Consider the following 57671-nt stretch of genomic DNA (forward strand, 5'->3'; position numbering starts at 1 on the left):
CGGTCAGCGCAGCAAGTGCGCAGACCTACTGAATAGTTACCTATATTCTTTTAATGCCCCTACCTTGTGAAAAGGAAACGGCTCACCCATTTTTCGGGTGGGCCGTTTTCTTTTGTTCCATTCTTCAGATTCTGTACCATTCCGGTCTCCGTGTGGAAAGATACGGAACTTTCTTTTTCAGCTTTTTCGCCTCAGAAAGATCGACTTCACACACCAGAAGCTGCTCCGTATCGTCCGCTTTCGCTAGAACACTTCCATTCGGATGGATCACGATGGACTCACCGGAAAAGTCCATCTCTCCCTCCTCTCCGACGCGGTTGCACATTGCGATAAACACCTGATTCTGCATTGCCTGCACGCGCATCTCCCACTCAAACATCTCCATCGGCTCCGCCTTTGTATTTGCAGTAGGAACGATGATCAGATCTGCTCCCATGAGTGTACAGGTCCGAATGCTTTCCGGAAGATGGCGGTCATAGCAGATCACGATCCCGATCTTCCCGAACGGCGTGTCAAAAACCTTAAATCCATCATCGGATGGTGCATAATAATCCTGTTCATAAAACTGTTCTGCCTGAGCGATATGGACCATTTTTGCGACATCCAGGATCCGGCCGTCCGGTCCGATCCACAGGGAGGCATCATATTTCTGGTTTTCAAGTTTTAAATAGACATTCGGCGAAAGATAATACTGATGTTCTTTTGCTTTACCGGCAAGTTCCGCGATCTCCTGCCCGTTTTTTTCCATGACATACATTTCAGCATCCTGCTTTTCATATTGCGGAAAAAACGGGGACAACTGGATCTCCGGGAAAAAAAGAAGATCACAGTCCTCTGCCAGATCACAAAATTTCAGGCTTTTCTCCAGGTTTTCCTGTACATTTCCGGTCATACGCATCTGCGCAAGTGCGATTTTCATGCTTTTCCTCCTCATGTATCATTTTTTTCATTCTATCACCTTGAATATGCCGTGGCAAGAACCCGGGCAACGGCAAAGCTGGCAAAGCTGCGATTTTTTTCCGGAGTATTTTTCAGGAACAAATGTTCGATTTTTACTGGACAATCGAACAGATGTGTGCTATACTCGTTTTACGAAATCGAACAAATGTTTCTATTGATTTTTCATAGACTTACAGAAAGCGGGGAATCCGGATGCTGATTGGATTACATGTAAAGAATCTTGCCCTGATCGAACAGGCAGATGTAGAATTTGGAAACGGTTTAAATATTCTGACCGGTGAGACCGGAGCCGGAAAATCAATTATTATCGGCTCTGTCGCTCTCGCGCTGGGTGCAAAAGCATCAAAGGACATGATCCGCCGCGGTGAGGACTATGCCTATATCGAGCTTACCTTCTCCGTCGACGATGAGAAAAAACGTGAAGAATTAAAGTCGATGGATGTATATCCGGATGATGACGGACTTCTCATTATCTCAAAAAAGATCACTCCGACGAGAAGTATCAGCCGGATCAATGATGAAACCGTAACGACAGCCCGCTTAAAGGCTGTAACCGGAAAACTTTTAGATATCCACGGCCAGCATGAGCACCAGTCTCTCCTTCACAGGCAGAAACATCTGGAGATCCTCGACAAATATTCCCGGAAAGAAACAGGGATGCTGAGAAGAGAAGTCGCGGAAAGCTACCGGAAATATCTGGAATTAAAAGGAAAACTTGACGGATTTTTTCTGGATGACGAGAGCCGGAAGCGGGAACTCGACTTTATCCGTTTCGAGATTACTGAGATCGAGAACGCCGCTTTAAGACCGGGGGAAGAAGAAGAACTGGCCGCAAAGTTCCGCAAATATGCCCACAGCCAGAAGATCATGGAAAGTCTTCAGGCCGCATACCAGGTTCTTGACAGCGATATGATCGGCCGGGCCTGCCACGAGGTAGAAAATGTCTCCTCCTACGATGAACGGCTGAGCGGGATCGCATCCGGTCTCTCCGATGCAGAAAGTATCCTGTCCGATCTCTGCCGTTCGATCTCCGGCTATCTGGATGAGATGGAATTTTCCGGGGAAGACTTTCAGCAGACGGAAGAGCGTCTCGATCTGATCCGCCAGATGACTGCGAAATATGGCTCAACCGAGGAGGCAGTCCTGCGAAGTCTTGATGCAAAGAAAAAGCGCCTGGAAGAACTTGAAAATTATGAAGAACTGGCCCGCGCCGCAAAGGCAGTCTTCGAAGAACAGAAACATGTCCTCGCTCTTCTCTGCGGGCGCCTGTCCGAAGAGCGGAAAAAAGCCGCAAAAGTTCTCGAAAACCGGATTTCCGAGGAACTCAGGGATCTGAATTTCCTCCATGTGGAATTTCAGGTCGATGTCCACCGCACAGACCACTACACGGCCTCCGGCTCCGACGAAGTGGAGTTTCTGATCTCCACAAACCCTGGAAGTATCCCGCCAAGACCGCTCGGCGAAGTCGCATCCGGCGGTGAGCTCTCAAGGATCATGCTGGCGATCAAGACCGTCCTCGCCGATACGGACGATATCCCTACCCTGATCTTCGATGAGATTGACACCGGAATCAGCGGAAGAACTGCCCAGAAAGTATCGGAACGCCTGTCTTACATCGGAAGAAAGCATCAGGTTCTCTGCATCACCCACCTTCCTCAGATCGCCGCGATGGCTGATACGCACTTTGAAATCAGGAAATCGGTGCAGAACGGAATGACTTCCACTAAGATCCAAAAGCTGAATGAGCAGGAACAGACCGGCGAGCTTGCGAGACTTCTCGGCGGCGCGGAGATCACGGAAAAAGTCCTTGAAAATGCGGAGGAAATGAAGCGGCTGGCAAAAGAGACAAAAACCCATCTCGATTCCCGGGATTGTTCTGTTGTCTCCAATGACGTTTCTATGCTTCCGGCAGCCGGATGAATCTGCAGACGCATCGTTACAGAACACGGGCACTCCATGCCCGCGTTCTGTAACAGGATTTTGCCGATGCTTCGCATTCCAAATCGGCAAAATCCGCGACCGCAACGGTATCATACGGAATTTTCAGTTCAGAAAATTCCTACCCGTGAAAAGTAACGACGCATCTTATATTTTTATAACCGGGATGAATCGACAGAATGAGAAAAAACTGACAGGGTGAATTTCAGAATGTATCACATACTAGGAGAGACAAAAAAGCTGTCTCTCCTTTTTCTCACCTTTTCCGATCTGGACCTTCCTGAATAATCCTTTTGAAAAACGGTGATACTAAAAAGGTACTGGCAGCCTCAATATATGCAGTGCATCAAATAGGCGGTTTCTCCGGTCTGATCTGTGTTTCGGATCGCAACCGGATGATCTCCGCGCCTGTACTGCTGACAGAAACAGACAAGGAGGAAGCTGCCATGATGAAAAAAGAATCGTTTCGCAGGATCCTGATCCGGGTATTCTGGTGTTCTCTGATCTTCACTCTGGGATTTTCCTGGATCTATATCCGGTATGCGGTGCCGGATAAGCTGAATCTGGTCGTCAACGAGGAGGAAGTCTTCCATTTTTCTCTTCCGCCCGGAATCACCTTTGAGAGTGACAGTGAGGAAGTCATCCTGAAAAACTCCTCCGATATTCCAGATGGGATGATCCGGATCGACCGCCCGGATTCCGTCTCCATGTGCGGAAAAAATGAGGGCAGTTACCTTGTCGGAATGAAATTTCTCGGTCTGATCCTCATGAAGGAGATCCAGGTTGACGTCGTCGACAGTTCCTGTGCGATCCCCTGCGGAACTCCTGTCGGGATCTACCTGAGTTCCAAAGGCGTCATGGTGATCGGTACCGGACAGGTGACAAATAAGACGGGAAATGTGGTGGAACCGGCATACGGGCTTTTGAAGTCCGGGGACTACATTCAGACCATCAACGGTGAGACTTTAGAAGATAAGGACGCTCTGGTCGATGCCGTGAACGCGTCCGGAGGAAAAGCCATGATTCTCGGGATCAGGCGGGATGGGCGGGAAATCGACGTGAACATGACGCCTGTCCTGGCAGATGACGGTCACTACAAGCTCGGCGCCTGGGTCCGGGATGATACCCAGGGGATCGGAACGATGACGTATGTTGACATGAATGGCTGCTTCGGCGCTCTGGGTCACGGGATCAGTGACAGCGATACCGGAGCACTCGTGGATATCGACGGCGGCGAGCTCTACGAGACCCAGATCCTGGGAATTGAAAAAGGCCAGACAGGAAAGCCCGGTGTGATGTCTGGCGTGATCTACTACGGAAAAGGGACAAAGTTGGGAGATGTGACCGAAAACACAACGGAAGGAATCTATGGAACTGTAAACCGACATTTTCTTGACTCGCTACAGGCCGACGCGATCCCCATCGGATTCCGCCAGGACATCCAACGCGGGCGCGCGTACATCCGGAGCAAGGTATCCGGGGAGGTGAGAGACTATGAGATCGAAATTCAAAAAGTGGATTATGGAAGTGTGCAAAAAAATAAAGGGCTGGTTCTCAAAGTCGTAGACGAGGACCTCTTAAATCTCACCGGCGGGATCGTCCAGGGCATGTCCGGCAGCCCGATCATCCAGGACGGAAAGCTCATCGGAGCTGTCACCCACGTTTTCATCAACGATCCGACAAGAGGATATGGAATTTTTATGGAGAATATGCTGGGGCATTAACAACAAGCAAAAACACGCTTCGCGAGTTTCCCCTTGTTATCGCGACAGTCGCCAAGGTCTCGCAAGCGCGGACTTTTGCACGTTATTCGCGTAAATTAGATAATACAGTGGTGGTCGCAAAATTTGTGACAACCACTGTATGCAGAAGTAAATTTTCAGTCCTTGTTCCTCCCAGATAACTCCCTTGACACTCTTGTTACTTCCGTCCGGAATATCTTATGTGGGCAGCCGAAATACATACCGAAGAATACTATCTGAATATGATGCGGGCATGGTATTTTGCAACAGCTCTCGCCAAACAGCCGGATGCCGCCCTGCCCTGGCTCACAGAGCGCCGCCTGGATGTCTGGACCCACAATAAGACCATCCAGAAAGCAGTCGAAAGCTTCCGAATCCCACCTGAAATGAAGCAGCAGCTCCGGGAACTTCGCATCCGCTCCTGATGCTTTCCAAATATTTCAGTTGGGCATTGCACTCTGTTTCCCGTTTCATTCGACAAAGCACCCATCATAAACAACAGACCGCCTGCCAAAAAGCAGACGGTCTGTCTCTATCATTCACTCCGTTTTCTTCAACAAACGGCTCTCTTCTATTTTCCTTCCACGATCTTCTTCAGCTTATCCATCAGGATGATCGTGTCATCCACCGTCCGCACGGCACACATGATCGTGTTGTCACCGGCCACGCAGCCGACGATCTCATGGAATCCGATCACATCGAGCGCCTCAGCGACCGCCATCGCCATACCGGAAACGGTCTTGATTACGAGAATATTCTGTGCCATATCCATGGAGACATAGCAGTCACGGAAGATGCGGATGTATTTTTCTCCGAAATCCTTCTGATGCTGCATGACTGCGTAGCACTGGCGTCCGTTTTTCCCCGGTGCTTTTGTGAGCTTTAATTCGCGGATATCTCTCGATACTGTCGCCTGCGTCACATGGTATCCGGCCTTTTTCAGGTATTCCGCCAGCTCCTCCTGCGTCTCGATCTGATATTTCCCAATGAGCTCAACGATCTTACTATGTCTGTCAACCTTCATGTCTTCCGCTGCCCCTTTCTGCGTACACTATCCCGCGCACTACGCATCATACATTTTCATTTTCAAAATATCCAGGAAGGACCGGTGATCCAGCTTCACTACCCTGGTCACGGTCTCTGCCTTTGTGATCTCAATATAATCCCCGTTTTCAAGGCGAACCAGCGTGTCACCGTCAAACGCCGCCACCTGGCTGCCGCGGTTCGTCGCCGGGATCTCGATCCGGATCCGGCTTCCGGCACCGAAAACGATCGTTCTCGATGTCAGCGTGTGCGGGCAGATCGGCGTCAGGATCATGAGCTGTCCGTCCGGCTGTGCGATCGGCCCACCCGCCGACAGATTGTAGGCTGTCGATCCCGTAGGTGTCGCAACGATCATGCCATCGGCGCTGAATTCGTTTAAAAACTGTCCGTCCACGTACAGCTTTAATTTCAGAACGCGCGGATCCCCGTCCCTTGTCAGGACGATATCATTTAACGCGATACTCTCCTTCACAGGTCTTCCGTCCCGGTAAACGCAGCCCTTTAACATCATGCGCTCCTGGATCTGGTAAGAATCCTCCAAAAGCGCATCCAGAAGCTCCTTCACATCGCCTTCCCGCCCGATCTGGGTGAGATACCCGAGACCGCCGAGGTTGATCCCGATCATCGGAAGATCACGCCCTGCGAGATCCCGCGCCGCCTGGATCAGGGTTCCGTCGCCGCCGAGTGTGATGACACATTCCGTATCTCCCGGAACATCCTCAAGATCCGTATAGGGATTTCCATGTCCGGAAGCACTTTTTCCGGCGGAGACTTTTGCGCCGCGGGTCGTCAGATACTCCTCGACCGCTGTCTGCATGTTCTTCGTATTTTCTTTGTCAGGATTCGCAACGATGTAAAATTTCTTCATATATTCTGTCCTATTTATCCAGTGTCTCGTGTGCCTTGTCGACGATCCCGGAAGCTCCGATCGCGTCGTTTGTGAAGGTGCTGCCATCAGTACAGTTTCTTAAATGAAGCAGGTACTCGATGTTTCCTTCCGGTCCTTTGATCGGTGAAAATTCCAGATGCAGCGCCTCAAAACCGATGCTTCCGGCAAATGATGCTACCATCTCGATGACCTCGAGATGGACTGATTTTTCACGGACAACCCCCTTCTTTCCAACCTTCTCACGTCCGGCCTCAAACTGCGGCTTGATCAGGCAGACAACCTCACCATCCGGCTCCATGAGCGCCTTCACAGGTCCCAGAACTTTCGTCAGGGAGATAAAGGATACATCAATGGATACAAACTGGATCCGGTCCGGGATCTCCTCCGGAGTCACATAGCGGATATTCGTCTTTTCCATGCAGACCACGCGCTCATCGTTCCGGAGTTTCCATGCGAGCTGTCCATGTCCAACATCGACGGAGTAAACCTTCACCGCTCCGTTCTGGAGCATACAGTCCGTAAATCCGCCGGTGGACGCACCGACATCCATACAGATCTTTCCGGCCAGTGTCACACCAAAGTGCGTCATCGCCTTCTCTAATTTCAGACCTCCGCGGCTCACATATTTTAAAGTCGTTCCGCGCACCTCCACGTTCGCAGTCTCATCGAACATGGAACCCGCCTTGTCTTCTTTCTGTCCATCTACATAGACGATGCCGGACATGATGACCGCCTTCGCCTTCTCCCTGGACTCTGCCAGGTTTCTCTTTACCAGAAGAACATCCAAACGTTCCTTCATGGGCTTTTTCTCCTTCCCGGGATCTTCGCCTCCCAGACTGTCTTTATTTCCAGGAATCCAGTTCCTTCTCGATCCGCTTCAGGACCGAATCGCTGTCGATCCCCAGCATTTCCCGAAGGACGGACACATTTCCGTGTTCCACATATGCATCCGGAAGTGCGATCTGGATCACCCGGATCTCCGGATAAAATTCATGAATATACTTTGTGACATACATGCCCATGCCGCCGCGGAGCACATTTTCCTCCATCGTGACGATGAGCTTATGATCTTTGCACAGATGATCGATCATATCGGTGTCGAGCGGCTTCACAAACCGCGCATTTACCAGGGTACATGCATGTCCTTTTGCCTTCAGTTTTTCCCGGACATGCTCTCCGGTGCTCACCATGCTTCCGAGAGCAAAAAGAGCAATGTCAGACTCCTCATAGAGCATCTCCGCCTTTCCGTACTCGATCGGCGCCCGGAACTCCTCCAGTCCGCGGTACGCCTGACCTCTCGGATAGCGGATCGCGAGCGGTGCGTTGAACTTCACGCCGAACTCCAGCATGTCCTGAAGCTCCCAGAGATTCTTCGGCGCCATGATGTTCATCCCCGGAACAAGACTCAGAAACGAGATATCAAAGATTCCCTGGTGGGTCTCCCCGTCGCTTCCCACAAGACCGGCCCGGTCGATCGCGAATAAGACCGGAAGGTTCTGGATACAGACGTCATGGAGCACCTGATCATAACCGCGCTGTAAAAACGAGGAATACACAGCGACAACCGGTTTCAGCCCGGCCGACGCCATACCAGCCGCGGACGTCACCTCATGTGCCTCCGCGATCCCCACGTCAAAGAACCGCTTCGGGAATTCCTTCGAAAACTTCGTGAGTCCCGTTCCGTCCGGCATTGCCGCCGTCAGCGCAACGAGCTTCTCGTTCTTCTTCGCAAGTTCACAGATCTTCTCAGAAAAGATATCGGTATAACTCGGGAATTCTTTTTTCTTAAGCGGCTTTCCGGTCTTGATATCGAACGGCTCCACACCGTGGAATCTCGCCGGATTTTCCTCCGCCGGCTTGTAACCTTTTCCCTTTTTCGTGATCACATGGACCAGGACTGCATGCTGGACCCGCTTTGCTTCCTTAAACACGCGGATCATCGCTTTCACATCATGTCCGTCAACAGGTCCAAGGTAGGTGATCCCCATATCCTCAAACAGCATTCCCGGGACGAGAAACTGCTTGATCCCGTTCTTTAACTGGTAAAGCCCATATGCCATCGGCTTTCCGATCACCGGGATCGAGGAAAGTCCCCGTTCCACCTTGAGTTTCAGCTCCGCATAACCTTCCTTCGTGCGGACACTGCTCAGATACCGTGACATACCGCCGACGTTCTTAGAGATCGACATCTCGTTGTCGTTCAGCACGATGATAAAGTTCTTTTTGATCTGGGCAGCATTATTTAATGCCTCGTAGGCCATTCCGCCGGTCAGCGCGCCGTCTCCGATCACAGAGATCACCGAATATTCTTCGCCCGTGATCTCCCGTGCCTGGGCGATCCCAAGCCCTGCGGAAATCGAAGTGGAACTGTGTCCTGTGTCGAACGCATCGTACGGGCTCTCTTTTCGCTTCGGGAACCCGCTCATCCCGCCGAACTGGCGCAGATCGTCGAATCCGGCCTTTCTTCCGCTTAAAAGCTTGTGCGTGTAAGCCTGATGTCCCACATCCCAGACGATCTTGTCCTTCGGCAGATCGAACGCCAGATGCAGCGCCATCGTAAGCTCCACAACGCCAAGGTTTGAGGCGAGATGACCTCCGGTCTTACTTATCTTTTCGATCAGGAACTGGCGGATCTCTCTCGCGAGCTCCGGATACTGGTCTTCTTTCAGTTTTTTGATGTCCGAAGACTGTTTTATATGATCAAGCAGCATGTTTCCAGACTACTCCCTTACATATTTTTCTTCCTTAGTTTTTCCTGTTTACGAGCATTTCAATAATGTCATACAGAAATTCATTCTTTCCCGGCAGACCGGCAAGTCTTCCCGCTGCCCGGTCGGAAATCTCTTTGACATCCTGTTTTGCCTTCTCAAGACCTTCCAGCGTCACATATGTGGTCTTCTGATTCTTCTCATCGCTTAAAACAGGCTTTCCAAGCTCTTCCTGGGTGCTCGTCACATCGAGGATGTCATCCTGGATCTGGAATGCAAGTCCAACCTCGGACGCCATTGTCTCGACTTCCCGGATCTCCTCATCGGATGCACCGGCAAGGACTGCGCCGATCATCATGGAGGCCTCTAAAAGAGCTCCTGTCTTTAAGCGGTAGATAAAATCAAGTTTCTCCCTCGGGACCGCCTTTCCGGTCAGCTCCACATCTACGGTCTGTCCACCGATCATACCGTAGATCCCGGTCTTCTCCGCAAGGATCCCGATCGCACGTCCGACCTTCGCAGGGTCCGCTCCCATCGTGAATGCCTTTGAAGCCACCTCAAACGCGTAGATCATCAGTGCATCGCCCGCGAGGACCGCCATATCATATCCGTACGCTTTCCAGGTCGTCAGCTTTCCGCGGCGGTACTCGTCATTGTCCATACACGGAAGATCATCGTGGATCAGTGAGGACGTGTGGATCATCTCCATCGCCGCCATGAACGGCCCGATCTCCGGTCCGTTCCCGCCGAATAAACGGTATACTTCCCGCATCAGCAGCGGTCTCAAACGCTTTCCGCCCGCCTTCACGCTGTAATTCATCGCCTCAAAGATCGTCTTCTGGTGCCCGGTCTCCTCCGGAAGATAAGAATATACGACTGCCTCGGTCTCTGCGACCGCCTGTCTGAACTTTTCCTTAAAACTGTCCGTCATCTTTCGTTCCCTCCGCCTGATCTCCGCTCAAAACAAGGATCCTCTTCTCGATCATTTCGATCTTTTCATTGCAGCTCTTTACGAGCTTCATACCTTCTTCATAGTCCGCAAAAGCTTCTTCCAGGGATCCGTCTCCCTTTTCCAGCCTTCCGATGATCTTATCGATCGCCGCAAACGTCTCCTCTACATTCATCTTTTTTCTTGTCTCGTCATCCATAGTCTTTCCTCACTGCGACAGTTTTTCCTGTCCTGATGTCCTGATGTCATAGTTTTCCACGTTGTTCACGGTCGCTCCGATCCGTCCGTCTTTCACACGGACTGTGATCCGGCTTCCAGGTACTGCCTGTTCCACGGTCTCCAGACGCTTTCCGTCTCCGTCCGTGATAAATCCAAAACCATCGCTGATCTTCTTTAACGGGGAAAGTCCCCAGAGTCTGGCACTCTTCACCGCAAGATTTCTCTTGTCCGCGGCAAGTCGGTCCTTCATCTCTCTCTGAAGCAGCGTCTCAGCATTCTGAAGATCTCTTCTTGCCTCCTGCTGCCTCTGCGCGATCAGCCGGAGCAATGTATCCTCCGCATCTGCCAACCGCTTTTTCTTCTCATTTAACTGGCTCTTCGGATCATAAAACCGAAGCGTCAGCATATCCTGCCTCAGCCTGCTCTTCGTCCGGTCCAGACATGTCGCCATCTCCTTCATCAGACGCTGCTTTCTCGCGTTCAGATCCATCTGGAACTGGAAATAGTCAAACACCGCAAGCTCAGCCGCCGCCGATGGTGTTGGCGCCCGAAGATCCGCCGCATAGTCCGCGATCGTCACATCCGTCTCGTGACCGACCGCCGAGATCACAGGCGTATTGCACGCAAAGATCGCTCTCGCGACCTCCTCCTCGTTAAACGCCCACAGATCCTCGATCGAACCGCCGCCGCGTCCGACGATCAGGACGTCCAGTCCCATCGCATCGAGCGTCCGGATCCCCTTCACGATACTGTCCTTCGCCCCGTCTCCCTGAACCAGAGCCGGGTATAAGATCAGCTGGACATACGGATTTCTCCGGTGCGCGATGTTCATGATATCACGGATCGCCGCCCCCGTCGGAGCCGTCACGATCCCGACCGTCTTCGCAAACCGTGGGATCGGCCGCTTATACTGCGGGTCGAACATTCCCATCTCTTCCAGCTCTTTTAAGAGTTTTTCAAATCTCAGATACAGGTCCCCGCGCCCGGAAAGTTCGATTTCTGACGCGTAGAGCTGGTATTTTCCGTCCCGCTCGTAGACATCCACGGTTCCTTTTACGACAACCTGCTGTCCCTCGGCTAACTTGAAGTTGAGACCGCGTCGCTGGCTTGCGAACATGACAGCCTGAAGTGTTCCGCCTCCGTCTTTCAGCGTGAAATAGATATGTCCGGAACTGTGATACTTACAGTTGGAAACTTCCCCCTTCACCGACAGGCGGCGAAGAAGGAAGTCCTGTGCAAACATATTTTTGATGTATGAATTTACCTGTGTAACAGAGTAAACACCTGCCATCGTTTAATTGCCTTTCTGGATCAGTTTTGCAAGGATACCGTTTACAAACGCCGGAGCTTCATCTCCGCCGAATTTCTTTGCGAGTTCAACTGCTTCGTTGATGGCAACCTTCTCCGGGATCTCCTCGTCATATTTCATCTCAAACACAGCAAGACGTAAGATCGTAAGCTCGACTTTACCCATACGTCTTGTTCTCCAGCCTTCCGCGATCTCGTTGATCTTCTCATCGATCTCCGGGATCAGCTCCATGATCTTCTCAACACGCTTCTCAAGATAATACCGGTCCTCTTCTTTCTCAAACGGATCATGAAGGATCTCATCTTTTCCGTCTTCGCCGGTCACGTCCTCCTTCGGCGCTTCAAAATATCTCTCTAACTGCTCTTCCTTCTCATCTGCCGGGTAAAAATCCTGGCAGAACAGCATTTTAAAACAATGTTCTCTGGCTTCCCTTCTGGTCACTTTTCTACCTCCGTTTATCTGAACGGACCGACGGTCTTTTCCGACAGTCCGTGCTGCTCTGATTGTCATTCTCTCTGAACTGCTCTTTTTGCCGCCATGTATCCCGAAAAACTGCCTTTTGCAGCTTCTGCAGATGTGAGTGCAGAACAGAGTACTCCTAATTTAGGATTATACATGAAAATGTATATTTTCACAAGTCCTTATGTGAGAGATGTTTTTTTTATCCTTATGATATGGTATACTCTTTCTGATCCCTTCAGAATTCCAAACTTACCTCAGAAAGGAAAATAATACAATGAACAAAGTAAAATACCTGCCGCTCATCATCCTGTGCATGTTATTATCAGGATGTGGCAATAAAAATAATATTTCGAAGGAAGTCTCCACAGAAACAGCCGTACATACTTCCGAAGTCGAATTAAAAACGGCAGTGGAAACAGAGTCAGAAAGCACATCTGAATCTGACATGAAAACAGTGGCAGAAGAAAGCTCTGAAACCGATATGAAAACAGAAACCAGCCCTGCTGCCAATACTGATACCGAAAATACGGCTCCTGAGACAAAATACATTACCATCGACCTGTCCACAGCCAGGGAGACACATCCCACCAGTGATGCCGCCGCTCCTTTTGATTTAAAGATCGTATCCGAAGAAGAAAACGGTATCGATTTTGCAAACGAATGGTACGACAGTAAAGGATTATCCCTCCCCATGATCGGCACCGACTGGAACAACTTTTATGATGACAACTACCAGTACCTCTGGTCCGGCGAAGAACTTTATGTTTTTGAGAACGGTACCGGAAACTGCCTGTATGTCTTAACCTATCCCACCGACAAATGGTACATTAACGGAAATAACGCCTGTCTAAGGGACGGAATCTTCTATGGAGCCAGCGTGACAAACGGCTATGCCCAGCCGGATACCTGTTTCATGTTCGCCTATGATCTGGAAGATAATAAACTCCTCTGGCGAAGCGCTGACCAGACTTATAACTCCATGAACTTTATCTTAAAAGACAATGTCATCCTCTGCGGATACGGCTTCACCTCCGAGGACGACTACCTCTATCAGCTTGATCTTCACACCGGCGAAATTCTCTCCCGCCTGAAACTAAAAAAACAGCCTGACCTACTCGTGTATCAAGATCATATGCTTTACGTCCATACCTACAGCTATAACTACACCATCGAAATAGAATAAGTTTGCCAAAAAGGGCAGGATCCCCAGTCTTCTGGGGATTCTGCCCTCACGCAGTCATAATCTTTACTTTTCCTCCATGCTGACCCCGGCAATCTTAATATTCACATCAAGCACCGTAAGCCCCGTCATGTTCTCGATCGCACTCTTAACCTTCTCCTGCACCTTCTCGCAGACATCCGGAATACTATATCCATACTTCAGGTTCAGCGCCATATTCACACTCACATGTTCCTCTGTCACTTCCACCTTCACGCCCTTGGAAAGATTCTTCATTCCAAGCTTTCCAACCAGCTCATTTGTGATATTTCCAGCCATGGAATCCACGCCCTCGACCTCAGTTGCTGCCAGGCCGGCAATAATTGCCACGACTTCATCCGCAATCCGGACTTCTCCGATTTTGTCCTTCTCATAAACCTTATGACTGCTTCTCTCTGTTTCCGCTGCCACAATAATTACCTCCTGTATATCAAAGATACTGTTATTATACCATTTTCTCCCCCTGTTGCATAGCTCTTTTTCTCATCCTCTGCCATGTTCCCATCACTCCTCCGCATCCAGCAGCGTGATCACGATCCCGTCCGCCCCGATCTCCGTCTTTCTCTTCACGATATCCTCGATCTGCGCCCGCTCCTGGTCCGTGAGCGATGCCGCGTTCACAACAACGTCCGCCTTCCCGTCCGTAATGCTGACCACCGGGTCCACAAAGCCCTTCGCCTTGAGAAGCGTCTCCGCCGCATTCTCCTTCTCCGAAACCTCCGTCAGACCGATCAGGTTCTGGATCGCCGTCTGCTTCTCCTCCTCCGAGATCTGGTCACTGTTGATGATCTGCATCAACGTCTCCTTGTTCTTCGCCCGGATCTGCTCCCTTCCAAGCTGAACCCCCGCTATGTACTCAGAGATCCCCGTTCCGCCTGTGAGCACCGCCTCGCCCGGATTCTCGATCCCCGCTGCCGCGGTCTCCTCCCCTGCAGCCTCAGATCCAGAAACCTCCGCACTCTCCGGCACCGCAGCCACCTCATTTCCATCCGGAAGCTTCTCTTCGCCGTCTCCGTCCAGACTTGCGATCTCCGTGAGACTTCCATCATCCACTCCGCTCTTCGCCTGATTCTCCGCCAGAATGTCCGAATCGGAAATGTCCATCATCCCCGCCTCGTACACCTCTGCCCCCGCCACTTCCTTCTTCGACGAGTAATTCAGGTATCCCGCCGCCGCGATCATGACTGCCAGTGTCGTGATAATGATCTGATTCCTTCTGAAGATCCGTTTCATCGCAAAACTCCTTCTTTCCCATACTTTCATACTTCCATTCTATGATTCCACGCCTAAAATATGCAGTCCCGGCAGAATACCGATCTATTTTCCCGGCACCATGCACTCATTCCGGACATCCGAAAGTTCCACAGCCGGATCCCGCCCTGGAGAATTTCTTCTCAGGATTCCCCTGCCGCCCGCTTCATCACCTTGATCTTGTTTGCCGGAAGCCCGAGGAGCGCCTCCATGGCCTCCGTGATCTCCGCCCGGATCACCGCGCTTCCTCCCCCGTCCGCGCTGATGATGATCCCTGAGAGTTCCGGCTTCACCTCCTTTTCCATCACCGGCGACTGGCTCTTCCCGTCAAGCACCGTGCTCTCCGACTGATCTTCCTCCCGTATGATCCTGGAACTCCCGGAATCCGCCCCGCTCTCCTCTGTCACCGAGGAGGTGCTGCTCTTATCCACATGCCAGACTCTCTCCTCCGAGGATTTTAAGACTACCATCACATCCGCCTCCCCGACGCCGTCCACACTCCTTAAAAGTTCCCGGATCCGCCGCTCCAGCTCCGCCTCGTAGGAAACACTCTCCTCCTTTGCTGCCGTCTCCGAACCGGCGCTGGGATCCGCCGCACTCTCATCCCCCACATCGGCCAGGACCTCCGCCGCACGATTATTCCACCCGGGATCCGTCTTTCCGCTGTCCGGAAGCGAGATCACAAACAAAAGCAGTCCGGAACAGAATAAAAAGAGCACTTTCTCCTTATTTCCTTTTAACATCGACCTCAATGTCCTGTTCTTCCACTCCATAATACGCTCCTATCTTTCTTCTCACCGAGGCGATCCCCACCCCGGTCTGATCCTGCCTGCCCCTGACCACCAGCTTCACATAGCTGATATTCCCGGCTTCCGCCACATCGACCGAAACGCTCTCACATTCCAGCCCGTCATGCTCCGCCATCGACCGGATATCCGCCTCCGCCGCAGCCCGGTATCGCCCATAAAATTCCCTGATCCGGCGCTCATCTGCCGCCCCCAGCTCTTCCTTCAGCGTCCGGACATCATTCTCAAATGTGATCTTTTCAAAGATCCCCGCCATCGCCGTCTCCATCCCCGTGATCTGTAATACCGGTCCAAACGCCAGAAGGATCATGACCGCGCCAGCAAACAGCCGCAGATATTTCTCATATTTCGGATCCGGCAGAAGGTTCATGACCATCGTCACAAAGATCATGTAAAATACGATGTCACGCACCCAGTTTTCCACTGCTTTCATGCCGTTCACCTCACTTTTCCACCGCTGCTCACACCACTTCCAAAACATCCGTCTGATTTTTCAGACTTCCATACCCGCTCCGCATCTTCAAAACTGCATATTCTCATTTTGTTCATCCCGCATAATACACCGCGTTCGTCGAATAGCTGATCACCGCGATCGTCACGACGAACAGTGCCAGCGAGTACCCCACGATCTTCAGCAGCATCCCATGTCCGGCGGCATTCTGCGTTATACATGCCGTCAGCCGTTTGTCGCACACGGGCTGCATCACGGCTGCCGCCAGATAGTAAAGCACCATAAGGACTGTAAGCTTCACCATCGGAACTGCTGCCAGAAAAAGCAGGACTGCCACTGCCGCTGCTCCGGCTGTATTCTTGATCAGGACCGCCGATCCCAGAAGAAGATCAGAAACCACTCCGGCCCCTGCGCCGACCCCGGGGACTGCCTCGACCGCCCGCATGACCGCCGCGTTTTTCATGGCATCCGCCTGTGGAAGTACCAGCCCCTGGATCAGATGAAATCCCACAACGATCCCGAACATGGTCTTCACCGTCCACCCCACAACCTTTCCCAGAAGCTCCGTCATCACCGAGAACATCTCCTCCCGGAACAGATTTCCGACCAGGGAAATCACCATGTAAAGTTTCATGACCGGCAGAAGGAATCCGGAGACTACCGTCTGGATCACTCCGATGGCTCCGATCGTAAACCCGCAGACCGAGGCGGATGTCACCGCCCCGCCCGCCATCGTCACTGCAAGAAAGTAGGCCGGGAGCATCACTTTCATGAATCCCAGGATCTCCCCCGTCGTCTCCTCCGCGATCCGGATGCTGGAAAAAAAGCCAGCCGCCAGAAAGGTCTGCACACAGATGCAGATCACATAAAATCCCGTCTCCGACAGCTGGCCGGAGCCAAAGATCCCAAAGAAACCGGAGCAGGCCGCCCCGCACAGGGACAGGATCAGGATCTCCGCGAGAAATGATGCGTTTGTCCTGATTTCCGAAAATAACGCGGAGGCGATCCGGTCTCTTCCATACAAAAAGATTTTCTCCATGTCCCCTGCCTGGATCATGTTCATCAGTTCCCCAAATGTCATTCCCGCCGTTTTCTGTTCCCCGATCCGGTCCAGATAATTCTCGATCTCTGAAAGATCAAGAGCCGTACTCCCCGCATCCTGTGTCCATACTTCCTGCCCGGGATCCCCCGGCTCCGCCGCAAATGCGGGAATTGTCCTAAAAAAGTTCCCCGCAAAAAGCCCCATGATCATGAGCATGAACCGGATCAGCACCGCAGATCCCCTACGTTTTCCCGATCTTTTCATTCCATAAACACCTTCAATGACTCCACGAGTGACAGAACAACCGGTGCGCTCACCGCCAGGATCGCGAGTTTTCCCACCATCTCCACCTGTGTCCCCACCGCCGAATATCCCGCATCCTTACAGATCCCAGACGTGAACTCCGCGATGTAAGCGATCCCCGCCATCCGGAGAAGTGTTGTCAAATACACATGCCGGATCCGGATCCCGTTTCCGATCTCCCGCAAAGTCTCGAGAAGGACTCCGAGCTTTGCAAGTCCCAGAAATCCGATCCCGATGGATGCCGCCAGAACGAGATAGACCGCGTACTCCGGCTTCAACGGCTTCAGCTGAGCCGCAAACAGGATCGCCGTAAGCCCCAAAAGCGCCGCCTGTACCACAGACATAGTCATTCCCCCTCACAGTGAAAACAGGTTTTTGATCGTCTCAAACAATTCATAGATATACGGTACGATCCAAAACAGGACCAGAATCAGACCCGCGAGACTCGTGAGAAATGCCTGGTCCTCCCGCCCGCTGTGCTTTAAAACCTGGCACATCACCGAAACCAGGATCCCCACCGCCGCGATCTTAAAGATCAGATTTACCCCCATGTTTCCCCTCCTTTACGCAAAGAGCACCAGAATGAAAAGTCCCGCTGCCATTCCAAGCGACCGGTAAAGCTTCGTCCGGCTCTCCGTCTCCTTTTTCAGGAAAGCAAGCGAGTCATCCGCCTGTTCCAGATAGAAAAGGATCGTCCGCTCCTGGGTCGTTTTGTCCGCATATCCGAGATTTTCCCCCAGCGACCGGAGTGCCTGAAGATCCTCGTTTCTCATCGGCAGATCCTCCGGAAGTCTGTCCAGCTCCTCTTTCCATATCTCAGAAAATGATTTTCCGCGTTCTTCCTCCATCCGTTTTTCCACTCTCAGGAAAAAAAGCCCTGCTTCCGCTTCCATCCCGCTTTTCTCGTCCGCAAATCGTGTTCCGACTTCCTTCAGAGCCTCCGGAAGCGTCTCATTCGAGTAGAGGATCCGGCTCTTCAGATAGACCATCATCTGACGGAAGAGCAGCAAGATCTTCATCCGCGCTTCCCACTCCCCCGCCATCAGAAAACCGCCCGCCACCACCGCTGCCGCCATGCATAAAAGTCCCACATATTTCATATCTTTTCATTCTCCCATTTTCCGGTCATCCTCAGCTGAGATCGGTAACTGAATGCTGCCGCTGCATACCTGTCTTCACAGGTGCTTTTCTCCCTGCATTGACATACAGATTCATCATAGATCTCCGCCACAGTTCCAGGTGTCGGTACCCCAGTGAGGACCACATATCGGGAAAATATCTTTTCGCCCACGATGTCTCTCCACGCCGGACGTTTCATGATGTCCTCCATGTCCGCTCCATGGACCGTGGCGAGGATCCGGCACCCGCATTTCATCGCGTATTTCATCGCCCGGATCTCCTCCTCCCCGCCCGCTTCGTCGACCGCCAGTACCTGCGGTGCCATGGAGCGCAGCATCATGAGCATGCCCACGGCTTTCGGACAGCCGTCCATCACATCCGTCCGGGGACCGAGGTCACACTGCGGGACCCCGCCAAAACAGGCCGCGATCTCCGAACGCTCGTCCACCACAGACACGTTTTTCCCGGATCCCCATGATCCCCCGCTGGAAAGTTCCCGGATCAGATCACGCAAAAGGGTAGTCTTTCCGGCTCCCGGCGGGGAGATCACCAGCGTATCAAGAAACTCTTCCCCTGACAGAAGATGCGGCAGCACGGATTTCGCGCATCCTTTTATCTCGTGGGCGATGCGGATGTTTAAGGATGAGATATCCCGGACTGTTTTTACATGTCCGGACTCCACCACTGCTTTTCCCGTGATCCCGATCCGATGTCCGCCGCGGATCGTGAGAAATCCCTGGCTGATCTCCCGCTCGTAGGCATAGAGGGAATGTCTTGCAAAGATTTCCATGAGAGCTCGGATCAGCTCGGAATCCGCCATGCTCCCATTCTCGATTCCTGAATTTTCTTTCTCATCTTCTATCCGCAGTAATTCTGGATTTCCTCTTTTTTCATCAAAATTCAGGATTTTTTCCCCCTCCGAATCCAGAACGAACACCGGCTTTCCAATCCGTATCCTGATTTCCCGTATTGGTTCTTTCTCCGTGATCACCTGCTCCAGAAATCTCTGGACCATTTCAGCCTTCAATCCGCCATCCTCCCTTCCATTCTGTGATACATCATATGAGACAAGTCCGGAAATATGACTTGGTCGATCTTGTTCTGACAGTCCGCAATTTTGGGAAGGAAATTGCGTTTTGCTCTAAAAGTCCGCAGTTTTGGGGAGAAAATTACTGTCTTCTGATAAAAAAAGCAGATCTACCGGTCAGAAGTATTTCCAACCAGGCAGATCTGCCTTTTTACAATTAACATCCTGTTCTTTCTTAATCTCCGTATACACGAATGATCCCGGAAACCTCCCGCAATACAGACATTCCTTTCACGATCATCAGCGCATCGTTGAAATGTCTCTCCAGCACGGAATCCGTGATCACAACGAGCTCCGCAACTCCGTCTCTCGCACGTTTCTGTACGACCTGGGCGATGCTTACATCGTTGTTTCCGAGAACTCCCGCGATATTCGCCAGAGCGCCCGGCTTGTTCGCAACCTGAAGGCGGAGGAAATATCTCGATCTCGTCTCCTCGATCGGTTTTACCGGATAATTCTTATATGCAACGCCGCCGTTCCATCCACAGTTGTCATGGACGATATTTCTCATGACAATGATGATATCACCCATGACAGCGCTGGCCGTCGGCATCTTTCCTGCACCGCGTCCCATGAACATCGCGTCATCGCAGGCCTCACCATGGACAAACACTGCGTTGAACGAATCGCGGACTGTCGCGAGCGGATGCTGCTCCGGGATCAGCATCGGGTGAACCTTGACCTCGATCTCATTGTTCACCAGCTTTGTGACACCGAGAAGTTTGATCACATAGCCGAATTCCTTTGCATAGCGGATGTCATCGGAGGTGATCTTTGTGATCCCTTCCATGTAGACATCTTTGAATGTCACCTTGGAGTTGAATGCCAGGGAGGACATGATCGCGATCTTTCGGCCCGCATCGTAACCTTCCACATCCGCCGTCGGATCCGCCTCCGCGTAGCCAAGTTCCGTCGCCTTCGCGAGCGCTTCCTGATAATCCATTCCCTCTTCCGACATTTTCGTCAGAATGTAGTTCGTGGTCCCGTTGACGATTCCCATGATCTCCGTCAGCATACTTCCTGCAAGACTCTGCTTTAACGGCCGGATGATCGGGATCGCACCGGCAACGGCAGCCTCAAACTGGATATCGCATCCATTATTTTCCGCAAGTGTCAGGATCTCCTGTCCGTACTCCGCGAGCACATCCTTGTTTGCCGTGACAACCTGTTTTCCTATCTCAAGCGCCTCCACGATATAAGTTCTCGCCGGCTCCACGCCGCCCATCAGTTCGATGACCAGCTGGATTTCATCATCTTCCAGGATTTCCTTCCAGTTGTCCGTCAGGACCTCCTTCGGGATTCCCGGGCGCTCTTTTTTTGTGTTCCTCACCAGGACCTTCTTGATCTCCAGATTAGCTCCCGTTTTCTGAAACATCTCATCCTTTAACATCTCAGAGAGCGCATACACTCCGCTTCCAACCGTTCCGGCACCGAGGAGCGCCGCTTTGATCACCTTTTTCTCTCCCATGGTATTTTTCTCCTTTATCCCGGTCTTCCTTTCCCTGACCAGCGATCAGAAAAGTCTCCGGTTTTCTTTCCACATCTTTCTCCGGTCCGGATACAGGATCCGGTATCGACAGCGTTTCTGTTTCGCTTCTGCTTCATGACCGTGCAGCGTGGACATTTGTCTTTATCGCAGTGCCGTAATTATACTACAACGTGCTAAAAAAAGCAAGAAAAAAAGCGCATCACAGTTTCCTGCCCTGCAATGCACTCGCTTTGTTACTTTTCACGGGTAGGAATTTTCTGAACTGAAAATTCCGTATGATACAGTTTTGGTCGCGGATTTTGCCGATTCGAAATGCGGAGCATCGGCAAAATCCTGTTACAGTGCGCGGGCATGGAGAGCCCGTGTACTGTAACCTCGCTTCGTTACTTTTCACGCCCACAGTTCGCTCTCTTTATCATGTATCCACCGGCACATGATCCCAGTCCGCCTTTTCCCCGACCCCCACGAGCCAGTTCAAAGCTTTATGGCGCTCAAAGACCACGCCGCCGTCCATCCCTGCCGGCGTCGGAAGATCCCGCATCCGCGTATCGGTGCAGGCCCAGTCCAGGCAGAAGATCATGTCACAGGCATCGAGAAGCTCCTTCGGAGATCTCGGTTTTGCCGCATCCAGGATCTCCCGCATTGAATGGAACGATGTCAGGATCCGCGCAGCTTCCGCCACGTCACAGAAATGATCCGGGAAATCAAGCGGTCCCTCGATCAGCCCCAGCGCCCACTCCATCACATGCAGATTTTCGTACTGCCAGGAGTAAGAGATCTTCTCCGATTCCTTCGGCTCCTCATCATGCAGATATTTCCATTCTTTCGGCGAGAAAAAGTCCTCCGCACCGAACTCACGGATCCTTTTTCCAATAAATTCAAGCGCCTCTTTCTGGTCCATCTTCGCAGCAAGCATCGCTTCGGAGAATGCCGCCACGAGAAGAAGTGCTACCGCACGGGCCGCGATCTCATAAGGTGTCCGGCAGTCCGCCTCCGCCTCTGTTTCCAGAAGTGGATAAAATACCGGAACATACACTCCATGAGCCTCAAATTCCCTGCGGTTTCCCTCTCTCCTGTTCAACTGCTCTGCCTCGATATCATTTCCCGGGACATATCCAACCGACTTGTAGGGCAGAAACTGTTCCATCTCACTGTTTCCGTTTCCATCCAGGATCAGCTTCTCCATCCCGGATGTGTCCAGACAGTAAAATCCTCTCTTTTCACCCCGAAACGCCATGACAGCCCGAAGAGTAGAAAGAACGCCGAACAGCGTCTGCTCCATATTTCTCTTTGCAGACTCCTCTTCCTCTGTCAGGAATTCGGACTCCTCCCCCTCAAATGTATAATCCACCGAAACGATGCTCTCGGTTCCCTCCAACTGATAAAGAAGATTCGTCTTCACATCCACCGCGGCAGTCTCAACTCTGGAAAAATGCCCACGCGACCGGTCTGACCAGCCACGGACAAGCTCCTGTTCTTCGCCGCCCGCACTCTCACAATATACCCGGATCGTCACGTCCAGATCCCCGTTATGAAGTTTCAGGTCCGCATCATGAACACTGCCCGGAACGTCAAATGCGTCCCGCAGGCATTTCATAATCTGCTCCGGTGAAGGTTCCTTACAGAAAAGAAAGATCTTCCCTGCGTTCTGTTCCTCTGTCACTCGTTTTTGCCTCCTTGTTTCAATCCGCAATCACTGCTGTCTCATGCGGAATTTTCGGTTCGGAATATCCTCCCCGTGAAAAGTAACAAATACACGCTATTTATGGTAAGGTTCTCCCTGAATGATCCGGTAACTCCGGTAGATCTGCTCCAGAAGAATGACCCGCATGAGCTGGTGCGGGAATGTCATCTTTGAAAAGCTCAGCTTGTAATCGGCCCGTACCAGGACCTGGTTTGAAAGACCCAACGATCCGCCGATGATAAACACGATCTGACTGATCCCGGACACACCCCATTTTTCTATTTTTGCCGCAAGCTCCTCAGAATCCAGCATATTCCCATTGATCGCGAGAGCAACGACAAAACTTCCGTCCTTGATATTGGAAAGGATCCGTTCGCCTTCTTTTTCTTTGATCTGCGTCTCCACTGCCTCGCTGGCACCGTCCGGCGTCTTCTCATCCGCAACCTGGATGATCTCCAGCTTGCAGTACCGGCTCAAGCGTTTGGAATATTCCGCAATCGCATCCTGGAAGAATTTTTCCTTGATCTTTCCGACCGTGATCAGTGTGATCTTCATGATTCCTGCGCTCCGAATTCCAGGATCATGTCATACCAGACTGCCCCGCCGTGGACAGACTCGGACACGCCCATATTTTTATATCCGAATTTCGCGTAATAGTGGATCAGGCGGTCCTTGCATGTGAGGATCAGACCTTTTCTTCCCTTATTTTTCGCATCCCCGATCATGTGGTTCATGAGATCTGCCGCGATCCCCTGACGCTGGTAATCCGGGAGCACGTCCAGACCGAAGATGGACTGGTATGCTCCATCCGTCTTGTGGCAGGCGGAATTTTCGTACATCTCGTCACAGATCGTTTTAGAATCCGTGGCACAGCCGTTGATGAAGCCGATGATCTTTCCCTCTGATTCCGCAACGAAAAAGCATTCCGGGAATGCCGCAATACGGGCTTTAAAAGATTCTCCGGTCGCTGCCTCCGCGGCAGGAAAGCAGATCGCCTCCACCTCGGTGACTGCCGCAAGGTCCGACGGACGGACCGGGCGAATTGTGTATGTCATAGATGTTTTTCTCCTTTTTGATACAACTTAAATTTGTTGGCTGGGCCGCATAATTTTCGTGCAAGCACAACACTTTTTTGCTGGCTAGTCCGCAGTGGGAGCCCTGAATCGGGGCAAGCCCCGACTCAGGGCTCGCGGGCATTCGCCCTATAGGTCCAGCTCACACAATTTTTGCTTTTGTGCAAGCACAACGCTATGCGCGAAAGAAGTACCCCACGCCCCACTTGGTGTGGACGTATTTGGGGTCGCTCGGGCTTGGTTCGATCTTTTCGCGGAGTCTTCTCACATGTACGTCCACGGTGCGAACATCTCCGTTTACCATGGCCTTATTGCCCCATACGTACTCTAACAGCGTCTCACGGCTGTAGACCTTGTTCGGATTCGTGACAAGAAGTTCCAGAAGATCGAATTCCTTCGCAGTCAGGTTGATCTCCTTGTCCTTGATGAAGACTCTGCGGCTCTCTCTGTCGAGCTTTAAGTCGCCTTCTGTCACCACACTCGATTCCTGGCGTTTCGCGCCGCCGTTCTTCTTATTATTTCTCCGGATGATCGCCTTGATCCGCGCTTTTACCTCAAGAATATTGAACGGTTTCGTGATATAATCATCCGCTCCGTACTCCAGACCCAGGATCTTATCCATATCGTCTCCCTTTGCCGTCAGCATGATGATCGGCATCTCGGAAAATTCCCGGATCGTCTGGCAGACCTCAAATCCATCGTGTCCCGGAAGCATGACGTCCAGAAGTACCACATCGTACTCCCGCTCTTTTGCCCTCTCGATCGCCTCATCGCCGTCGTAGGCGCAGTCCACCTCATATCCATCCTGTTCCAAACTGAAGCGGATTCCCTTCACGATCAGTTTTTCATCATCAACTACCAGAACTCTTGCCATCTTACTCCTCCATGTTATGCTGTGATCGATAACAGCTCTCATCAATCCCTGTAACCGGATCTGCCATTTTTCCTTTCCCAATGCAGGATCCGCAAACCTGTTTTTCTGATCTGCTGTCTCTCTTTATGATGTTTTTTCAGTTATACTATACTGTAATACTGTCTTTGATCTTCTGGAATCCAGCTTCCTTGATCCCGGAGATCTTCATGATATCTTCGATCTTCTTAAATCCCCCGCTCTTTTCGCGGTAGCGGATGATATCCTCCGCCTTCGACTCCCCGATGCCCTTTAAGGTCATCAGTTCCTCTTTCGTCGCTGTATTCAGGTTGACAAGTGAAGAAGATCCCGACATCTGATCCTGCCCGGAATTTTTACCTGCTGACGTACCGCCTGCCGGAAGCGATGCAGCTTCTTCCTTATTATAGATCGTGATCTGCATCCCGTCACTGACCTTCGACGCGAGGTTGATGCTCTCACGCGCCGCATTCTCCGTAAATCCGCCTGCGGCATCCACCGCCTCGTAGATCCGGCTGTCCTCGGAAAGCTCATACACGCCGGGATTTGCAACCTCTCCGCAGATATACACATAGATCCCTGCTGCCTTCGAGTTATCCACTTCCACCTGCGTTTCTGAAGGACTTTTCCCCGTCCCGGTTTCATTTCCGGCTTCCCGGGATTCCCCGACGCCGCTCTCACTTTCAGTCTGCGGATTTTTTTCTCCGTCAGGGATTGATGAATCCGTGCTCAACTTCGTATTTTTCTCAGCATCGCGTTTCCCTTCGGATCCCATAAGTTCCTGCATTGACCCGCTCATGACGACCGCCCCGGAATCATCCAGCTCCCGAATCCCGTTCTCCTTTTTAGACATGCCAAACACAAGTCCGGCTGCGATCAGGAAAGCCGCAGCCGCCAGAATTTTCTTCTTATTATCTTTCATATGTTTCCCTCCTGAATCTTCAGGGGGGATCGTTCTGCCTGATTCTATTTTACCGAATCATAAAGGCAAAAGCAAGAGGGTTTTCTTCTGTCATTTTCCTTCATTGCATTTCAAGACATTTTATGCTATATTTGGCGAAAGATCTACAATATTTACTTTCTAAGGGGAATTACTGCTATGGAATTACATCTGATCCACTTTCTGATCATCTGCCCGCTCGTATTTCTCGCCGGATTTGTCGACGCGGTAGCCGGAGGCGGCGGTCTGATCTCGCTTCCTGCCTATCTGATCGCGGGTTTTCCGGTCCACTTCGCGATTGGAACGAATAAGCTGAGCTCCGGCATGGGAACTCTGATCGCAACTGCAAAATATGCAAAAAACGGCTACATTGCCTGGAAGAACGCAGTTCTCTGTATCATCACTGCTCTGATCGGCTCTTCTATCGGCGCAAAGCTTGCCCTTCGGTTAGATGATTACTACTTTAAACGCCTGATCCTTGTGATCCTGCCGTGTACCGCTCTCTACCTCATGTTCGGAAAACCGTTCATCGGAGAAAAAGAGGCATTCCCGCTCCACAAAATGATCCTCTTCAGCGCATTTATCGCCTTTGTCATCGGCATCTATGACGGCTTTTACGGTCCTGGAACAGGAACATTCCTTCTGCTTCTCCTCACAGGAGTCGCCCACATGGGCCTCAAGGAGGCGAACGGGATCACAAAAGCGATCAACCTGACAACAAATCTGACTGCGCTGGCGGTCTACCTGATGAATGGCAAGGTGATTTTTCTCCTCGGTCTTACCGCCGGCCTGTTCAGTATCGCAGGAAACTATCTCGGTGCAAAGTGTTTCGATAAAGGCGGTGCAAAATTCGTAAAACCGCTGATGCTGGTGGTCCTCGTGATCTTCTTTGTGAAAACACTGAGTGAGATCATGGCAGGGTAAAGGAGCATTGTCCATGAATTTGATCCAGGATCAGGAGATTCTGATCTCCGTAAACGGAATTGTGAAACAATTTTTCTTTTCACCTGCGCTCCCGGATGATGCATCCGCGATCCTTTCCCTCTACCGGTCCCACATCGGCAGAGAATTCTGCGCCTGGACGGATGACTATCCGTCTGCTGATACGATCCGTTTCGATCTCGCCAGGAATTCCCTGTTCTGCTTAAAGACAACGACCGGGCATGATCTCGCCGGAGTGATCTCCTTCGACGCCGATCCGGAGACCGATATCCTGGACTGTTGGTCGAAAGAACTCGTTCCGTCCGTTGAATTTGCCCGGGTCGCTGTTTCCCTGAATTATCAGGGCCGCGGGATTGCTGGAAGGCTTTTTACCTGCGCTATGGAGGAAGCCAAAAGGCGTGGTTTTCGTTCCGCCCATTATCTCGTCGCAAAGACGAACGAAAAGGCGCTCCGCGCGTACCGAAAGCTGCAGTTTTCCATGGTCGGTGAATGTGTATATCATGGTGTGGATTACTGGTGCTGTGAAAAAGAACTTTCCTTGATAGCTCAAAAGGCTGCCCGCACATAATGCAGGGCAGCCTTTTCTAATCTGTACTTTCTACTTTTGGACAACGTATGATTCCAATCTCCTGATCCCGGTATTATTTCATATACTCCGGTGTCACATTTCTTCCAAGATCCTCTAACATCTTCTTGTCACTGCGGATCGTCGCACATGCAACCGTTGTCAGCATATTTCCTGTGATCGTCGCGGATGCTCCGGACTTGAATGCGGTCTCGCCGTCGTTTGTGAGAAGTGCGCGGCCTGCTCCAAGACGGATGTTTGCCTCCGGGTTGATGTAGCGGAAGAACGCAACCGTGCGGAGAATATCATCCTCGGAGATGCGCTCCAAATGCTCAAGCGGAGTTCCCGAGATCGGCATCAGTGCATTTAACGGGATGGAATCGATTCCAAGCTCTGCAAGGCTTACCGCCATGTCGAGACGGTCCTCCCAGGTCTCTCCCATTCCGATGATACCGCCGGAACATGCACACATTCCTTCCGCCTTGATCATCTTTAAAGTATTGATCTTCATATCATAAGTATGCGTCGTGCAGATGTTCGGGAAATTTCTTCTGGATGTCTCAATATTGTGATGATAGCTTGTAACACCAGCCTCGTGAAGTCTGTGGAGCTGCTCCGCACTCACAAATCCCATGGATGCGCAGAGGCCGATCTTACATTCCTTCTTCATCGTCTCATAAGCATGGATCGCTTTCTCAAACTCTTCTCCGGTCAGTGCCTTTCCGGATGTCACGATAGAGAAACGGTCAACACCTTCCGCCTCATTGACACGGCACATCTTCACGATCTCTTCCTCCGGAAGGAAATCATAAACCTCGCAGTTTGTATGATGATGAGCAGACTGTGCGCAGTACTTGCAATCCTCTGGACATCGTCCGCTCCGTCCGTTGATAATGGAACAAAGGTCTACCTTATCTCCCACACATGCCTTGCGGATCCGGTCTGCTCCCTCACAGAGCTCCTTCAGATCGCATGTCAGAAAGAAATTCAGGTCATCCTCTCTTGTGATTCTTCTTCCGTCGATAATCTCCTGTGCCAGTGTCAGTGCGTCCATAATGTTCTCCTTTTCCTGATCTTATCCTGCCTGCCGCAAACCTCTTTTACAGTCAGCAGATGTATTATTTCGTTGTAATTCCAGAGCAGATTTTCCCACTTTTTTTGTAGGATTTTTCTCATTTCTCTCACATCTGCCCAAGTTTGATTGTAAACTCTTTTGTTACGTTATAGTTTACAATTATATGGTAGATTCTGCCAGATGTCAACCATTTTCACGTTAAAGTTTACTATTCGTCCCACCAATCCCTAGCGGTGAGGAGCCGAACAGGAGTGCCTTGATTCGAGAATCTGGTTCCTCTAAAAAACAGCAAAAATCCCCACCCAAATTCCACCTACATTTTGTCGCATATGCCTGTATACAATTTTTCCTCTCTATGATAAGATAATTCACGTTCGTTTTATCAAAAAATTTCCCATTTCGAAAGAAGGTAATCTCTACATGGCAACTTCCATGATCAAGGGCAGTCCTCTAAAGTCCATGCTGCAGTTCGCACTGCCCCTCTTAGTCGGCAACCTCCTGCAGCAGACATACAACATCATCGACGCCGCGATCGTCGGACAGTTACTCGGCGCACAGGCACTCGCGAGTGTCGGGGCCAGCACCAGCGTCCAGTTCCTCGTCCTCGGCTTCTGTATGGGAAGCTGTACCGGTTTCGGCATTCCGGTCGCAAAATATTTCGGCGCCGGCGACCACAAACGCATGAAAGATTTTATCTTCAACGGAGCAATCCTCACCGCAGTGATTGCAGTCATCGTGACCACGCTCTGCGCTGTTCTGTGTCCGTGGATCCTGCACATGCTTTCTGTCCAGAGCGATATCTACGCAAACGCATATATCTATCTGATGATCATTTTCCTCGGGATCCCGTTCACCCTGCTCTACAATTACTTATCGAGTATCCTGCGCGCAGTCGGTGACAGCCGTACACCGTTCATCTTCCTGGCATTCTCCGCGGTGCTCAATATCTTTCTGGATCTCTTTTTCATCGTTGTCGCAAAGTGGGGATGTGCCGGAGCTGCCTTCGCAACGATCGCATCCCAGGCGATCAGCGGAATTCTCTGCCTGTTCGTCATTATCCGGCGCATGAAGATCTTATGGCTCTCGAAAGAAAACCGTGTGATCAAAAAAGACGCGATCGCAGAGCTTCTCCAGATGGGACTCCCGACCGGTCTCCAGTTTTCCATCACGGCGATCGGCAGCATGGTCATGCAGTCCGCAAACAACGGACTCGGCGGTGACTATGTCTCCGGCTTTACCGCAGGTGTGAAGTTAAAACAGTTCACCCTGTGTCCGTTCGATGCGATCGGAACCGCTGTTTCTGTCTTCTGCAGCCAGAACCTCGGCGCCGGTCAGTCAGCCCGAATCAAAAAAGGTCTGAAAGAGGGAATCGCCCTCGGGATTGGCTACGGAGTCTTCGCAGGATTGATCCTGATCTTCTTCGGACGTCCGCTCTCCATGATCTTTGTGAGCAAAGATGCCGCAGGTGTTCTCGACGCCTCCGCCCAGTATCTGCGCTGCATGGGATTCTTTTACTGGACACTCGGGATCTTAAACATCACCAGAATGGTGACGCAGGGACTCGGATATTCCGGAAGAGCATTTTTCTCCGGGGTGACAGAGATGTTCGCCCGCACAATCGTCAGCCTCTGCTTTGTCGGTCAATTCGGCTATAACGCGATCTGCTTTGCCGACCAGACCGCCTGGGTTGCTGCCTGCTGCTATATCGCTCCGACCTGCTTCTATTGTGTGAAAAAAGTCACACGGATGCTGCAGACCACAGAAGGTAACTAAAATATTGACACATCCAGGTTTCTGGCGCAGTCGTTTGCGACAATCTCAAGCTTTACGCGAGTGCGCATTGACACATAATTTTCTTTGATTATCAGGATGTTCCATCAGAATTTTCCTTAAACAAAAATATCTCCGACACCAGATTTTTTCCGTGTCGGAGATATTTTTTCGTAAACAAGTGAAAACTCGCTTCGCGAGTTTCCCCTTGTTATCGCGACAGTCGCCAAGGTCTCGCGCAAGCGCGGACTTTGGCTCGTTGTTCGCGTAAAAAATGAGCCAGGAACCACATTCACATGCGCCCCTGGCTCATTCTCACCCTATCAGGTTTTCTCGATCAATTCCAAACTTAAATCTTACTTTAACTCGTCCGGGATCCACCATAATCCATCGTTGTTCTCTTCCATGTACTGCTTGAACTCGTCGGAATGATAAGCATCCACGATCGCTTTTGCCCACTCAGCATCCCTGTTCTCTTCCTTTACAACAACCTGAAGAACAAGATGATCCTGGATATCCTCAGTTGCAAGTGCTGTGGACGGGTCGATGCCTGCGTTATATACAACGCTGCCGGTGATCGCTACATAGTCAAAGTCCTGAATTGCAGCCGGGATCGTTAAGCTCTTCATCTCTGTGAACTCGATGTTGTGCGGGTTCTCAACGATGTCATCCTGGGTTACTGCGGACGGATCCACATCATCAGCAAGCTTGATCCAGCCGATCTTCTGAAGCATCAGGTAGCATCTTGCGGTGTTGGATGCGTCATTCGGAACTGCAACCTTTGCTCCGTCCGGGATCTCATCGACAGACTTATATTTTGCGGAATATACGCCTGCCGGTACTGTCGGGATCGGGCTTAATGCAACGAGATCCGCATTATAGTTCGCGTTGAAGTTTTCCATATATGCGGTGTGCTGCTCTACGTTGACATCGACGTCGCCGTCATTCAGTCCGATATCTGCTGTCTGAAGGTCGGAGAAGTCAACTCCCTTTACGGTATATCCCTCTTTCTCGAGGATCGGAACGATCGCCGCCTCAAAAAGCTCTGTGTACGGTCCCTGGGACTTACCATAGACGATCTCTTTCTTGTCGCCGGTGGTGTCCGCTGCTGCCTCTGTGCTGTCTGCCTGTGTGTCCTGGCTCTCAGCAGCCTGTGCCGCTGTTGTAGCTGCTGTCTCTGTCTTTCCGCATGCGGCAAGGCTTAAAACTGTCGCTCCCATCAGTACTCCTGCAATCACTTTTCTCATAATTCTTTCTCTCCTCTTCTTTTATTTATGTTGTCTTAACTTTCCGGAAATCGTATTTCCAAGAATCTGCAACAGCTGTACCAGAACGACCAGGATCACGACCGTGAGGATCATGAGCGGGGTGTTCATCTTCTCATAACCATATGTCAGCGCCAGGTCACCGACTCCGCCTCCGCCGACATAACCAGCCATCGCGGATGCTCCGAGAAGTCCGATGGTTCCTGTTGTAAGTGCAAGCACCATGGAACCCAGGGTTTCCGGAACCAGGAAATAGCGGATGACCTGCCAGGTTGTCGCACCCATGGCCTCAGCCGCCTCCAGGATTCCCGGATTGATCTCAAGCAGGCTGTTTTCCATCAGTCTTGCAAGATACGGACTTATGTAAACAACTAACGGGACCAGCGCCGCCGTACTTCCGATCGTTGTTCCGACGATCGCGCGTGTGATCGGCATGATCGTTACAAGCAAAATTACGAACGGAATGCTTCGCACCACATTGATATAAGCGCTCACGATCCAGTATAACGGCCGGTTCTCCGCAAGTCCGCCTTTTCTGCAGAGGACCAGGATCAGGGCCAGGATCATACCGATGATCGTTCCAACAAGGAGCGACCAGCCGACCATGTAGAGAGTCTGTCCTCCATTTAACAGGAGACGTTCCACTGTGACCTTAAAGATCTTTGTTTTCATGAGTTCTTCCATCTTACTCCACCTCCATCCGTTCTCTTAAGACGCCGTTTTTATCGATCTGCTCTTCCGCTTTCCGGATACTCTCATCGTCACCGATGAGCTGTAAGATAAAGACGCACATAACGCTGTCTTCCAGTTCCTGGACCGCTGCGCCGAGGATATTGACCACGACACCGTCCGTCTTGCAGATATCGGAGATCACCGGACGTTTCACGCTGGAACCGATGAATTTCAGGCGTTCGATGCGGAAATTTTCTTTCTGTTCCTTTACGAGACTCACGATACTGTCCGGGATCTGGTCACGGATGACCGTCTGGACAAACCGCTTTGTGACCGGCATCTTAGGAGATCCGAATACCTCAAGAACACTTCCGGATTCCACGATCTTTCCGCTCTCCATGACGGCTACCTTGTTGCAGATCATCTGAACGACCTGCATCTGGTGTGTGATGAGAAGGATCGTGACGCCCATCTCCCGGTTGATCCGCTTTAAAAGCTTTAAGATCGACTCTGTCGTCTGCGGATCCAGGGCACTTGTCGCCTCGTCGCAAAGGAGAAGCTCCGGGTCGGTCGTCAGCGCTCTCGCAATCCCGACACGCTGTTTCTGTCCGCCGGACAGCTGGCTGATATAGGTATCTTTCTTATCTTCCAGTTCAACGATCTTTAATACTTCCATGACCTTCTTATCGATCTCCGCTTTCGGAGTTTTTGCTAAGATCAGCGGAAGTGCAATGTTATGGTATACCGTCTTGGACTCCAGGAGATTAAACTGCTGGAAAACCATTCCGATCTTTCTTCTTAATGTTCTGAGTTCCGGCTTTTTCAGTGTGGAAAGCTCCTTTCCACAGACAGTGACTTTTCCGCTGTCTGCCGTTTCAAGGCCATTTACCAGGCGGATCAGCGTAGACTTTCCGGCTCCGGAAAATCCGATGATGCCGCAGATATCACCTTTTTCCACATGGATACTCACATCGTCCAGCGCGTGGACGGTTCCGTATTTTCCTGAAAAGGTTTTGCTTACATGTTCGATCTGGATCAATGTTTCTTCCTCCCAAATAAAAAACCCGGAAGCGTTTACACTTCCGGGCGCATTTTCTGGCATTAACAGGAAACTATTTTCTGTATACAGGTACATGACCGCACAGCAAAGCTCCTGGCCGTAAAAAACGCCCGGAAATACACATGCAACAGCAACAACACATATTGTTCATATCAATTCTTCCAGCATTTCCCATACCTGTATCTCCTTTCCGACCGCCGTCATCCCGCAGTCCTGTGTTTCCTCATCGTCTGAACTTCCTGTTCAAATCCGATGGCGCTATCATACCCTTCATTTCCTATTTTGTCAATATGTTTTTATAATTTTTAAACCATATATTTAATTTTTTTAAACTTCTCGCGCTATCGTTTTAAAATTTTCATATTGTTTTCAGGATATCTTGCGTCGCGCTACCACCGGAACACCACGATCCCAGCAATCGCCAGAACTGCACCGATAAGTTTTCTCCACTCAAACGCCGCTTTCTCAACACCGAAGAGACCAAATACCTCCGCCACATAGGAGACCAGGATCTGGGTCACAACGATGAGCAGTGTCGCCTTTGCCGGACCCAGGCCGTCCATACTTTTGATCACGGTCCAGGTAATAAATGCGCCCATGACACCGCCAAGCAGCATGTACTTCCGGTCAATGGAAAACATCCCCCAGATTTCCCCGCGTCCGGTAACGAAATATAAGACCACGCAGGTCACAAGCGCCGTCATCTGCACCCATCCTGCTGCCGCCCAGATGCTGCTCTGCTTCGTCACCTCCGTGTTAAAAATCCCCTGCAGACTCATAAGCGCTCCCGAAAGCAGTGCCACCAGAATTCCCCACATATAAAAAACCTCCTGAAACCATGTTTCCCTTAGGATTCCATGATCAGGAGGTTTTTATACCGGCTTTTACACGCCAAATGTTATCTTGTCACAACGATTCCGTTTACTGTCCATGCACCGTCCGCATCAACCGTATAACCATCCGGAGTTGTCGTTCCGGAATACATGGCTCCGCGGTGTCCGTTGGAGGTCTCCTCGAAATAATAGCAGCGAAGCTTGCCGTCATTTCCTTTGATCCAGTTCCATCCGGTCGTCATTCTTCCAAGTGTGCTGTCAGAAACCGGATTAAAGAAGTACCATCTTCCATCGCTGTCTTTAAACCAGCCTGTCTGCATGACACCATTTGCATCGAAATGGAACCAGGAATCCTTCGGCTGTCCTGCTCCTGCATATGGATTCTCAATATGTGCCCATGCAGATACAAGATTCTTTCCGTTTGCTGCATTCTTAAAGTACCAGTTTCCCGCTGCATCCTGACTCCAGCTTCCTGCCGTCATTCCATCAGAAGCAGATGTATTTTTCTTCTTTGAAGAAGATCCTGCCGGTTCTCCGGATTCTCCGCTATCCGAGTCACTGCTGTCGTAAGTCATTTGCTTGATCTCGAATGTCAGATTCGGATATCCTGTGGATGTTACAACAACTGTATACGGCTCTTTGCCATCAAATACACTGCTGTTTGCAAGATCGATCGTTCCGTCACTCTTTACGATCACAACAGCGCCTTTTCCGGATGCCGCATATTCCTTACCGTTGACCGATACCTTTGTGATGTTCTTTAAGTAGTTCGTGAAATCAGCTGCATCTGCAGAACCTTTTTTGATGACTGCCGGTGCACTGTAATCTCTGTTATAGTATGCAGGATTCGTATCGCTGCTGAGTACAAAATCTGCCTCGATATCTGCCCATTTTTCATTCTTATCAGAGATTGTAAGGGTATACTTTCCAGGCATTGCGTCTGTATAAGTGAGCGCTCCGTCTGCAAAGGATGTCTTCAGTCCCGTGACCTGATACTCCGGATCAAATCTTTCCGGAAGTTTCACCGTAACAGCGACAGATCCGTTTCCGGACTTTCCGTCAGCCACTTCAGCCTGTGTGCCATCCTTCATCGGTACATAAAGATCCGTGTCGATCTCATAAGCGCCTGCGCTTGTGAGGTATGTGATCTTATCGATGGTCTTTCCCATGATATCCTTGTACGGCTCCACGCTGGCATCGACGCCATGGCTCTCTTTTGTATATCCGGTGTAAATTCCAAGCTCGTTTCCGCGCCAGATATTTTCGAGATGGCGGAGACCATAGCTCTTTCCGTCCTTTGTCTCAAGAATCACTTCATAGATCGAACTGTTTGTCACAGACTCGTCAAGTCCGCTCACATTGATCTGGTAATCTCCGCGTGTCGTCTTTGTCGTGATCTCTGCGGTTGCTTTTGATTTTTCAGCGGACTTTCCATCCTGGAATTTTGTCTCAGAGAACTCAAAATTTCCATCTTTTCCAACGGTAACTTCTTTATAAAAGTCCGGTTTTTCCTCCGGGCTTAAAACATAATACGCATAGGTATCGTTCTCAAATAAGGTGTCTCTTCCTTTGTATGTGTTTGTCTGCTGTTTTCCGCGAAGGGTTGTCGTGATCGTCAGTTCCTTGCTACAATCTCCCACGTGGGTCAGTTTTTCAAGGGCCTTATCAGAATTTACCTTCAATTTAACCGGGAATGTAACTCCGTCGATCTTTGATCCGTCTGAATTCTTATGGTAAGATCCATTCGACAGTGATTTTGTACGTGTCTTCTGATACGTTGCAGATGTCATCGCATCCACCGGAATGTTATTTGTATTCAGATCATTCTTGTAAAGCTCGTCATACGGAATATTCATCAGCGCATAAATTTCCTGTTCCTCGACCTTCAGTTCTGTCTGGATCACAAAAATTCCATTTTCCGTTACAAAGCGGATTCCGGTGATCGTTTTTCCGATAAGCGATTTATAATGATCCGGCTTCAAATCGCAGCCTTTGCTCTTTGTTGTGAAACCGGTTGAGAATCCCAACTCTCCTTTTCTAAGGAATGTGTTTTCAAGAAGGCGAAGCCCGTAGCTGTCCCCCTTATCCGTATCTAAAACCACCTCATAGACTGCGTTGCTGGAAGACGCAATCAGCTCCTGATAATCCTGAATCGTAATCTCATAGTCGCCATGATATGACTTGTTTTCTTTCTTTCCAGGCTGGTACCGTCCGGAGCAGGCAACGATCGTTGCAGTAGTATCGACTTCCTGTTCCTCACCCTGGAACTTACTGAATTCCGGCTTTCCATTCTCATCAAGCCCTATTAGTTCCTTATAAACCTTCGGCGTATAACCGTTCGGAAGTACAGCATATGTATAGTCCTCTTCCTCATCAAACAGATTATCATTATAGGTAGAATCACTTGCCGAGGCGACAGTAACCTTTTCCGCATTGGACGCTGAAACCCTCTTAAATCCATCTAAAAGAGACAAATTCTCTACCCGTACCGGAATGATCGCTCCTTTGATCTCGCTTCCATCTTTTGAATGATAAGTGCCATTTACTAAAGTCTTTTTTTTCGTTTTTTTCTTTGTCGCAGATGAGACAGCATCTACTTTTGTCTCATTCTCAATGTCCTTCCCATATACCTCATCATACGGCACATTCATCAATACATATCCGGAACCAGTTTCATCCTCAGAATTTTCATTCTGTTCCTCAATCTCCTGATCTTCACTCAGCTCCGCTGCCTTCACACCGGAATCAGAATTACTTCCCACCACTTCCGCAAGCGCTGCTGTCGGAATCGCTCCGGCAACCATCGCCGCACTTAACAGAACTGCAAGCGTTTTCTGCTTTTTCATGACCTTTCTCCTTTCCGCACCATCCCTGGTATTGAAATTAGCTTCAGCTAACCCATGTTTTCATAACTGCATTTCGGATCGCACACACTGTCCTTTATCCATTCGTTCGCAGATCTTCTCCCCTGCCTATCCTATCTGTCAGAAAAGAATTTGTGAGATTCGCGTGCATGAAATACGATCTGCCTCAGCACACCTTTTGTTTCATTCTGCCGTGCAGAAAATGCAATTTGCTTTTTGAACAAGTATAGGGTTAGCTATTGCTAACTCATTTGTAGTAATATCCTACCTCTCATCCAAACTTCTGTCAAGAAAAGAGGACCGCCGACGCACTGGGTCGATGGTCCTCTTTCCTTTATTTATGCCGCTTTATGCGGAAAAATGAGAATTTTTTCCATTTTTATTTACACGAACAACGAGCCAAAGTCCGCGCCTGCGCGAAACCTCGTGCTGTCGGTCCTACGTTTATTTTCTCTTTCTGCACGCCGCCATCGCCAGATGCTTCGCCAGCACCGCCGTCGTCACAGCACCGACGCCGCCCGGCACCGGTGTCGCCGCGGATGCCTTTTCTTCCAGACCATCCCAGAGGACGTCTCCGCAGAGTTTTCCGTTCTCATCCACATTGATCCCGACATCGATGAGGACAGCTCCCTCTTTTAAGAATGACGCATCCAGCATCTTCGCCTTTCCTGCTGCCGCAACGAGGATATCCGCCTCCTTGCAGACAGCCTTCAGATTCTCGGTCTTCGTATGGCAGATCGTCACCGTCGCATTTTCCTTTAACATCAGCATGGACAGCGGACGTCCGACTACCATGCTGCGTCCCACGATCACCGCGCGTTTTCCGGTGATCGGAAGGTCGAATGCCTTCAGGACCTCAATAACCGCCTCCGCCGTACACGGAGCAAATCCATCTTTCTCACCGGCAAACACCTTTGCCGTATTGACCGCGCAGATCCCGTCGAGATCCTTTTCCGGACGGATCATCGCCTCGGCGCGCTTTTCATTGATGTGCTTCGGAAGCGGACGGAATAACAGGATCCCGTCGATCGTCTCATCATCATTGATCTTCTGGAATTCCGCAAAGAACTCTTCCTCGCTGATATCCGCCGGATATGCAAAAGACTTCGATTCCATTCCATATGCCGCAATGCGTTTCATGACATTTCTCTCGTAGGAGAGGTCATCCGGGCGCTCCCCGATCCGGACAATGGCCGCTGTCGGCACATATCCGTTTAATTCCTGGTTCATGGAAAGAACCTGTTCCTTGATCTTTGCAGAAACCTCTGCTCCCTTTAATGTAATCATCCTCTTACCGCCTTTAACACAATCTCGTAGATCCGGTCTGCCTGTTCCGTTCCCTTCTTTATAAGAAGTTCCGCCTGCTGGTTCACTGCTTCGGCATACTCCCGGTCCTTCATCATCTTCGTATTGATATACACGCTCATGACCGCGCCGAGAAGCGCCGAACGGATTCCCTGGATCCCGACTCCGGCGTCGCTGACCGCAAGCCGGCTGCCGTTCAATGCCAGGAACTCGATATCATCCATCACGCTGACCGCCCGCTCCATGACTTCCATCGGAACCTGCGCAGCAGCTTTCAGGCACTCTTCCATCCGCTCTTCCTTTGCTTTTTTCTCCTCGTCCGTCTCCGCCTTCATGCGGTAAACCTCCGAAAGCGGCTCAAACGCCTGCTCGTCCGCCTTCTCGAGACGGATGAAATCCATTCTCGCTTCCTGTAATCGTACAAGGATCTTCTGGATCTCTTCCTCATATATTGCAAATTTCTTTTTCCCTGTCGTCAGGTTTCCCACCATCTCGCCGAGGGCTGTTCCGACAGCGCCGTAAACCGCCGCTGCGCTTCCGCCTCCCGGAGTCGGTGCCTTGGATGCCAGAACTTCCAGGTATTCATTCCACTGTCCCATGACATATTTCCTTCCAGATTTTCTCTCCGCAGTTTTGCTTTGCGTTCTAAACCGGCAAACGCTGCGGCCGTTGCTGTATTGTGCGGAATCGTTTACGGAATCTTCTGTTCAGAAAATTCCTGCACGCACCCAACAGCGTTCTTCGGATTATTATCCATGATTTTGCGATTCTTGTCAATCCTGGAACGCTTTTTCCTATCGTTTCTATAGGATGATTCAGGCACTTTTATGCATAAATCTGTCTCCGAACCGTCATTGTGACCGGTCTCTGCCTGCTGAATCTGATATCAGCCATCTGCAATATTCTTCCATATACAGTCGCCTTTTCCTGACATTTTATATTTCATATCGTCAAACCTCGTCATCCTGCTTCTCTGTCGCCTGCATTTATACACTTGATATGCATAATATGCAAAATTTCTTTATAAAAATACATTTTATGCTTGACATACCGTATATTCAGTTGTATATTTATGAAGCACAACGAAAATAAAACGTCTGAAATAAATCGGAGGACTTGATTATGAAAGAGAAAGTTGTTTTAGCATATTCCGGCGGTCTTGATACCACCGTACTGATCCCGTGGTTAAAGGAAACTTACAACTACGACGTTATCTGCGTCTGCATCGACGTTGGACAGGGAAACGAGCTTGACGGTCTGGAAGAAAGAGCAAAATACTGCGGCGCTTCCAAATTATATATCGAACACGTTGTTGATGAATTCTGCGACAATTATATCGCTCCGTGCGTAAAGGCAAATGCGACATACGAGAACAAATACCTTCTCGGTACTGCAATGGCCCGCCCGCTGATCGCAAAGATCCTCGTTGATATTGCAAAAAAAGAAGGCGCTGTTGCGATCTGCCACGGTGCTACCGGTAAAGGAAACGACCAGGTTCGTTTCGAGCTCGGTATCAAAGCCCTTGCTCCGGATATGAAGATCATCGCTCCGTGGAGAATCTGGGATATCAAATCCCGTGAAGATGAGCTGGAATACTGTGCAAAACACAACATCGAGCTTCCGTTCAAGAAAAATGACAGCTACAGCCGTGACCGCAATATCTGGCACATCAGCCATGAAGGTCTTGAGCTCGAGGATCCGTCTCTGGCTCCGAACTACGACCACATGCTCGTACTCGGCGTAACACCGGAAAAAGCTCCTGATAAAGATACAGAGATCTCCATCACATTCGAAAAAGGTGTTCCGGTCGCATTAAACGGCGAGAAGATGAAATTCTCCGAGATCCTCACAAAGTTAAACGAGCTCGGCGGCAAGAACGGTATCGGTATCACAGATATCGTTGAGAACCGTATGGTCGGCATGAAGTCCCGTGGTGTCTATGAGACTCCTGGCGGAACCATCCTTCTCGAAGCTCACAAGCAGTTAGAGGAGCTGATCCTGGACAAGGAGACCTTAAAATTCAAGAAGAACATCGACAACGAATTCGCTGATGCTGTTTACTCTGCAAAATGGTTCAGCCCGTTACGCGAGGCATTACAGGCATTCGTTGAGTCCACACAGGAATATGTAACCGGTGAGTGCAAGATGAAACTCTACAAGGGCAACATCATCAAACAGGGTACAACCTCCCCGTACTCCTTATACAACGAGAGCATCGCGTCCTTCACAACCGGCGATCTCTACGACCACCACGACGCTTCCGGCTTCATCAACCTCTATGGCCTTTCCACAAAGGTTCGCGCGATGAAGAAGGCAGAGATCGAGAAAAATCAGAACCAGAACTAATCCAGTTCTCTCATAAGAACTTAGGCAGACAGCCCCGGCAGGGATTTCCCGCCGGGGCTGTTAATATCTGTTTACCAGAAGTTTCTACAAAAAGACCGGGAACATTTTTCCTGCTCCCGGTCTTCTTTCTATGGATGCGCGATACATGCCGCTCCTATCTGTGCGTTCTGTCAATTACTTCGCATCTTTTTTATAATTCTTCCTGGCTTACTCCCTCCAGTACAATATGGCCTCCAGGTAAAAGCGCACCGCCACAGCCATCTACTCGTTTCGTACCTGCCGCATAGAATTCACCATCAATGCACATTATGCTGTTTAGCATCGTACTCATCGCCTGATCTACCGGAACAGGAACAATCTTATGCCCCATCTCTTCCAGTATTTTTCTTGTATCTCCGGAAATTCCATACTCCACTTCAAGTCCCTGGGCCCTCGTAAGGCAATTGATATATGGAGCATTCACCAGCTGCTCCGGAGTCATGTCGAAATCAATTGCATTCACGATTCCCTGAAGAGTTCCCGTAATAATTCTCGGTCCACCTGCTGCCCCGATTGCAAGGAATGGTTTTCCATCTTTAAATACCATACTCGGAGACATACTGGAAAGCGGCGTTTTTCCACCCTGAATCGCATTGGCACTTCCATATGCAAGTCCCTGACTTGTCATTGCTCCTACTGCCGCCGAGAAATCGGACATTGCGTTATTCAGTACAAATCCAAGGCCATCGACAACAATTCCACATCCAAACCAGTCTCGAATCGTCTGTGTCTGCGAAAAAGCATTTCCGTCTTTATCCATTACCACGAAATGGGATGTATTTCCAGGATACTGTTTTGCTTCGATTCCATCGGCCGATGCAAACTCTCCCGCCTTTTCTCCCGCCAATGTAAAACGCTCATGAGCAAATTTCTTGCTTGTCAAACGTTCTACATCGACATTCACAAAATCCGGATCACCAAGTGCTACACTTCTGTCAGCAAATCCCAGTTTCATAGACTCTGTCAATGCATGGATACTGGCTGCTGTATTATGTCCCATGGAACGAACATCATAGTTTTCCAAAATGTTCAGCATTTCAACCAGTGCACAGCCTCCGCTCGGCGGTGCAAATGCGGCAACCTCATATCCCCGATATGTTGTTTTCACTGGTTCGCGGAATTTTGGTTCATAACTCTCCATGTCAGAAACATCAAAACAACCACCACGATCATTAATCAGATCTACAATCTGTTTTGCAACTTTTCCTTTATAGAAATAATCAACTCCCTGTTCCGCAATATTCTCCAGAAGATCAGCAATCTCCTGGTTCTTCTGGATCTCACCGAATCGATAGAAACTCCCATCTTCCTTCAGATACAGTTTTCGAAATGCTTCTGAAAGGCGCATTTTACGCTCAACCGAATTGTCATACATCGTCAGAGCACCTGTATAGCTTGTTCCAAATCCATTACGAGCACAACGAATTGCCGGAGCTGCCACATCTTTTAAAGTCATAGTTCCATATTTCTTCAATACGATATCCATGGTCTTTAAAAGTCCGGGAAGCGCCACTGACTGACCACCAAGATCTTTCCACTCATCCTGCACTTCACCATCTTTTATAAAGAGATCAGCTGTTGCCTTTGCCGGTGCGATCCCTCTTCCGTCAATTCCTTCTGTTTTCCCAGTTTTCGCATCGTACAGTAAGGAAAAGCATCCGCCGCCAATACCAGAATGATGGGGTTCTACCACAGATAACGTCAGTGACACCGCTACTGCCGCATCAAACGCGTTTCCGCCTTTATTTAAAATTTCAAGTCCTGCTCTCGTTGCATATATATTATTACAGCTGACCGCTCCCATGCTTCCATGCGCTACCGGTTTCCCCCAGTAGGATGGCCACATATAAATCTGTTTTTTCATATTCTGTGCCATATTCTCACACTTTCTTAATTAATTTTTTTCCTTATAAGTCATGAGCGAAACAATAATTCCTACACCGTAAGTAACAACTACAACCGGATATACTGCTTCAACAATATCAGTAAGTCCCAGAAGCATCCATGCCACACCTGTGATCATTCCTGTCAGCATGCTCCAGAATGCACCTTGTTTTGTTGTCTTTTTCCAAAGTAATCCTGCCAGGATCGAGAAGCTCACCGGTGCTGCCGCAACGTGCTGTAATGTCAGGAACAGGTTTGTTAAGGACTTGCTTGGAATCAGAAATGCCGGGATCAATGTCAGATATGCGAATACAAACGTAATCGTTTTTGAAAGCTTCAGAACTTTCGCATCATCGACGTCCGGATTGATTTCTGTTTTATATACGTTTGTAATAATGGTTCCCGTTGCCAACATCATAGTTGCCATTGTCGCTGCAATGATCATAGTTGCAAATGCAAAAATAATACCTGCAAATACTGGACTGCTGAAGGTTTTGATAGCATATGCGAATGCAGTGGATCCATCACCGAGATCGGCACCACTTGCCTTGGAAAGCATACCACAGATTGCAGTAAAGAAACAAATCGGAGCGGCAATTACATAACCAAGGATAGAGCCAACTCTTGCTGCCTCCGGGCTCTTTGCAGAAAGAAGCGGCTGAAGAACAGCCTGCATAACCGCCGTACTGATGCAGCCACCTACGATCCATGCAACAATACGCTGTGTCGGCATATTTCCCATGGAATCATACTTCTCAGGAAGCTCGCCTAAAAGACCACTGAATCCTCCAAATTTCGGAAGTGTTGTAAATACAAAACAGATCAAGAGAACATAGATACCAATACATACAACACGACCGACAGCAGATGCACCTTTCATACCGGAAAAGCTTGTATAAATAACTGCAATCGTGACACCAATAAACATTGCCACCATAAGATTCAATCCAGGAAGCACGATCTGAATGATACTGGATACAGTCTTCAGCTGGATCGGAATATACAAAAATCCGTACACGATCCACGCATATGAATAAAGTCTTGTCGTTCTTACATCATATTTTGTCTGAAGATAGACCGGAACCGATTCTCCTGGCATCCTTTCGCGAATGATCTTTGCAAATACCGCAAGCGCGATGAAATAAAAAGAACCTGCAATCGAATACCATGCACCTGATATTCCCAGATTATATCCATTCTGGGCTGCTCCTACAACTGCCATGCCTCCGATCTGCCATGCTGCAAATACACACCCCAGTGATAATGCGCCCATTGTTTTATCCCCGCCGGACCACTGGTTTGCAGACTTAATTTTGGTTCCTGCATAAATACCTATGCCGATGATAAGACAGAATGTAATGATCCATACCGCTACTAACATACATATCCCTCCTGCTAAAATTGCTGATCTTCCGCTTTTCAAACTCTTATCTGGTGCTCCCTGATTTTCTGCCGAAGATCTGTTGACTGCCACGCAGACATTTTGCTTTCTTTATGTTACACCGTACTGATATGATCGTGTTAAACTGTTCTGCCTCCTTGTCAGAAATATATTACACATTACATATCTCTTGCTCTCATCATACAAACTTTATAGGTAATTGTCAAGAGTTCACGGCAAAGCGGTTGATTTTCAGCCAAATTCCTTATATACTAAAAGAAATATACGATATTTTTGAAAAAAATTACTGTCTCGATTAAAATACAGAACTTTTTGTAATGCTTTTCCAAAACATTTTGTTTCATTTCATGGTTTCCTGTTTCGACTAACATCACCATCGACAATGAACTGATTTATATTACATTTTCGTTCCTATACCAAATTCAAATGGAGGTTTTTATGGATGACAATCAGCAGAGTCTTCTTGGGACTCGAAAAATACATACTGAGACATATAAAAATCAGGCATATGATCTGATCAAAAATGCAATTCTCTACAACCGTTTCCGCGTTGATGCGATCTATTCTCAGGAGGCGATCTGCACCGAACTCGGTATCAGCAGAACACCTGTCCGTGAGGCTCTTCTTGAGCTTCAAAAGGAAGGTTATGTCAGTTTCGCACGCGGAAAGGGAGTAAAAGTTGTCCCCGTAACAGAACAGGATGCCGGAGATATTCTGGAGGCACGAATTTTTCTGGAATCTCACAACGCAAAACTTGCTGCCGAGCGAGGTACCGACAAGGAAAAGCTGGCAATCATGGATTGCCTGTCCGAATTAAAGCAGAATCTCTCCTCGCTTGACAGTCGTCTTCTTTACCGGATTGATCATCAGTTTCATCGTCTTGTTGCGGATGCTTCCCATAATGGATGGTTTTCCCGACAGACCAGTCTGATCCTGGATCATTATCTGCGTTTTGAAGTCAAATCTGTCTACAACAATTCCATTGATGGAAAGCTCGTATATAAAGAACATTTGGCTATCGGTGAAGCAATCTTCAAAAATCAGCCTGAAAAAGCAGCTCTGGCAATGCAGCACCATCTCTCCAATTCCTATACTCGCACACTGGGTAGAATCTGGAAAACCGCGCCGGAGCGGTAACTGTTATTCACCGACCATATTATGCGAATTTCAAAAAGTCACGGTATTTCCGCTCCCCTTGGTGGAGTGCAGATACCGTGACCATTACACAATCTCCCTAACGACTGCAATTTTCAAAATCCAAATACAAATCCTTTCAAATCTTTCTATCTGATATCTTTGCCATGGTTATGTAAATTTTCCTTGCGGTGCCTCTGTTTCGAATGTGTTTTCTTCGAATAAAGCTCTATCGGCTCACACAAACCTCTCTAATTTTTCATATCCAACATTCATCTTACTCAAAGTATCTTTGACGAAACATTTTTCTTAAACCTCTTACGTTTTTCTTTCTTGCTTGAAGAAAACCTTTCAGATTTGTCCTTTAAATTTCATGTTTTATTGACACTTTAGACACAACTTTATGGTTCAATAGTAGACGTAAGAAAGAGATCTGAAACATCTGTTTCCAAATTCTCTTTCCTTGCAACTACAATTTCAAGTACAGGAAGGAAGCTTTGATTATGAAAAAGAACTTATTATTGACTGCTGCTTTAGCAGGCGTTCTCGCATTAGCAACCGCATGCTCTTCCCAGGGCACAACTGCTGCAACGACCGCTGCTTCTACAACGGCTGAGACAACAGCGGCTGCTGTGAAGGAGAATACAACTGCTGCTGAAAAGGAGACAACTGCCGCTGAAAAATCAGAAGGCAAGAAAGAGGCTGATTCCAAAGCTTCCGAAAACAGCAGTGAAAAAAGCGACGAATCAAAAGAGTCTACAATGACTGGTACCATCAGTGACATAAAAGATTTCATGTTCACGGTAAGTGCTGATGGAAAGGATTACGCGTTCACCTTCGAAGCCGATAAAAAACCGGAAGGTCTCTCCGAAGTCAAGGACGGCGATAAAGTTACTGTAACTTACACCGGAACGGTCAATGAAGTAGACGCTTTTGATGGAACCATTCTTTCCGTGACAAAGGCTAAATAATATACACACGGGTGTGAAATGCGGCACCGCCAGGTCCCAAAAAAGGACCGGCGGTGCCGCGGCTAAAAGGCTGAAGGTAGTCAGCAGTTAGACTATTGACACACCACGATCTGGATCTTATCAAGCAATCGCTTAAGATTCTCATTTTCTTTCTGAAGTCTGGTGCAGCGCTCCCGGTACAGGTCCCGCTGCCTTTCAATGATACGGAAGTTATCGCAGATCTCTTTCATATCCTCGCTCTCTTCCCACGGCAGGTCAGAAAATTCTTTCCCTGCCGCTGGTTTCAGATTCTGCAGTATCTCCCCTGAACATATTTTCTTATTTGCTTCATCTGTTAATTTTTCTGCCGTTTTCATAATCTATCTCCCCGGACGATCATCCACATTTTTTATCCTTTTTATTTCTGTTGTCCAGCCCTGCCCTTTTCATCCAAAACTGGAAAAGTTAAAATTTATCAAACAGCCTTTCTGGCTCTCACAATAAGATGCCAGATTGGAAGCAGATACAGGAACACCGCCGCCCCTATCGACACAAGCGGCGCCGACACAGACGCCAGCGGAACCGCACCCGCGATGGACCACGGAATGAGCGGAGCCGTAACGATTACCGAGTTTTCCATATCTATCGCAAATCTCTGCTGATCCGGCTCCAGATCCTTGCAGACCTGGTCCACCAGCATCGTTGCCAGTGTCTGGTTGCAGGCCACCATCCCCGCCACCATGGACGTCATAAGGATCGTACCAAATACGGTGATTTTTCTGCTCACCGAGCCCATCTTCGATTTTAAACCATTTAAAAGTCCGGTTCCCTCAAAGATACCCGAATAGGAGGACGAAATCGTGATGATCAGTGCCACCCGCACCATGGACATGATTCCGCCGCCGTCGATCATGGACGAGATTGATGGATCCGGAGATTTATAACCGTTGACCAGAATTCCAACGATCAGGAACAGGTCCGTGTGCTGCCAGAAAAGGCACACGCCGAGTGCCGTCATGATACTTGCCAGCATCGCCATCCGCACCTGTACGCGGAAAAGTGATAATACCATAATCACCACCGCCGGAAGAATTGGGATCAGTCCCAGATGGAATACGCCAGAAAAGCTCTCCGTCAGCGACAAATTTCCGGCTTCCGCCGCCGGAAATGCGATTCCGCAGACACCGTAAAAGGCACAGGTCAAAATTAGCGGCACGATGGCCGTCCTCACCATCAGACGGATATTGTCAAAAATATTTGTGTGGGTCAGCTCCGAGACCAGCAGCGCGCTGGTGGATACCGGCGAACACCGGTCCCCGAAGAACACGCCGGAGAGGATCGCGCCTCCCGTCAGGATCTCATTGCACCCCATCGCCTTCGCCATGGTCATGCAGATCACGCCCATGGTTGCCGCCGTTCCGAATGCTGTTCCTGTAAGGACGGACACCAGACAGTTTAAAAGGAATGCCATCAAAATCATTACCGACGGATTCATAAGCCCTGCACAGTAGGAGACGATCGCCGGGATCGTTCCCGCCGCCCGCCAGAGCGCCGTCAGCATCCCGATGAGTAAAAACGTAATTAAAATATTTTTCGCCGTCTTGATTCCCTTCCAGGACATCCCGAGAATATCTCTGACCGTATAACCGCGGCTCAAAGTGTACGCGAAAAAGATCAAATATCCAAGTGCCAACGCTGCCAGAATCGGGATTCCCGCAAGGATACACCCGATCAGCGTCACCGCGAACACGACCAGAACAGCCGTCTCACTGGTTTGTACCTTCATAATTTTTACCTCTTCCCTGTTTTCTTTCGTGAACCATTCCCTCAGCCAGCCGTTCCCTGTTCAGATATCCTGATCCACCTTTATGATTATAGTATACGCCTGGATTTTCCACTTGTCTAACTGTATTTTCCGATATATAATACAGCTAAAAAACTGTATATAAGTTACAGATTTCATTCTTTTCCACGATTTTCCCAGTTCATTCTGGCTGTCCCGTATCCTTTATGATCAGCACAGCTGATCCGAGACTCTGCACGACACTTACAATTAAACTTTCTTTGTAACTGTTCAGTACCTTCACAGTTACATGCAAAAATCCATTCCAAATCGGCTACGCCGATGGATTTTTGCCTTTTAGCCTAGGTTTTCTTACGGTCAGCGCAGCAAGTGCGCAGACCTACTGAACAGTTACCTTTCTTTTTTATATTCAGGAGGTTTTATATGAACTTTCTTTCCATGGACTACTTTCTCATGACCGCCGAGAAGCGCAGCTTCACAAAAGCCGCCGATGCTCTCCATATCACCCAGCAGACCCTGAGCACCCACATCGCCAATCTGGAACAGGAGCTGGACTGCAAGCTCTTCGTCCGCCATGTTCCCCTGGAACTCACCTACGCCGGAGAGATCTTTTGGCAGTACGCCGCAGACTTCCAGAAAAAATACCGGGCAATGCAGCACGAATTTGCCGACCTGACTAAAAATGAGCAGGGCATCCTGCGGATCGGCATCTCCTTTACCCGCTGCCACGCCATCATGCCCGCGATCATCACGGAATACCAGCGCCGCTACCCGCATATGGAGATCCAGGTCATCGAAAATGCGAACACTGGACTACAAAAAGACCTGATGGAACATAAGATCGATCTCGCCATCGCGAAGTTCCCGGATTTTCTGCCAGGGATCACTCTGAGCGATTTCTATGAGGAGGAGGTCGTCCTTCTGCTTGCTGATTCTCTGTTTCATGAGGTCATTTCCGATGCCGCCCCAGCAGATGCCCTATTTTTACATCTTCCAAAGACTATCTGCTGCTCCGGCTCTGATTTCACTCATGGCACCGCTGGCACTCTCTCCTTTTCTGTCCAGGATCTCCCTGCACTGACAGATCCACAGCCGGAACCGTTAATGTTAAGAAGCCCGGAAGACTTCTCGATCTTCGAACACTGCCCATTCCTTCTAAACTACGCCACAGACATCGCCGGTCAGCTCGGAAGACACTTCATCACCATGGGCAACTTCAAACCGATCGTAAAGACCCAGTCCGACAATATGGGAATGCTTCTGGAGCTCTGCGCCGCCGGAAAAGGCGCCTGCATCTCCCCACTGAACCTTGCCATGAGCTCCCTCTCCCCTGAGCAGCGCAAAAAAATGCGGATCATCCATCTCGGACGATCCGCAAAATATAAGATCCGCTTCGGTTCTCTGGAACAGCCTTACCAGTGGAAGGCGATCCGGAACTTTATGGATGCCGCGAACGCTGCACTCACAAGAACCGGCACAACCACCTAGCTTTCCGTTCTCTATCGCATGCGGTGTGCCGTTTTTCAAATGAATAAAAATTTCTATCGCTTCTCCCAACTGAACACGATCAACCTGCCCGGGGCCTCTCACCCTGCCAGATAACACCAGACTGGCAGGGTCAGCATGGACATTAGCGTCGTCATAACCACACATCTCGTTGCAAACAAGGCGTCACTGTCATATCTTGCCGCAAAAATCGCCGCCGTAGCTCCGGCAGGCATGCCGGTCATCAGAACGCTGATTCCCAGTGATGTGGCATCAAGTCCAAGTCCAAGTCCAACGACCAGTGCTGCTGCCGGGAGAATGATCAGACGGAATACAGAAAACATGGCTGTATCTTTATTAAAGATCGTTGTAATTTTTACATCCGCCAAAATCGTTCCCACGATCAGCATCGTGAGGGCGCTGTTACAATTCCCAAGATACTTCACTGTCGCCGTGATGACAGCCGGAAGCTTCACCTGAGTCACCATGCAGATCAAGCCCAGATAAATTGCGACCAGACATGGATGTGTCAGCACGTTCTTCGCGACTTTCTTCTTATCCACCTTCTCATCCGCCACAAAATAAGTTGTCCCCACCGACCACATGATGATCCGCATAGGGATCAGGAAAATTGAAGTATACAAAACTCCGATCTCATTATAGATCGCCTCTGCGATCGGATTTCCGAGAAATCCACTCATTGGAACGATCGTGCAGTACTGGAGGACTTTCCTTCTCCGCGGCACATACTGGTTAAAGATAAACTTATTTAAAGTCAGACAGACCGCCTGCATGATCACCGCCGCCAGTAAAAGCAGCGCACAGGACCGGAATATTTCCATGTTGAATTCAATCAGGCACGACTTAAAGATATTACATGGGATCACCACGTTGATGCATAAATCCGTCAGACATTTCTTTCCATTGGCATCGATGATCTCCTTTTTCTTTAAAATTGCTCCGACAATCATCAATGCAAACAAGGTTCCCTGAAGACTGAATAGATCGAGTAAATTCATGTATATGCCTCCCGCCTCTTTCTGATGTAAATAAATTTTTGCAGCAACTTTATAGAAGTCTTCTCACTGCCCCTGCATGTTTCTTAAAGCTATCATAGCACGGTCATATTTCTTTGTATAACTGTTTTATTCAGTGAAGTACACAGCTATTTATCTGTTTTTTATTCGAATTTCAAAAAGGTCCCCCATCGTCAGTCTTTATTACAGCCAACGACCGGGGAACTTCCAGGACTCTATTTTTTCTTTACCATACAGCGCCTCTTATAAAAAGCGATTCCAAAACACCGCCCCATGCCGGAGATCTTTTACCACCACATCACTCCGCTCTTCACCATGTTCCCTATTTGACTCCACCATATATCCGGCTCCGGTAAAGATTCCCGCCAGAAAAGCATGATAAAAATCTTCCTAGTAATCGTATCGCTCTTCATATCGATAAAAGAGTGGATGATCGCGTTATCGCTGGTATTTTTCCAATAACTCGCCGGTCTTGCGCTTGGGTCCGTCTGCAGCCTTTACACATAGTTCATAACGTCCCACGGACAATAGATATCAAATTCACCGAAATGGTGACCATCATACCAGACTTTTACCGTTGCAAGCTGATCTTTCCTCTTTGCATCTGTCAGGATCTGATCCACTTCTTTCTGTGTAAATCCACTGTTGGTATGTCAAGCTTTCGCACACCACCATCTGGTTTGGGAATCTCAACTCGTCTTACTGGAGACGGAATATACTTTCCACGATAAATGCGGTCGGTTATCTCTTGTTGATTTTCCTTTAGATATGGAAGAGCCTCCTCAATGGTCATGCCATCAATCCCTGGCGCTCCCTTGTTTGCCTTGACTCTCTTATACGCTCTGTTAAAGTTGTCTTTATACAGTATCGCTTCCAAAAGTCTTGGCTGTGCACTGCCTCTTTCTTTCCATATCCGATTGAATGACCTTGACGCTTTTGCATACCCTTCGTGTTCCGCACTATCTCTTTGCGAACAGCCATTGTTTTCAATGTTTTCTGCCATAGACGGTCATTCCTCCTTTCTCGGTCATACTCAAGACTCCTACTGATTCGGTCCTTCGCCTCTCGGCTACTATGACCTCTGCTGACTTCTGTGCGTTCAGCATTGCTTTGCGCAATGGTTACTCCTTTCAGAGCATATCGCACAGACCTCCCCGGGTACCACACATTTCTTCCTCTCCATCTATCTGCCTCATTTATCATACATGATTCCGTGTAGTTATTGGGCTTCGGCTTGCTTAGCAGTCTTACCCTCATGTATAACCTTATATGAGATTTCTGTTCGTCAGACCAGAGATTTGCCCGTGGTTAGTCTGTTCCCACATCCGGCTTCCTTCATATTCCACCTCTCGATGGACACCCTTGCCTTCGGCTATATCCTTCCCACTACCGGGCGGATTCGGGACTTTAACCCTTAAGAAACGTGCGCCGCCGGGCGCACTAACGCAAAAAGGGGCTGTCGCACTAACGTGCGGCAGCTCATTTCATATTTCCAACACAAAACGCCGAGCTTCGAAAAGCCCGGCGTTCGTGGTATAATCAGTTTATGCGACTAAACAAAATAATACAGAGAGATTATACCTCTTTTTCTCTGTATTATCAAATCAAACTTCCGCTGGATTTAGAGATTTCTATTCCATCTGATGATCCGGTTCGTCTGGTAAGTGCCTTTGTGGAGGAAATGGACCTTTCTGAACTGTATAAAACTTACAGCAGGATCAGAAAAAATCAGGCAACGCCGCGTCAGATGCTGAAACTCGTCATCTATGCAGCAATGAATCGAATCTACTCAAGCAGGGATATCCAAAAGGCATGCAAACGGGATATCAACTTTATGTACCTCCTGGAAGGAATGCCGGCTCCTGACCATGCAACGATCGCGCGTTTTATCTCCCTGCATTTTTCGGCTTGTGCAAAGGTACTGCTTGCCCAAATGTCAGATCTGCTCTATCTTCTTGGTGAGATCTCAGGAAAGACCATTTTTATTGATGGCACCAAGATCGAGTCTGCAGCCAATAAATATACCTTTGTATGGAAACGGGCTATTACGAAAAATCAGGCCCGGTTATACACAAAACTATCTTCTTTTGTGGCTGAATGCGAAGAACTCTATGGAATCAGGACCGTATACCATGACCGGATATCCATCCACACATTAAAACGGTTAAAGAAGCAGTTGTGCCGCATAAAAGTGCAGGAGGGAATTGTGTTTGTACATGGAATCGGGCGTAGAAAAACACAATTACAGAAATCTCTGGAACAGCTGGATCAATATCTGGAGAAACTAAAGGAATATACAAAAAAGCTGTATACGCTTGGGGATAGAAACAGCTATTCCAAAACAGACCCTGACGCAACCTTCATGAGAATGAAAGAGGACGCGATGCTGAATGGACAGTTAAAGCCTGCTTATAACATTCAGCATGGAGTGGATTCCGAATACATCACATGGATCGATATCAGCCCGCACCCTACCGATACACGTACCCTGATCCCGTTTTTGAAAGACATGGAGAATCACCTGGGATTTAAGTATTCAGAAGTCGTTGCAGATGCCGGGTACGAAAGTGAAGAGAACTATCTTTTCATTGAGGAAAACGGACAGACCGCCTATATAAAGCCGCAGAACTATGAGATTTCGAAGACCCGAAAATACAAAAAAGACATCAGTAGAAGGGAAAACATGGAGTACCATGCAGACAGAGACAGCTACATCTGCCTCAACGGAAGGGAACTAACTGTCACAAATGAACGCAGAAGTAAAACAACTAGCGGATATGTCAGTGTAAAAACTTATTACAGAAGCCCAGACTGCACTGGTTGTCCTTATAAAACGGAATGTATCAAGGGAAACAACTGCAAAACACCTATGGAAAAGCGCAATAAAGTGCTGATGGTTTCAAAAACAATGAGCCAGAAACGCGCAGAAGATCTGGAACGGATCACAAGTGAGTATGGAACGATGCTCCGTATGAATCGCAGTATTCAGGCAGAAGGTTCTTTTGCTGACGTAAAAGAGGACATGAATTTTCGAAGATATCTGTATCGTGGAAAGGCAAATGCACTGGCAGAGAGCATCCTTCTGGCGATGGGACGAAATATCAATAAGCTTCATTGCAAGATTCAGACCGGAAGAACGGGAAGTTATCTTTTTCCATTAAAAAGGGCATAGATTTTGATAGTTGAAAACAAAACAGCCTGAAATAAGGCATGCCGAAAGGGATGCCTGGGAATGAACTGCGTTTATAAAGAATGGCATCGAAAACGTGACCGATTTCGATGCCATTTGGGCATAAAGCAGGGCTGCCGCCCAGCAAAAAATATTTGCTAATGCGACAGCCCCTTTTATCACCTGTTTGGACACTGCCGGCAGAATCGCTCTGCCTACTTTTATTCGTTCCAGGTGCCAAGTTCAAAACTTTTCACCCTGGTATATACAATTCACGTAAATTATTTAGCTGCTGCAGCCTTTGCTTCTTTGATCTTCTCTGTCAGCATCGGAACGATCTTGTTTAAGTCGCCTACGATACCGTAGTCAGCTACATCGAAGATCGGAGCGGACTCATCTTTGTTGATCGCAATGATGATGTCAGACTCTTCCATACCAGCTACGTGCTGGATAGCACCGGAAATACCGATTGCGAAGTATACGTGCGGACGAACAGTCTTACCAGTCTGTCCTACCTGAAGATCTTTCGGCTTCCAGCCGGAATCTACAACTGCACGAGAGCAGCTTACTGTACCGCCAATAGCCTCAGCGAGGTCATCAAGCAGTTTGAAGTTCTCTGCGCTGCCAACTCCACGGCCACCGGAAACAAGGATCTTTGCATCCATGATATCAGCTACGTCGGATACTGCCTTAACGATCTCGAGAATCTCAACGTACTTGTTGTCCGGAGTGAAGCCCGGGTTGAATTCGACAATTTCAGCTTTTCTGCCAGCCTCACGATCAAGCTTCTGCATAACGCCTGGACGTACTGTAGCCATCTGCGGACGGAATTCCGGGCAAGCGATTGTAGCGATCGTGTTGCCGCCGAATGCCGGACGGGTCATAAGGAGCTGACCATGTTTCTGCTCTTTACCCGGCATAGCTACGAGCGGGAAATCTCCGATATCGAGCTGTGTGCAGTCTGCTGTAAGACCTGTATGGATACGTGCGCAAACACGCGGGCCAAGGTCACGACCGATTGCTGTAGCACCGATTAAGAAGATGTCCGGCTTGAACTCGTTGATAACAGATGTGATCGCATGAGTATACGGCTCAGTTCTGTAATCTTTTAATTCCGGATCGTCAACAACGATAACTTTGTCTGCACCGTACTCACCGAGTTCGTCTGCAAGACCTTTTACGTTGGAACCAACTAAAACTGCTGTTACAGTTGTTCCTAAATCTTTTGCCAGGTCTTTACCTTTACCGATCAGCTCCAGAGCGATGCTGCTGATCTGATTGTCTACCTGCTGTGCAAAGACATATACACCCTTATATTCTGCTAAATTCATCACTTTTCACCACACTTTTCTTTTTTTGAATTAAAGTACATGTTTCTCAGTAAGTTTCTCAACAATGTAATTTGCAGCTGCGGACGGATCAAGGTTTGTCTCCTTAACGCCTGCACCCTTTCTTACTTTGTCGGAAGCCTTAGCGATCTGAGTCGGGGATCCCTTAAGACCAAGGTTGGAATCAAGGACATCTTTCAGATCTTTTCTGCCCCAAACGGTGATCTCTTTCTTGTATGCATCGAAGATTCCGCCCGGAGTCATGTAACGCGGCTCATTTAATTCAGAAAGTGCTGTAATTAAGCACGGCATTTTAGCCTTTAACATCATGTATCTATCATCGAACTGACGCTTAACGATTACGGAATCGCCATCGATCTCGATGCCCTCAGCATAGCTGATTACCGGAAGACCAAGGTGCTCAGAGATCTGCGGACCTACCTGAGCTGTATCACCATCGATAGCCTGACGGCCTGTGATGATGAGGTCATAGTCAAGGTTTCTTAAAGCACCAGCGATTGTCTGGGATGTAGCCCATGTATCAGCACCGCCGAGAACACGGTCTGTAACAAGGATACCGTTATCAGCGCCCATAGCCATAGCCTCACGAAGAACTTCCTCAGCCTTCGGAAGACCCATTGTAACTACTGTAACTTCTGCACCATACTGATCTTTTAAGCGAAGAGCTGCCTCCAGACCAGCTTTATCATCCGGGTTCATGATTGTGAGCATAGCTGCTCTGTCAAGTGTTCCATCCGGTTTGAACTTTACGCCGCCCTTAGTATCCGGCACCTGTTTTACACAAACAACGATTTTCACTGTATTTCACTCCTTATTTTCATTTATAGTTATGATCTTCCAGCTGTTAAATTATTATTTTAACAGTGCGCCGGAGATAACCATTCTCTGAACTTCACTTGTTCCTTCGTAGATCTCGGTGATCTTAGCATCACGCATCATACGCTCTACGTCGTACTCTCTGATGTAACCATAACCACCATGGAGCTGTACAGCCTTTGTTGTTACTTCCATAGCAACCTCTGCTGCATACAGTTTAGCCATTGCTGCCTCTACGCCGTAGGACTTCTGAGTAGCCTTAGCCATTGCTGCACGGTAAACCATCATCTGAGCAGCTTTTACCTTTGTTGCCATATCAGCAAGCTGGAACTGTGTGTTCTGGAACTGACCGATTGTGCGGCCGAACTGCTTTCTCTCTTTTACGTAAGCAACTGTTCTGTCAAGAGCGCCCTCTGCAAGACCAAGAGCCTGAGCAGCGATACCGATACGTCCGCCGTCAAGAGTATGCATAGCGATCTTGAAGCCCTCACCCTTCTTACCTAAGAGGTTGTCCTTCGGGATGCGGCAGTCTGTGAAAATAAGTTCATATGTTGCAGATCCGCGGATACCCATCTTCTTCTCTTTTGTACCAAAAGTGAAGCCCGGTGTACCTTTCTCTACGATAAATGCGGAAATCTCTTTCTGCATTTTGCCACGTTTCTCAACAGTGCCTGTTACAGCGATAACGATGTATGTATCAGCATACTTACCGTTAGTGATGAAGCACTTGGAACCGTTTAATACCCACTCGTCGCCGTCTAAAACAGCTTTTGTCTGCTGACCCTGAGCGTCTGTACCAGCGCCCGGCTCAGTTAAACCGAATGCGCCTAACTTCTCGCCTTTTGCAAGCGGAACGAGGAATTTCTGCTTCTGCTCTTCTGTTCCGAATGTCATGATCGGATCCATGCAAAGGGATGTATGTGCGGAAACGATAACGCCTGTAGTACCGCAAACTTTGGAAAGCTCCTCAACGCACATAGCGTATGTAAGCGGATCACAGCCCTGTCCACCATACTCCTTCGGTACCGGAATACCGAGGAAACCGTTTTTAGCCATCTTCTCTACGGTTTCAACCGGGAATCTCTCTTCCTCATCAACCTCCTGAGCAAGGGGTTTGACTTCCTTCTCGGCGAAATCATGGAACAGTGTTCTCGCCATCTCATGCTCTTTACCTAATGTAAAATCCATGTTTTTAGTTCCTCCTTGTGAATTGTATCATGTATAACATGGGGAAATGTGGATGCTTCACTCCCCCGATGTACCTAATTTAGTACATGCCTTTTCATTATAACATATTGTGAAAAAATAAACAATCGTAATAAAAAAATAATTCGAAATTTACTCTTCTGTTATAAAAGGCATATTGCCTGACGGGATAAGATCACCGTCAGGCAACCCTTACATTATTATTTGCTGTAATCGTAGAAGCCCTTGCCGGTCTTTCTTCCAAGAAGGCCGCCGCGAACCATCTTCTTAAGAAGCGGATGCGGACGATACTTCGGATCGCCTGTCTCTGTCTCAAGAACGTTCATGATTGCAAGAACAACATCAAGACCGATCAGATCACCGAGAGCTAACGGTCCCATCGGATGGTTAGCGCCGAGCTTCATAGCGGTATCGATACCCTCCACGGAAGCAACGCCATCAGCGTAAATGCCGACTGCTTCGTTGACCATCGGAATAAGAATTCTGTTTACAACGAAACCAGCAGCCTCTTCTACCTGTACCGGAGTCTTGCCGATCTCCTCGGAGATCTTCTTAACTGCTTCAACATCTTCCGGTTTTGTGTTTAAACCAGCAATAACCTCAACCAGCTTCATAACCGGAGCCGGGTTGAAGAAATGCATACCGATTACATGTCTCTCAACTGCGCCGCCAATCTCTGTGATGGAAAGGGAAGAAGTGTTTGTAGCAAAGATACAGCTCGGTTTGCAGATTGCGTCGAGCTCTTTGAATGTCTGCTTCTTGATCTCCATGTTCTCGATTGCAGCCTCAACAACGAGGTCGCAGTCACCACAGATATCTTTTACGCCTGTTGTGATCTTGTTCAGGATCTTGTCAGCCTCTTCCTGAGTCATTTTGCCTTTTGCGATTCTCTTCTCGAATCCAGCGGCAATTTTCTTCTTTCCGTTCGCTGCAAATGTCTCATTGATGTCGCAGAGCATTACCTCATAGCCTTCTGTCTGTGCGAATGCCTGTGCAATACCGGAACCCATGGTTCCAGCGCCGATAATACCAACTTTCATGATTTTATCTCCTTTATGCAAACATATGATGTAGACTTACTGATCGCTGTTCAGACTGAACAGTTCCATTTATTTGTTTTTGAAGC

At 49.1% G+C, this 57671-nt stretch carries 54 protein-coding genes and 1 pseudogene (1 of these 55 running past the window's edge); 12 read left to right on the forward strand and 43 right to left on the reverse strand.

Annotated features, from left to right (window positions below; all coding sequences use genetic code 11):
• Positions 1 to 124 precede the first annotated feature (124 nt).
• A complete protein-coding gene (locus ACXMYH_RS12160; protein ID WP_118530520.1) occupies positions 125 to 919 on the reverse strand; it encodes a carbon-nitrogen hydrolase family protein in 795 nt (264 codons plus the stop codon).
• Between the two features lie 233 nt (positions 920 to 1152).
• Here ACXMYH_RS12160 and recN point away from each other — a divergent pair, with 233 nt between their 5' ends.
• From recN to ACXMYH_RS12175, 3 genes and pseudogenes are all read left to right on the forward strand, one after another.
• The gene (recN, locus tag ACXMYH_RS12165; protein ID WP_486554983.1) at positions 1153 to 2880 is read left to right on the forward strand and encodes a DNA repair protein RecN; all 1728 of its coding nucleotides are present in this window, start codon (positions 1153 to 1155) and stop codon (positions 2878 to 2880) included.
• Between the two features lie 464 nt (positions 2881 to 3344).
• Positions 3345 to 4622 (forward strand): SpoIVB peptidase, encoded by a 1278-nt coding sequence (gene spoIVB / locus ACXMYH_RS12170; RefSeq protein WP_118530518.1) that lies wholly within the window; start codon positions 3345 to 3347, stop codon positions 4620 to 4622.
• Positions 4623 to 4822: 200 nt separating this feature from the next.
• Positions 4823 to 5065 (forward strand): annotated as a pseudogene (locus tag ACXMYH_RS12175) (DNA alkylation repair protein); the annotation flags it as partial.
• 146 nt (positions 5066 to 5211) lie between these two features.
• Here the strand turns inward: ACXMYH_RS12175 and argR are convergent.
• Genes argR through nusB form a run of 8 tightly spaced genes read right to left on the reverse strand, consistent with a single transcriptional unit; the run spans position 5212 to position 12268 of the window.
• Positions 5212 to 5664 carry an arginine repressor gene (gene argR / locus ACXMYH_RS12180; RefSeq protein ID WP_117470231.1) on the reverse strand — a complete coding sequence of 151 codons (453 nt, stop codon included), beginning with the start codon at positions 5662 to 5664 and terminating at the stop codon, positions 5212 to 5214.
• Between the two features lie 39 nt (positions 5665 to 5703).
• Positions 5704 to 6552 carry an NAD(+)/NADH kinase gene (locus tag ACXMYH_RS12185; RefSeq protein WP_486554984.1) on the reverse strand — a complete coding sequence of 283 codons (849 nt, stop codon included), beginning with the start codon at positions 6550 to 6552 and terminating at the stop codon, positions 5704 to 5706.
• 10 nt (positions 6553 to 6562) lie between these two features.
• Positions 6563 to 7372: a TlyA family RNA methyltransferase gene (locus ACXMYH_RS12190; protein WP_118530514.1), complete on the reverse strand. Its 810-nt coding sequence runs from the start codon at positions 7370 to 7372 to the stop codon at positions 6563 to 6565.
• Positions 7373 to 7415: 43 nt separating this feature from the next.
• A complete protein-coding gene (gene dxs / locus ACXMYH_RS12195) occupies positions 7416 to 9284 on the reverse strand; it encodes a 1-deoxy-D-xylulose-5-phosphate synthase (RefSeq protein WP_486554985.1) in 1869 nt (622 codons plus the stop codon).
• A gap of 34 nt (positions 9285 to 9318) precedes the next feature.
• Positions 9319 to 10212 (reverse strand): polyprenyl synthetase family protein, encoded by an 894-nt coding sequence (locus tag ACXMYH_RS12200; protein WP_118298727.1) that lies wholly within the window; start codon positions 10210 to 10212, stop codon positions 9319 to 9321.
• On the reverse strand, positions 10196 to 10429 hold the full coding sequence (xseB, locus tag ACXMYH_RS12205) for an exodeoxyribonuclease VII small subunit (protein WP_118298728.1): 234 nt from the start codon (positions 10427 to 10429) through the stop codon (positions 10196 to 10198). Before xseB ends, ACXMYH_RS12200 begins: the two co-directional genes overlap by 17 nt.
• A gap of 9 nt (positions 10430 to 10438) precedes the next feature.
• A complete protein-coding gene (gene xseA, locus ACXMYH_RS12210; RefSeq protein ID WP_215703242.1) occupies positions 10439 to 11740 on the reverse strand; it encodes an exodeoxyribonuclease VII large subunit in 1302 nt (433 codons plus the stop codon).
• A gap of 3 nt (positions 11741 to 11743) precedes the next feature.
• The gene (gene nusB, locus ACXMYH_RS12215) at positions 11744 to 12268 is read right to left on the reverse strand and encodes a transcription antitermination factor NusB (protein ID WP_486554986.1); all 525 of its coding nucleotides are present in this window, start codon (positions 12266 to 12268) and stop codon (positions 11744 to 11746) included.
• A gap of 226 nt (positions 12269 to 12494) precedes the next feature.
• On the opposite strand from nusB, the gene ACXMYH_RS12220 reads away from it, so the two are divergent.
• Entirely contained in the window at positions 12495 to 13403 is a 909-nt protein-coding gene (locus tag ACXMYH_RS12220) for a hypothetical protein (RefSeq protein ID WP_486554987.1), read from the forward strand.
• A 63-nt stretch (positions 13404 to 13466) separates the two neighbouring features.
• Here the strand turns inward: ACXMYH_RS12220 and ACXMYH_RS12225 are convergent, their stop codons facing one another.
• The 15 genes from ACXMYH_RS12225 to ACXMYH_RS12295 form a co-directional block, all read right to left on the reverse strand.
• Complete coding sequence (locus tag ACXMYH_RS12225) at positions 13467 to 13850, reverse strand: Asp23/Gls24 family envelope stress response protein (protein WP_142412262.1); 384 nt, start codon at positions 13848 to 13850, stop codon at positions 13467 to 13469.
• A gap of 93 nt (positions 13851 to 13943) precedes the next feature.
• On the reverse strand, positions 13944 to 14672 hold the full coding sequence (locus ACXMYH_RS12230) for a SpoIIIAH-like family protein (protein WP_215703239.1): 729 nt from the start codon (positions 14670 to 14672) through the stop codon (positions 13944 to 13946).
• A 161-nt stretch (positions 14673 to 14833) separates the two neighbouring features.
• Positions 14834 to 15433 carry a hypothetical protein gene (locus tag ACXMYH_RS12235; protein ID WP_486554988.1) on the reverse strand — a complete coding sequence of 200 codons (600 nt, stop codon included), beginning with the start codon at positions 15431 to 15433 and terminating at the stop codon, positions 14834 to 14836.
• The gene (locus ACXMYH_RS12240) at positions 15417 to 15929 is read right to left on the reverse strand and encodes a stage III sporulation protein AF (protein WP_486554989.1); all 513 of its coding nucleotides are present in this window, start codon (positions 15927 to 15929) and stop codon (positions 15417 to 15419) included. Before ACXMYH_RS12240 ends, ACXMYH_RS12235 begins: the two co-directional genes overlap by 17 nt.
• A gap of 112 nt (positions 15930 to 16041) precedes the next feature.
• Positions 16042 to 17253 (reverse strand): stage III sporulation protein AE, encoded by a 1212-nt coding sequence (locus ACXMYH_RS12245; RefSeq protein WP_405581723.1) that lies wholly within the window; start codon positions 17251 to 17253, stop codon positions 16042 to 16044.
• Entirely contained in the window at positions 17250 to 17636 is a 387-nt protein-coding gene (locus ACXMYH_RS12250) for a SpoIIIAC/SpoIIIAD family protein (RefSeq protein ID WP_142412267.1), read from the reverse strand. The genes ACXMYH_RS12245 and ACXMYH_RS12250 overlap by 4 nt, the downstream gene beginning before the upstream one ends.
• 12 nt (positions 17637 to 17648) lie before the next feature.
• On the reverse strand, positions 17649 to 17843 hold the full coding sequence (spoIIIAC, locus tag ACXMYH_RS12255) for a stage III sporulation protein AC (protein WP_118298737.1): 195 nt from the start codon (positions 17841 to 17843) through the stop codon (positions 17649 to 17651).
• A 12-nt stretch (positions 17844 to 17855) separates the two neighbouring features.
• Complete coding sequence (locus tag ACXMYH_RS12260; protein WP_486554990.1) at positions 17856 to 18392, reverse strand: stage III sporulation protein AB; 537 nt, start codon at positions 18390 to 18392, stop codon at positions 17856 to 17858.
• Positions 18389 to 19438, reverse strand: a complete 1050-nt coding sequence (spoIIIAA, locus tag ACXMYH_RS12265; RefSeq protein WP_252197485.1) for a stage III sporulation protein AA — start codon at positions 19436 to 19438, stop codon at positions 18389 to 18391. Before spoIIIAA ends, ACXMYH_RS12260 begins: the two co-directional genes overlap by 4 nt.
• 235 nt (positions 19439 to 19673) lie before the next feature.
• Positions 19674 to 20966 carry a homoserine dehydrogenase gene (locus tag ACXMYH_RS12270; RefSeq protein WP_405581716.1) on the reverse strand — a complete coding sequence of 431 codons (1293 nt, stop codon included), beginning with the start codon at positions 20964 to 20966 and terminating at the stop codon, positions 19674 to 19676.
• Between the two features lie 436 nt (positions 20967 to 21402).
• Positions 21403 to 22650 (reverse strand): DUF4272 domain-containing protein, encoded by a 1248-nt coding sequence (locus ACXMYH_RS12275; RefSeq protein WP_486554991.1) that lies wholly within the window; start codon positions 22648 to 22650, stop codon positions 21403 to 21405.
• Positions 22651 to 22746: 96 nt separating this feature from the next.
• Entirely contained in the window at positions 22747 to 23226 is a 480-nt protein-coding gene (gene rlmH, locus ACXMYH_RS12280) for a 23S rRNA (pseudouridine(1915)-N(3))-methyltransferase RlmH (protein ID WP_118298741.1), read from the reverse strand.
• Positions 23223 to 23726 carry a GNAT family N-acetyltransferase gene (locus tag ACXMYH_RS12285; protein WP_118298742.1) on the reverse strand — a complete coding sequence of 168 codons (504 nt, stop codon included), beginning with the start codon at positions 23724 to 23726 and terminating at the stop codon, positions 23223 to 23225. The genes rlmH and ACXMYH_RS12285 overlap by 4 nt, the downstream gene beginning before the upstream one ends.
• A 193-nt stretch (positions 23727 to 23919) precedes the next feature.
• Complete coding sequence (locus ACXMYH_RS12290) at positions 23920 to 24618, reverse strand: response regulator transcription factor (RefSeq protein WP_118298743.1); 699 nt, start codon at positions 24616 to 24618, stop codon at positions 23920 to 23922.
• A 145-nt stretch (positions 24619 to 24763) separates the two neighbouring features.
• The gene (locus tag ACXMYH_RS12295) at positions 24764 to 25555 is read right to left on the reverse strand and encodes a helix-hairpin-helix domain-containing protein (protein WP_405581170.1); all 792 of its coding nucleotides are present in this window, start codon (positions 25553 to 25555) and stop codon (positions 24764 to 24766) included.
• Between the two features lie 177 nt (positions 25556 to 25732).
• Here ACXMYH_RS12295 and ACXMYH_RS12300 point away from each other — a divergent pair, with 177 nt between their 5' ends.
• Both ACXMYH_RS12300 and ACXMYH_RS12305 read left to right on the forward strand, forming a co-directional pair.
• Positions 25733 to 26497, forward strand: a complete 765-nt coding sequence (locus tag ACXMYH_RS12300; RefSeq protein WP_486554992.1) for a sulfite exporter TauE/SafE family protein — start codon at positions 25733 to 25735, stop codon at positions 26495 to 26497.
• A 13-nt stretch (positions 26498 to 26510) separates the two neighbouring features.
• Positions 26511 to 27083, forward strand: coding sequence for a GNAT family N-acetyltransferase (locus ACXMYH_RS12305; protein WP_329752072.1), 573 nt, complete (start codon positions 26511 to 26513; stop codon positions 27081 to 27083).
• Positions 27084 to 27156: 73 nt separating this feature from the next.
• On the opposite strand, the gene bioB is transcribed toward ACXMYH_RS12305, so the two are convergent.
• Entirely contained in the window at positions 27157 to 28134 is a 978-nt protein-coding gene (gene bioB, locus ACXMYH_RS12310; protein ID WP_118728682.1) for a biotin synthase BioB, read from the reverse strand.
• A 441-nt stretch (positions 28135 to 28575) separates the two neighbouring features.
• On the opposite strand from bioB, the gene ACXMYH_RS12315 reads away from it, so the two are divergent.
• Positions 28576 to 29928, forward strand: coding sequence for an MATE family efflux transporter (locus ACXMYH_RS12315; RefSeq protein WP_486554993.1), 1353 nt, complete (start codon positions 28576 to 28578; stop codon positions 29926 to 29928).
• A gap of 353 nt (positions 29929 to 30281) precedes the next feature.
• Here the strand turns inward: ACXMYH_RS12315 and ACXMYH_RS12320 are convergent, their stop codons facing one another.
• The 7 genes from ACXMYH_RS12320 to ACXMYH_RS12350 all read right to left on the reverse strand — a co-directional run bounded on the left by ACXMYH_RS12320 (position 30282) and on the right by ACXMYH_RS12350 (position 38523).
• A complete protein-coding gene (locus ACXMYH_RS12320; protein ID WP_486554994.1) occupies positions 30282 to 31172 on the reverse strand; it encodes a MetQ/NlpA family ABC transporter substrate-binding protein in 891 nt (296 codons plus the stop codon).
• A gap of 21 nt (positions 31173 to 31193) precedes the next feature.
• Positions 31194 to 31874, reverse strand: a complete 681-nt coding sequence (locus ACXMYH_RS12325; RefSeq protein WP_182426564.1) for a methionine ABC transporter permease — start codon at positions 31872 to 31874, stop codon at positions 31194 to 31196.
• Position 31875: 1 nt separating this feature from the next.
• Positions 31876 to 32901 (reverse strand): methionine ABC transporter ATP-binding protein, encoded by a 1026-nt coding sequence (locus ACXMYH_RS12330; protein WP_215703231.1) that lies wholly within the window; start codon positions 32899 to 32901, stop codon positions 31876 to 31878.
• Positions 32902 to 33311: 410 nt separating this feature from the next.
• The gene (locus ACXMYH_RS12335; protein WP_142412276.1) at positions 33312 to 33740 is read right to left on the reverse strand and encodes a DMT family transporter; all 429 of its coding nucleotides are present in this window, start codon (positions 33738 to 33740) and stop codon (positions 33312 to 33314) included.
• An 80-nt stretch (positions 33741 to 33820) separates the two neighbouring features.
• A complete protein-coding gene (locus ACXMYH_RS12340; protein WP_486554995.1) occupies positions 33821 to 36601 on the reverse strand; it encodes a hemoblobin-interacting domain-containing protein in 2781 nt (926 codons plus the stop codon).
• A 462-nt stretch (positions 36602 to 37063) separates the two neighbouring features.
• The gene (locus tag ACXMYH_RS12345; RefSeq protein WP_215703229.1) at positions 37064 to 37906 is read right to left on the reverse strand and encodes a bifunctional 5,10-methylenetetrahydrofolate dehydrogenase/5,10-methenyltetrahydrofolate cyclohydrolase; all 843 of its coding nucleotides are present in this window, start codon (positions 37904 to 37906) and stop codon (positions 37064 to 37066) included.
• Complete coding sequence (locus ACXMYH_RS12350; protein ID WP_118727757.1) at positions 37903 to 38523, reverse strand: cyclodeaminase/cyclohydrolase family protein; 621 nt, start codon at positions 38521 to 38523, stop codon at positions 37903 to 37905. The genes ACXMYH_RS12345 and ACXMYH_RS12350 overlap by 4 nt, the downstream gene beginning before the upstream one ends.
• Positions 38524 to 39046: 523 nt before the next feature.
• On the opposite strand from ACXMYH_RS12350, the gene ACXMYH_RS12355 reads away from it, so the two are divergent.
• On the forward strand, positions 39047 to 40270 hold the full coding sequence (locus tag ACXMYH_RS12355; RefSeq protein ID WP_182426766.1) for an argininosuccinate synthase: 1224 nt from the start codon (positions 39047 to 39049) through the stop codon (positions 40268 to 40270).
• A 190-nt stretch (positions 40271 to 40460) separates the two neighbouring features.
• On the opposite strand, the gene ggt is transcribed toward ACXMYH_RS12355, so the two are convergent.
• Together ggt and ACXMYH_RS12365 are read right to left on the reverse strand one after the other, a co-directional pair.
• On the reverse strand, positions 40461 to 42185 hold the full coding sequence (gene ggt / locus ACXMYH_RS12360; RefSeq protein WP_486554996.1) for a gamma-glutamyltransferase: 1725 nt from the start codon (positions 42183 to 42185) through the stop codon (positions 40461 to 40463).
• An 18-nt stretch (positions 42186 to 42203) separates the two neighbouring features.
• Positions 42204 to 43574: a sodium:solute symporter family protein gene (locus ACXMYH_RS12365; protein WP_118530452.1), complete on the reverse strand. Its 1371-nt coding sequence runs from the start codon at positions 43572 to 43574 to the stop codon at positions 42204 to 42206.
• Positions 43575 to 44033: 459 nt separating this feature from the next.
• Between ACXMYH_RS12365 and ACXMYH_RS12370 the strand changes: the two genes are divergently transcribed.
• Together ACXMYH_RS12370 and ACXMYH_RS12375 are read left to right on the forward strand one after the other, a co-directional pair.
• Complete coding sequence (locus tag ACXMYH_RS12370) at positions 44034 to 44732, forward strand: GntR family transcriptional regulator (RefSeq protein ID WP_486554997.1); 699 nt, start codon at positions 44034 to 44036, stop codon at positions 44730 to 44732.
• Positions 44733 to 45232: 500 nt separating this feature from the next.
• The gene (locus ACXMYH_RS12375; protein ID WP_486554998.1) at positions 45233 to 45700 is read left to right on the forward strand and encodes a hypothetical protein; all 468 of its coding nucleotides are present in this window, start codon (positions 45233 to 45235) and stop codon (positions 45698 to 45700) included.
• 92 nt (positions 45701 to 45792) lie between these two features.
• On the opposite strand, the gene ACXMYH_RS12380 is transcribed toward ACXMYH_RS12375, so the two are convergent.
• Together ACXMYH_RS12380 and ACXMYH_RS12385 are read right to left on the reverse strand one after the other, a co-directional pair.
• Positions 45793 to 46056, reverse strand: coding sequence for a hypothetical protein (locus ACXMYH_RS12380; RefSeq protein ID WP_021905464.1), 264 nt, complete (start codon positions 46054 to 46056; stop codon positions 45793 to 45795).
• A 98-nt stretch (positions 46057 to 46154) separates the two neighbouring features.
• Entirely contained in the window at positions 46155 to 47465 is a 1311-nt protein-coding gene (locus ACXMYH_RS12385) for a Na+/H+ antiporter NhaC family protein (protein WP_405581131.1), read from the reverse strand.
• Positions 47466 to 47906: 441 nt separating this feature from the next.
• Here ACXMYH_RS12385 and ACXMYH_RS12390 point away from each other — a divergent pair, with 441 nt between their 5' ends.
• Positions 47907 to 48971, forward strand: coding sequence for a LysR family transcriptional regulator (locus ACXMYH_RS12390; protein WP_486554999.1), 1065 nt, complete (start codon positions 47907 to 47909; stop codon positions 48969 to 48971).
• A gap of 98 nt (positions 48972 to 49069) precedes the next feature.
• On the opposite strand, the gene ACXMYH_RS12395 is transcribed toward ACXMYH_RS12390, so the two are convergent.
• Together ACXMYH_RS12395 and ACXMYH_RS12400 are read right to left on the reverse strand one after the other, a co-directional pair.
• Positions 49070 to 49987 carry an AEC family transporter gene (locus tag ACXMYH_RS12395; protein WP_486555000.1) on the reverse strand — a complete coding sequence of 306 codons (918 nt, stop codon included), beginning with the start codon at positions 49985 to 49987 and terminating at the stop codon, positions 49070 to 49072.
• A gap of 625 nt (positions 49988 to 50612) precedes the next feature.
• Positions 50613 to 51008 carry a hypothetical protein gene (locus ACXMYH_RS12400; RefSeq protein ID WP_486555001.1) on the reverse strand — a complete coding sequence of 132 codons (396 nt, stop codon included), beginning with the start codon at positions 51006 to 51008 and terminating at the stop codon, positions 50613 to 50615.
• A 543-nt stretch (positions 51009 to 51551) separates the two neighbouring features.
• On the opposite strand from ACXMYH_RS12400, the gene ACXMYH_RS12405 reads away from it, so the two are divergent.
• On the forward strand, positions 51552 to 53177 hold the full coding sequence (locus ACXMYH_RS12405) for an IS1182 family transposase (RefSeq protein WP_486554761.1): 1626 nt from the start codon (positions 51552 to 51554) through the stop codon (positions 53175 to 53177).
• 278 nt (positions 53178 to 53455) lie between these two features.
• Here ACXMYH_RS12405 and ACXMYH_RS12410 read toward each other — a convergent pair whose 3' ends face one another.
• From ACXMYH_RS12410 to ACXMYH_RS12430, 5 genes are all read right to left on the reverse strand, one after another.
• A complete protein-coding gene (locus tag ACXMYH_RS12410) occupies positions 53456 to 54505 on the reverse strand; it encodes an electron transfer flavoprotein subunit alpha/FixB family protein (protein ID WP_118530434.1) in 1050 nt (349 codons plus the stop codon).
• A 30-nt stretch (positions 54506 to 54535) separates the two neighbouring features.
• Positions 54536 to 55321, reverse strand: coding sequence for an electron transfer flavoprotein subunit beta/FixA family protein (locus tag ACXMYH_RS12415; protein WP_117470189.1), 786 nt, complete (start codon positions 55319 to 55321; stop codon positions 54536 to 54538).
• Between the two features lie 54 nt (positions 55322 to 55375).
• The gene (locus ACXMYH_RS12420) at positions 55376 to 56527 is read right to left on the reverse strand and encodes an acyl-CoA dehydrogenase (RefSeq protein WP_117470188.1); all 1152 of its coding nucleotides are present in this window, start codon (positions 56525 to 56527) and stop codon (positions 55376 to 55378) included.
• 218 nt (positions 56528 to 56745) lie between these two features.
• Entirely contained in the window at positions 56746 to 57585 is an 840-nt protein-coding gene (locus ACXMYH_RS12425; protein ID WP_118530432.1) for a 3-hydroxyacyl-CoA dehydrogenase NAD-binding domain-containing protein, read from the reverse strand.
• A 69-nt stretch (positions 57586 to 57654) separates the two neighbouring features.
• On the reverse strand, positions 57655 to 57671 hold the final stretch of the coding sequence (locus ACXMYH_RS12430) for an enoyl-CoA hydratase-related protein (protein ID WP_486555002.1). It continues 760 nt past the right edge of the window; only the last 17 of its 777 coding nucleotides appear in the window; its start codon lies beyond the right edge, outside the window; its stop codon occupies positions 57655 to 57657.

The organism is Pilosibacter sp. NGB245 (assembly GCF_057397225.1).

Coding starts and splice junctions, on each gene's coding strand:
- ACXMYH_RS12260 (WP_486554990.1), bottom strand. CDS start 18,392: ATGAAATATGTGGGACTTTTATGCATGGCGGCAGCGGTGGTGGCGGGC.
- ACXMYH_RS12290 (WP_118298743.1), bottom strand. CDS start 24,618: ATGGCAAGAGTTCTGGTAGTTGATGATGAAAAACTGATCGTGAAGGGA.
- ACXMYH_RS12345 (WP_215703229.1), bottom strand. CDS start 37,906: ATGATTACATTAAAGGGAGCAGAGGTTTCTGCAAAGATCAAGGAACAG.
- nusB (WP_486554986.1), bottom strand. CDS start 12,268: ATGACAATCAGAGCAGCACGGACTGTCGGAAAAGACCGTCGGTCCGTT.
- ACXMYH_RS12395 (WP_486555000.1), bottom strand. CDS start 49,987: ATGAATTTACTCGATCTATTCAGTCTTCAGGGAACCTTGTTTGCATTG.
- xseA (WP_215703242.1), bottom strand. CDS start 11,740: ATGGCAGGTGTTTACTCTGTTACACAGGTAAATTCATACATCAAAAAT.
- ACXMYH_RS12405 (WP_486554761.1), top strand. CDS start 51,552: ATGCGACTAAACAAAATAATACAGAGAGATTATACCTCTTTTTCTCTG.
- ACXMYH_RS12320 (WP_486554994.1), bottom strand. CDS start 31,172: ATGAGAAAAGTGATTGCAGGAGTACTGATGGGAGCGACAGTTTTAAGC.
- ACXMYH_RS12355 (WP_182426766.1), top strand. CDS start 39,047: ATGAAAGAGAAAGTTGTTTTAGCATATTCCGGCGGTCTTGATACCACC.
- ACXMYH_RS12390 (WP_486554999.1), top strand. CDS start 47,907: ATGAACTTTCTTTCCATGGACTACTTTCTCATGACCGCCGAGAAGCGC.
- ACXMYH_RS12185 (WP_486554984.1), bottom strand. CDS start 6,552: ATGAAGAAATTTTACATCGTTGCGAATCCTGACAAAGAAAATACGAAG.
- ACXMYH_RS12410 (WP_118530434.1), bottom strand. CDS start 54,505: ATGAATTTAGCAGAATATAAGGGTGTATATGTCTTTGCACAGCAGGTA.
- ACXMYH_RS12420 (WP_117470188.1), bottom strand. CDS start 56,527: ATGGATTTTACATTAGGTAAAGAGCATGAGATGGCGAGAACACTGTTC.
- spoIVB (WP_118530518.1), top strand. CDS start 3,345: ATGATGAAAAAAGAATCGTTTCGCAGGATCCTGATCCGGGTATTCTGG.
- ACXMYH_RS12315 (WP_486554993.1), top strand. CDS start 28,576: ATGGCAACTTCCATGATCAAGGGCAGTCCTCTAAAGTCCATGCTGCAG.
- dxs (WP_486554985.1), bottom strand. CDS start 9,284: ATGCTGCTTGATCATATAAAACAGTCTTCGGACATCAAAAAACTGAAA.
- ACXMYH_RS12160 (WP_118530520.1), bottom strand. CDS start 919: ATGAAAATCGCACTTGCGCAGATGCGTATGACCGGAAATGTACAGGAA.
- bioB (WP_118728682.1), bottom strand. CDS start 28,134: ATGGACGCACTGACACTGGCACAGGAGATTATCGACGGAAGAAGAATC.
- ACXMYH_RS12250 (WP_142412267.1), bottom strand. CDS start 17,636: ATGTCTGTGGTACAGGCGGCGCTTTTGGGGCTTACGGCGATCCTGTTT.
- ACXMYH_RS12240 (WP_486554989.1), bottom strand. CDS start 15,929: ATGAAAGCAGTGGAAAACTGGGTGCGTGACATCGTATTTTACATGATC.
- ACXMYH_RS12235 (WP_486554988.1), bottom strand. CDS start 15,433: ATGTTAAAAGGAAATAAGGAGAAAGTGCTCTTTTTATTCTGTTCCGGA.
- ACXMYH_RS12230 (WP_215703239.1), bottom strand. CDS start 14,672: ATGAAACGGATCTTCAGAAGGAATCAGATCATTATCACGACACTGGCA.
- ACXMYH_RS12200 (WP_118298727.1), bottom strand. CDS start 10,212: ATGACGGACAGTTTTAAGGAAAAGTTCAGACAGGCGGTCGCAGAGACC.
- ACXMYH_RS12300 (WP_486554992.1), top strand. CDS start 25,733: ATGGAATTACATCTGATCCACTTTCTGATCATCTGCCCGCTCGTATTT.
- ACXMYH_RS12350 (WP_118727757.1), bottom strand. CDS start 38,523: ATGGGACAGTGGAATGAATACCTGGAAGTTCTGGCATCCAAGGCACCG.
- ACXMYH_RS12370 (WP_486554997.1), top strand. CDS start 44,034: ATGGATGACAATCAGCAGAGTCTTCTTGGGACTCGAAAAATACATACT.
- ACXMYH_RS12425 (WP_118530432.1), bottom strand. CDS start 57,585: ATGAAAGTTGGTATTATCGGCGCTGGAACCATGGGTTCCGGTATTGCA.
- xseB (WP_118298728.1), bottom strand. CDS start 10,429: ATGGATGACGAGACAAGAAAAAAGATGAATGTAGAGGAGACGTTTGCG.
- ggt (WP_486554996.1), bottom strand. CDS start 42,185: ATGGCACAGAATATGAAAAAACAGATTTATATGTGGCCATCCTACTGG.
- ACXMYH_RS12375 (WP_486554998.1), top strand. CDS start 45,233: ATGAAAAAGAACTTATTATTGACTGCTGCTTTAGCAGGCGTTCTCGCA.
- ACXMYH_RS12400 (WP_486555001.1), bottom strand. CDS start 51,008: ATGGCAGAAAACATTGAAAACAATGGCTGTTCGCAAAGAGATAGTGCG.
- ACXMYH_RS12325 (WP_182426564.1), bottom strand. CDS start 31,874: ATGGAAGAACTCATGAAAACAAAGATCTTTAAGGTCACAGTGGAACGT.
- ACXMYH_RS12380 (WP_021905464.1), bottom strand. CDS start 46,056: ATGAAAACGGCAGAAAAATTAACAGATGAAGCAAATAAGAAAATATGT.
- ACXMYH_RS12335 (WP_142412276.1), bottom strand. CDS start 33,740: ATGTGGGGAATTCTGGTGGCACTGCTTTCGGGAGCGCTTATGAGTCTG.
- ACXMYH_RS12285 (WP_118298742.1), bottom strand. CDS start 23,726: ATGACATACACAATTCGCCCGGTCCGTCCGTCGGACCTTGCGGCAGTC.
- ACXMYH_RS12305 (WP_329752072.1), top strand. CDS start 26,511: ATGAATTTGATCCAGGATCAGGAGATTCTGATCTCCGTAAACGGAATT.
- ACXMYH_RS12365 (WP_118530452.1), bottom strand. CDS start 43,574: ATGTTAGTAGCGGTATGGATCATTACATTCTGTCTTATCATCGGCATA.
- argR (WP_117470231.1), bottom strand. CDS start 5,664: ATGAAGGTTGACAGACATAGTAAGATCGTTGAGCTCATTGGGAAATAT.
- ACXMYH_RS12270 (WP_405581716.1), bottom strand. CDS start 20,966: ATGGGAGAGAAAAAGGTGATCAAAGCGGCGCTCCTCGGTGCCGGAACG.
- ACXMYH_RS12190 (WP_118530514.1), bottom strand. CDS start 7,372: ATGAAGGAACGTTTGGATGTTCTTCTGGTAAAGAGAAACCTGGCAGAG.
- recN (WP_486554983.1), top strand. CDS start 1,153: ATGCTGATTGGATTACATGTAAAGAATCTTGCCCTGATCGAACAGGCA.
- ACXMYH_RS12385 (WP_405581131.1), bottom strand. CDS start 47,465: ATGAAGGTACAAACCAGTGAGACGGCTGTTCTGGTCGTGTTCGCGGTG.
- rlmH (WP_118298741.1), bottom strand. CDS start 23,226: ATGAAGATCACACTGATCACGGTCGGAAAGATCAAGGAAAAATTCTTC.
- ACXMYH_RS12340 (WP_486554995.1), bottom strand. CDS start 36,601: ATGAAAAAGCAGAAAACGCTTGCAGTTCTGTTAAGTGCGGCGATGGTT.
- ACXMYH_RS12245 (WP_405581723.1), bottom strand. CDS start 17,253: ATGAAAAGATCGGGAAAACGTAGGGGATCTGCGGTGCTGATCCGGTTC.
- ACXMYH_RS12295 (WP_405581170.1), bottom strand. CDS start 25,555: ATGAAAGATAATAAGAAGAAAATTCTGGCGGCTGCGGCTTTCCTGATC.
- spoIIIAC (WP_118298737.1), bottom strand. CDS start 17,843: ATGGGGGTAAATCTGATCTTTAAGATCGCGGCGGTGGGGATCCTGGTT.
- ACXMYH_RS12220 (WP_486554987.1), top strand. CDS start 12,495: ATGAACAAAGTAAAATACCTGCCGCTCATCATCCTGTGCATGTTATTA.